The sequence below is a fragment of the Jiella endophytica genome (assembly GCF_004519335.1).
Taxonomy (GTDB): Bacteria; Pseudomonadota; Alphaproteobacteria; order Rhizobiales; family Rhizobiaceae; genus Jiella; species Jiella endophytica.
Map to the genome: position 1 here is coordinate 1 of NZ_SOZD01000003.1, position 55,334 is coordinate 55,334.

The 55,334-nt window shown below is 66.4% G+C and carries 52 protein-coding genes (1 of these 52 running past the window's edge); 18 read left to right on the forward strand and 34 right to left on the reverse strand.

Annotated features, from left to right (window positions below):
• Nucleotides 1-187: 187 nt before the first annotated feature.
• The 5 genes from E3C22_RS09945 to E3C22_RS09965 form a co-directional block, all read right to left on the reverse strand.
• Nucleotides 188-610, reverse strand: coding sequence for a ribulose bisphosphate carboxylase small subunit (locus tag E3C22_RS09945; protein WP_134761887.1), 423 nt, complete (start codon nt 608-610; stop codon nt 188-190).
• A gap of 97 nt (nt 611-707) precedes the next feature.
• A complete protein-coding gene (locus E3C22_RS09950) occupies nt 708-2,165 on the reverse strand; it encodes a form I ribulose bisphosphate carboxylase large subunit (RefSeq protein WP_134761888.1) in 1,458 nt (485 codons plus the stop codon).
• Between the two features lie 355 nt (nt 2,166-2,520).
• The gene (tkt, locus tag E3C22_RS09955) at nt 2,521-4,530 is read right to left on the reverse strand and encodes a transketolase (RefSeq protein WP_245514899.1); all 2,010 of its coding nucleotides are present in this window, start codon (nt 4,528-4,530) and stop codon (nt 2,521-2,523) included.
• A gap of 31 nt (nt 4,531-4,561) precedes the next feature.
• Nucleotides 4,562-5,434 carry a phosphoribulokinase gene (locus E3C22_RS09960; RefSeq protein ID WP_134761889.1) on the reverse strand — a complete coding sequence of 291 codons (873 nt, stop codon included), beginning with the start codon at nt 5,432-5,434 and terminating at the stop codon, nt 4,562-4,564.
• A 119-nt stretch (nt 5,435-5,553) separates the two neighbouring features.
• Nucleotides 5,554-6,591 (reverse strand): class 1 fructose-bisphosphatase, encoded by a 1,038-nt coding sequence (locus E3C22_RS09965; protein ID WP_134761890.1) that lies wholly within the window; start codon nt 6,589-6,591, stop codon nt 5,554-5,556.
• A gap of 128 nt (nt 6,592-6,719) precedes the next feature.
• Between E3C22_RS09965 and E3C22_RS09970 the strand changes: the two genes are divergently transcribed.
• Complete coding sequence (locus tag E3C22_RS09970) at nt 6,720-7,667, forward strand: LysR family transcriptional regulator (RefSeq protein ID WP_134761891.1); 948 nt, start codon at nt 6,720-6,722, stop codon at nt 7,665-7,667.
• 363 nt (nt 7,668-8,030) lie between these two features.
• Here the strand turns inward: E3C22_RS09970 and fni are convergent, their stop codons facing one another.
• The gene (gene fni, locus E3C22_RS09975) at nt 8,031-9,140 is read right to left on the reverse strand and encodes a type 2 isopentenyl-diphosphate Delta-isomerase (protein ID WP_134761892.1); all 1,110 of its coding nucleotides are present in this window, start codon (nt 9,138-9,140) and stop codon (nt 8,031-8,033) included.
• Between the two features lie 308 nt (nt 9,141-9,448).
• Here fni and E3C22_RS09980 point away from each other — a divergent pair, with 308 nt between their 5' ends.
• Both E3C22_RS09980 and E3C22_RS09985 read left to right on the forward strand, forming a co-directional pair.
• Nucleotides 9,449-10,378, forward strand: coding sequence for a polyprenyl synthetase family protein (locus E3C22_RS09980; RefSeq protein WP_134761893.1), 930 nt, complete (start codon nt 9,449-9,451; stop codon nt 10,376-10,378).
• Between the two features lie 57 nt (nt 10,379-10,435).
• On the forward strand, nt 10,436-10,966 hold the full coding sequence (locus E3C22_RS09985) for a sterol desaturase family protein (RefSeq protein WP_245514901.1): 531 nt from the start codon (nt 10,436-10,438) through the stop codon (nt 10,964-10,966).
• Here the strand turns inward: E3C22_RS09985 and E3C22_RS09990 are convergent.
• From E3C22_RS09990 to E3C22_RS10005, 4 genes are read right to left on the reverse strand one after another with little or no spacing between them, the layout of a single operon-like run.
• Nucleotides 10,940-11,968: a phytoene/squalene synthase family protein gene (locus E3C22_RS09990; RefSeq protein ID WP_134761894.1), complete on the reverse strand. Its 1,029-nt coding sequence runs from the start codon at nt 11,966-11,968 to the stop codon at nt 10,940-10,942. The genes E3C22_RS09985 and E3C22_RS09990 overlap by 27 nt on opposite strands.
• Nucleotides 11,968-13,494 carry a phytoene desaturase gene (locus E3C22_RS09995; RefSeq protein ID WP_134761895.1) on the reverse strand — a complete coding sequence of 509 codons (1,527 nt, stop codon included), beginning with the start codon at nt 13,492-13,494 and terminating at the stop codon, nt 11,968-11,970. The genes E3C22_RS09990 and E3C22_RS09995 overlap by 1 nt, the downstream gene beginning before the upstream one ends.
• Entirely contained in the window at nt 13,491-14,663 is a 1,173-nt protein-coding gene (crtY, locus tag E3C22_RS10000; protein WP_245514903.1) for a lycopene beta-cyclase CrtY, read from the reverse strand. Before crtY ends, E3C22_RS09995 begins: the two co-directional genes overlap by 4 nt.
• Nucleotides 14,650-15,933: a glycosyltransferase gene (locus tag E3C22_RS10005; RefSeq protein ID WP_134761897.1), complete on the reverse strand. Its 1,284-nt coding sequence runs from the start codon at nt 15,931-15,933 to the stop codon at nt 14,650-14,652. Before E3C22_RS10005 ends, crtY begins: the two co-directional genes overlap by 14 nt.
• A 294-nt stretch (nt 15,934-16,227) precedes the next feature.
• On the opposite strand from E3C22_RS10005, the gene E3C22_RS10010 reads away from it, so the two are divergent.
• Nucleotides 16,228-16,548: an antibiotic biosynthesis monooxygenase family protein gene (locus E3C22_RS10010; RefSeq protein WP_134761898.1), complete on the forward strand. Its 321-nt coding sequence runs from the start codon at nt 16,228-16,230 to the stop codon at nt 16,546-16,548.
• A 102-nt stretch (nt 16,549-16,650) separates the two neighbouring features.
• Here the strand turns inward: E3C22_RS10010 and E3C22_RS10015 are convergent, their stop codons facing one another.
• Nucleotides 16,651-18,222 (reverse strand): ATP-binding protein, encoded by a 1,572-nt coding sequence (locus E3C22_RS10015; RefSeq protein ID WP_134762447.1) that lies wholly within the window; start codon nt 18,220-18,222, stop codon nt 16,651-16,653.
• Nucleotides 18,223-18,421: 199 nt separating this feature from the next.
• Entirely contained in the window at nt 18,422-19,642 is a 1,221-nt protein-coding gene (locus E3C22_RS10020; RefSeq protein WP_134761899.1) for a glycosyltransferase family 4 protein, read from the reverse strand.
• A 415-nt stretch (nt 19,643-20,057) separates the two neighbouring features.
• Between E3C22_RS10020 and E3C22_RS10025 the strand changes: the two genes are divergently transcribed.
• From E3C22_RS10025 to E3C22_RS10035, 3 genes are read left to right on the forward strand one after another with little or no spacing between them, the layout of a single operon-like run.
• Nucleotides 20,058-21,464 (forward strand): cytochrome ubiquinol oxidase subunit I, encoded by a 1,407-nt coding sequence (locus tag E3C22_RS10025; protein WP_134761900.1) that lies wholly within the window; start codon nt 20,058-20,060, stop codon nt 21,462-21,464.
• A 9-nt stretch (nt 21,465-21,473) separates the two neighbouring features.
• Nucleotides 21,474-22,475, forward strand: coding sequence for a cytochrome d ubiquinol oxidase subunit II (cydB, locus tag E3C22_RS10030; protein ID WP_134761901.1), 1,002 nt, complete (start codon nt 21,474-21,476; stop codon nt 22,473-22,475).
• The gene (locus tag E3C22_RS10035; protein ID WP_134761902.1) at nt 22,472-22,612 is read left to right on the forward strand and encodes a DUF2474 domain-containing protein; all 141 of its coding nucleotides are present in this window, start codon (nt 22,472-22,474) and stop codon (nt 22,610-22,612) included. Before cydB ends, E3C22_RS10035 begins: the two co-directional genes overlap by 4 nt.
• Nucleotides 22,613-23,336: 724 nt before the next feature.
• On the opposite strand, the gene E3C22_RS10040 is transcribed toward E3C22_RS10035, so the two are convergent.
• Together E3C22_RS10040 and E3C22_RS10045 are read right to left on the reverse strand one after the other, a co-directional pair.
• The gene (locus tag E3C22_RS10040; protein WP_134761903.1) at nt 23,337-23,990 is read right to left on the reverse strand and encodes a DNA-3-methyladenine glycosylase I; all 654 of its coding nucleotides are present in this window, start codon (nt 23,988-23,990) and stop codon (nt 23,337-23,339) included.
• A gap of 58 nt (nt 23,991-24,048) precedes the next feature.
• Entirely contained in the window at nt 24,049-24,243 is a 195-nt protein-coding gene (locus E3C22_RS10045) for a hypothetical protein (RefSeq protein WP_134761904.1), read from the reverse strand.
• Between the two features lie 463 nt (nt 24,244-24,706).
• On the opposite strand from E3C22_RS10045, the gene E3C22_RS10050 reads away from it, so the two are divergent.
• The 4 genes from E3C22_RS10050 to pth all read left to right on the forward strand — a co-directional run bounded on the left by E3C22_RS10050 (nt 24,707) and on the right by pth (nt 28,443).
• Nucleotides 24,707-25,423, forward strand: coding sequence for a L,D-transpeptidase (locus E3C22_RS10050; protein ID WP_134761905.1), 717 nt, complete (start codon nt 24,707-24,709; stop codon nt 25,421-25,423).
• A 241-nt stretch (nt 25,424-25,664) separates the two neighbouring features.
• Nucleotides 25,665-26,387 (forward strand): L,D-transpeptidase, encoded by a 723-nt coding sequence (locus tag E3C22_RS10055; protein WP_425364975.1) that lies wholly within the window; start codon nt 25,665-25,667, stop codon nt 26,385-26,387.
• A 246-nt stretch (nt 26,388-26,633) separates the two neighbouring features.
• Nucleotides 26,634-27,293 (forward strand): 50S ribosomal protein L25/general stress protein Ctc, encoded by a 660-nt coding sequence (locus E3C22_RS10060; protein ID WP_134761906.1) that lies wholly within the window; start codon nt 26,634-26,636, stop codon nt 27,291-27,293.
• A gap of 418 nt (nt 27,294-27,711) precedes the next feature.
• Nucleotides 27,712-28,443, forward strand: a complete 732-nt coding sequence (pth, locus tag E3C22_RS10065; protein WP_134761907.1) for an aminoacyl-tRNA hydrolase — start codon at nt 27,712-27,714, stop codon at nt 28,441-28,443.
• 37 nt (nt 28,444-28,480) lie between these two features.
• On the opposite strand, the gene E3C22_RS10070 is transcribed toward pth, so the two are convergent.
• Entirely contained in the window at nt 28,481-28,903 is a 423-nt protein-coding gene (locus E3C22_RS10070; RefSeq protein ID WP_134761908.1) for a hypothetical protein, read from the reverse strand.
• Nucleotides 28,904-29,082: 179 nt separating this feature from the next.
• On the opposite strand from E3C22_RS10070, the gene ychF reads away from it, so the two are divergent.
• Nucleotides 29,083-30,186 carry a redox-regulated ATPase YchF gene (ychF, locus tag E3C22_RS10075; RefSeq protein ID WP_134761909.1) on the forward strand — a complete coding sequence of 368 codons (1,104 nt, stop codon included), beginning with the start codon at nt 29,083-29,085 and terminating at the stop codon, nt 30,184-30,186.
• Nucleotides 30,187-30,515: 329 nt separating this feature from the next.
• Here the strand turns inward: ychF and E3C22_RS10080 are convergent, their stop codons facing one another.
• Nucleotides 30,516-31,010 (reverse strand): OsmC family protein, encoded by a 495-nt coding sequence (locus tag E3C22_RS10080; RefSeq protein ID WP_134761910.1) that lies wholly within the window; start codon nt 31,008-31,010, stop codon nt 30,516-30,518.
• Nucleotides 31,011-31,091: 81 nt separating this feature from the next.
• On the opposite strand from E3C22_RS10080, the gene E3C22_RS10085 reads away from it, so the two are divergent.
• Nucleotides 31,092-31,742 carry a hypothetical protein gene (locus E3C22_RS10085; RefSeq protein WP_134761911.1) on the forward strand — a complete coding sequence of 217 codons (651 nt, stop codon included), beginning with the start codon at nt 31,092-31,094 and terminating at the stop codon, nt 31,740-31,742.
• Between the two features lie 9 nt (nt 31,743-31,751).
• On the opposite strand, the gene E3C22_RS10090 is transcribed toward E3C22_RS10085, so the two are convergent.
• Nucleotides 31,752-32,639 carry a 5'-nucleotidase, lipoprotein e(P4) family gene (locus tag E3C22_RS10090; protein WP_134761912.1) on the reverse strand — a complete coding sequence of 296 codons (888 nt, stop codon included), beginning with the start codon at nt 32,637-32,639 and terminating at the stop codon, nt 31,752-31,754.
• A gap of 269 nt (nt 32,640-32,908) precedes the next feature.
• On the opposite strand from E3C22_RS10090, the gene E3C22_RS10095 reads away from it, so the two are divergent.
• The 3 genes from E3C22_RS10095 (at nt 32,909) to E3C22_RS10105 (ending at nt 34,368) form a co-directional block, all read left to right on the forward strand.
• Nucleotides 32,909-33,364 carry a MaoC family dehydratase gene (locus tag E3C22_RS10095; protein WP_134761913.1) on the forward strand — a complete coding sequence of 152 codons (456 nt, stop codon included), beginning with the start codon at nt 32,909-32,911 and terminating at the stop codon, nt 33,362-33,364.
• Nucleotides 33,361-33,831: a MaoC family dehydratase gene (locus E3C22_RS10100; RefSeq protein WP_134761914.1), complete on the forward strand. Its 471-nt coding sequence runs from the start codon at nt 33,361-33,363 to the stop codon at nt 33,829-33,831. Before E3C22_RS10095 ends, E3C22_RS10100 begins: the two co-directional genes overlap by 4 nt.
• 135 nt (nt 33,832-33,966) lie before the next feature.
• A complete protein-coding gene (locus tag E3C22_RS10105) occupies nt 33,967-34,368 on the forward strand; it encodes a hypothetical protein (RefSeq protein ID WP_134761915.1) in 402 nt (133 codons plus the stop codon).
• Nucleotides 34,369-34,474: 106 nt separating this feature from the next.
• Here E3C22_RS10105 and E3C22_RS10110 read toward each other — a convergent pair whose 3' ends face one another.
• The 7 genes from E3C22_RS10110 to miaA all read right to left on the reverse strand — a co-directional run bounded on the left by E3C22_RS10110 (nt 34,475) and on the right by miaA (nt 43,576).
• The gene (locus tag E3C22_RS10110; RefSeq protein ID WP_134761916.1) at nt 34,475-35,605 is read right to left on the reverse strand and encodes an ATP-dependent DNA helicase; all 1,131 of its coding nucleotides are present in this window, start codon (nt 35,603-35,605) and stop codon (nt 34,475-34,477) included.
• A gap of 376 nt (nt 35,606-35,981) precedes the next feature.
• Nucleotides 35,982-38,003, reverse strand: coding sequence for a hybrid sensor histidine kinase/response regulator (locus tag E3C22_RS10115; RefSeq protein ID WP_134761917.1), 2,022 nt, complete (start codon nt 38,001-38,003; stop codon nt 35,982-35,984).
• A 221-nt stretch (nt 38,004-38,224) separates the two neighbouring features.
• Nucleotides 38,225-38,800: an acetolactate synthase small subunit gene (ilvN, locus tag E3C22_RS10120; RefSeq protein WP_134761918.1), complete on the reverse strand. Its 576-nt coding sequence runs from the start codon at nt 38,798-38,800 to the stop codon at nt 38,225-38,227.
• Nucleotides 38,801-38,835: 35 nt separating this feature from the next.
• On the reverse strand, nt 38,836-40,644 hold the full coding sequence (locus E3C22_RS10125) for an acetolactate synthase 3 large subunit (protein WP_206026938.1): 1,809 nt from the start codon (nt 40,642-40,644) through the stop codon (nt 38,836-38,838).
• A 252-nt stretch (nt 40,645-40,896) separates the two neighbouring features.
• Nucleotides 40,897-41,730 carry a DUF1206 domain-containing protein gene (locus tag E3C22_RS10130; RefSeq protein ID WP_134761919.1) on the reverse strand — a complete coding sequence of 278 codons (834 nt, stop codon included), beginning with the start codon at nt 41,728-41,730 and terminating at the stop codon, nt 40,897-40,899.
• A 69-nt stretch (nt 41,731-41,799) separates the two neighbouring features.
• Complete coding sequence (locus E3C22_RS10135) at nt 41,800-42,582, reverse strand: GGDEF domain-containing protein (protein WP_134761920.1); 783 nt, start codon at nt 42,580-42,582, stop codon at nt 41,800-41,802.
• A 67-nt stretch (nt 42,583-42,649) separates the two neighbouring features.
• A complete protein-coding gene (gene miaA, locus E3C22_RS10140) occupies nt 42,650-43,576 on the reverse strand; it encodes a tRNA (adenosine(37)-N6)-dimethylallyltransferase MiaA (protein WP_134761921.1) in 927 nt (308 codons plus the stop codon).
• A 24-nt stretch (nt 43,577-43,600) separates the two neighbouring features.
• Here miaA and serB point away from each other — a divergent pair, with 24 nt between their 5' ends.
• Nucleotides 43,601-44,488: a phosphoserine phosphatase SerB gene (gene serB / locus E3C22_RS10145; RefSeq protein ID WP_134761922.1), complete on the forward strand. Its 888-nt coding sequence runs from the start codon at nt 43,601-43,603 to the stop codon at nt 44,486-44,488.
• A gap of 35 nt (nt 44,489-44,523) precedes the next feature.
• Here serB and E3C22_RS10150 read toward each other — a convergent pair whose 3' ends face one another.
• Entirely contained in the window at nt 44,524-45,786 is a 1,263-nt protein-coding gene (locus E3C22_RS10150) for a hypothetical protein (protein ID WP_134761923.1), read from the reverse strand.
• Between the two features lie 184 nt (nt 45,787-45,970).
• On the opposite strand from E3C22_RS10150, the gene E3C22_RS10155 reads away from it, so the two are divergent.
• Complete coding sequence (locus tag E3C22_RS10155) at nt 45,971-46,552, forward strand: GNAT family N-acetyltransferase (protein ID WP_245514904.1); 582 nt, start codon at nt 45,971-45,973, stop codon at nt 46,550-46,552.
• Nucleotides 46,553-46,674: 122 nt separating this feature from the next.
• Here E3C22_RS10155 and puhE read toward each other — a convergent pair whose 3' ends face one another.
• The 9 genes from puhE to bchL form a co-directional block, all read right to left on the reverse strand.
• Entirely contained in the window at nt 46,675-48,744 is a 2,070-nt protein-coding gene (puhE, locus tag E3C22_RS10160) for a putative photosynthetic complex assembly protein PuhE (RefSeq protein WP_134761924.1), read from the reverse strand.
• 210 nt (nt 48,745-48,954) lie between these two features.
• Nucleotides 48,955-50,046, reverse strand: coding sequence for a magnesium-protoporphyrin IX monomethyl ester (oxidative) cyclase (gene acsF, locus E3C22_RS10165; protein ID WP_134761925.1), 1,092 nt, complete (start codon nt 50,044-50,046; stop codon nt 48,955-48,957).
• Complete coding sequence (locus E3C22_RS10170) at nt 50,043-50,345, reverse strand: hypothetical protein (protein WP_134761926.1); 303 nt, start codon at nt 50,343-50,345, stop codon at nt 50,043-50,045. The genes acsF and E3C22_RS10170 overlap by 4 nt, the downstream gene beginning before the upstream one ends.
• On the reverse strand, nt 50,342-50,854 hold the full coding sequence (puhC, locus tag E3C22_RS10175) for a photosynthetic complex assembly protein PuhC (protein ID WP_134761927.1): 513 nt from the start codon (nt 50,852-50,854) through the stop codon (nt 50,342-50,344). The genes E3C22_RS10170 and puhC overlap by 4 nt, the downstream gene beginning before the upstream one ends.
• A 15-nt stretch (nt 50,855-50,869) precedes the next feature.
• Nucleotides 50,870-51,565 carry a photosynthetic complex putative assembly protein PuhB gene (gene puhB, locus E3C22_RS10180; RefSeq protein WP_134761928.1) on the reverse strand — a complete coding sequence of 232 codons (696 nt, stop codon included), beginning with the start codon at nt 51,563-51,565 and terminating at the stop codon, nt 50,870-50,872.
• Nucleotides 51,562-52,347, reverse strand: coding sequence for a photosynthetic reaction center subunit H (puhA, locus tag E3C22_RS10185; RefSeq protein ID WP_167591724.1), 786 nt, complete (start codon nt 52,345-52,347; stop codon nt 51,562-51,564). Before puhA ends, puhB begins: the two co-directional genes overlap by 4 nt.
• A 24-nt stretch (nt 52,348-52,371) precedes the next feature.
• The gene (locus E3C22_RS10190) at nt 52,372-53,808 is read right to left on the reverse strand and encodes a BCD family MFS transporter (RefSeq protein WP_134762451.1); all 1,437 of its coding nucleotides are present in this window, start codon (nt 53,806-53,808) and stop codon (nt 52,372-52,374) included.
• Between the two features lie 38 nt (nt 53,809-53,846).
• On the reverse strand, nt 53,847-54,551 hold the full coding sequence (gene bchM / locus E3C22_RS10195) for a magnesium protoporphyrin IX methyltransferase (protein WP_134761930.1): 705 nt from the start codon (nt 54,549-54,551) through the stop codon (nt 53,847-53,849).
• Between the two features lie 8 nt (nt 54,552-54,559).
• Nucleotides 54,560-55,334: the 3' portion of a ferredoxin:protochlorophyllide reductase (ATP-dependent) iron-sulfur ATP-binding protein gene (gene bchL, locus E3C22_RS10200; protein WP_134761931.1), read on the reverse strand. It continues 137 nt past the right edge of the window; 775 of the gene's 912 nt are visible here — the last part of the coding sequence; its start codon lies off the right edge, out of view; the stop codon is at nt 54,560-54,562.

The following is a 55,334-nucleotide window of genomic DNA, read 5'->3' on the forward strand; positions in this document are numbered from 1 at the left end:
CCATCTTCGCCTCCACGGGACATCTCCATGGATGCTTCCAGAATCAATCAGAGCCAAAACCGCAAGCCCGATCAGCTTCAAATCACCGCCGGCCATATGCGATTCGCCTGCCCTTGAGGGGGAGATGCCGGCAGGCAGAGGGGGGTGCCTCGGCACGAACCTCTCGGTCGACGCGAATGCCAACCCTTCACCCCCCGTAGCGCTCGCCCTCCGGCTTGCCGTCGGCATAGGGCTCGGTGGTGTAGCGCATGGTGCGGCCGTAGGTTTCCTGGCGGCGCAGGCGGTAGCCAGGCTCGTCCGCCGGCCGGTTGACCAGGAAGGACAGCTTCACCGATTCCCAGCCATGCGAGGAGTCGAAGGCCGAGAGCCGGATGTAGCGGTCGCCATAGGCCTTCCGGCAGGCGGCGAGTTCCATCATCACGCCGGCGGCGTCGGCGACGTCGAACATCGGCTGGCCCCACATGTCCCAGTAGGTGTTCCGGGGATGCGGATCGTCGGTGTATTCGAGATTCACCGCCCAGCCATTGTCGAGGCAGTATTGCACCTGTCGGGTGATCTGCTCGTCGGAAAGGTCGGGCAGGAAGGAAAACGTTCCCTGTGTCACGCGCATGGTATCATCTCCTTCGATGGGATCGGGGTGACGGACGGCGTGGAGTGGCTGGGGCGGCCCCTGGGAGGAAACATCCGCCCCAGCCCTCACGCACGGCTCAGGCGGCCGTGGCGGTCACCGCGTAGTCGGGCGAGTCGGTCGAGGTGTAGTTGAAGGTGACGTCCTTCCAGGTATCGAGAGCGGCTTTGAGCGGCGCGCAGCTCTTCGCCGCCTCGTTGAGGATATCCGGACCCTCGCGGACGATGTCGCGGCCCTCGTTGCGGGCGAGGATCATGCATTCGAGCGCGACGCGGTTGGCCGTCGCGCCGGCGGCGATCCCCATCGGATGGCCGATCGTGCCGCCGCCGAACTGCAGCACCACGTCTTCGCCGAGGAGATCGATGAGCTGGTGCATCTGGCCGGCATGAATGCCGCCGGAGGCGACCGGCATCATCTTGTTCAACGAAGCCCAGGGCTGGTCGAAGAAGACGCCGTTCTCCAGCCGCTTCTCGGTGAACTCGTTGCGGCAGATGTCGTAATAGCCGCGCGTCGTCGCCGGGTCGCCCTCCAGCTTGCCGACCACGGTCCCGGCATGGATGTGATCGACGCCGGCGAGCCGCGCCCATTTGGCGATGACCCGGAAGGAGACGCCGTGGGTCTTCTGGCGCGTATAGGTGGAGTGCCCTGCCCGGTGGAGATGCAGGATCATGTTCTTGCGGCGCGCCCATTTCGCCATGGACTGCATCGCCGTCCAGCCGATGACGAGATCGATCATGACGATGTTCGAGCCGAGTTCGGCGGCAAATTCGGCCCGCTCGTACATGTCCTCCATCGTGGCGGCGGTGACGTTGAGATAGGTGCCCTTGATCTCGCCGGTGGCGGCCTGGGCCTTGTTCACCGCCTCCATGCAGTAGAGGTAGCGCTCGCGCCAGTCCATGAAGGGCTGCGAATTGATGTTCTCGTCGTCCTTGGTGAAGTCGAGCCCGCCCTTCAGCGCCTCGTAGACGACGCGGCCATAGTTGCGCCCCGAGAGGCCGAGCTTCGGCTTCACCGTCGCGCCGAGCAGCGGCCGGCCGAACTTGTCGAGCCGCTCGCGCTCGACGACGATGCCGGTGGCCGGGCCCTGGAAGGTCTTCACATAGGCGGTCGGCAGCCGCATGTCCTCGAGCCTCAGGCCCTTCAGCGGCTTGAAGCCGAAGACGTTGCCGATGATCGAGGCGGTCAGGTTGGCGATCGAGCCCCGCTCGAAGAGATCGAGATCGTAGGCGATATAGGCGAAATACTGGTCGGTGGTGTTCGGCACCTTGTCGACGCGATAGGCCTTCGCCCGGTACTTCTCGGCCGCGGTCAGGCGATCCGTCCAGACCACGGTCCAGGTGGCGGTCGAGCTCTCGCCGGCGACGGCGGCGGCCGCCTCGATCGGATCGACGCCGTCCTGCGGGGTGATCCGGAAACAGGCGATGACGTCCGTCTCCTTCGGCTCGTAGTCGGGCTCCCAGTAGCCCATCTGCTTGTACTGCATGACGCCGGACTTGTAGCGGTCCTTGCCGGTGACGGTCTGCGATCCCGAATCCATGTCGCCTTCTCCTCCTTGCGTTGAAAATCGCGATGCGCCCCGCCGCCCTTCGATGCCGGCGTCAGGCAAAGCCGCTCCCGTCGCCGCGGAGAGACTCCCCGCGCCGTTGCATGCCGGTCTTGCTGTCGTTCACGCTTTGCGGCCGGTCGTTCGGCCGCGGCTACTCGCTGCCCGCCTAGGGGGACGCGCATCCATTCGCACGCGCGAAGGACGCTCCAACTGATTCAGTCACCAGATCGTGCTTTGCGAAAAGCGGTTCCGATTTTCGGGGCCGATACTGTGAGCGGCGGCGGTCCTCGCTTCTCCCGCTCCGGGCCGGTGGTCCGGCCCGGAGCGTCATGCCGTGGTCAGACGGTCAGCGCTTCAGCATCTCGCCGGCGGCCTCGACGACCGCATCGGCGGTGATGCCGAAATGCTTGTAGACTTCCGGCGCCGGCGCCGAGGCGCCGAAGCTGGTCATGCCGATGAAGTGGCCGTCCTCGCCGATCCAGCGATCCCAGCCGAGCCGGGCGGCCGCCTCGATGGCGATGCGCGGCGCCGTGCCGAGGACGGACTTGCGATAGGCCGCATCCTGCTCCTCGAACAGCTCCCAGCAGGGCATCGAGACGACGGCGACCTTGAGACCGTTCGCCTCGAGCCGCTTGGCCGCCTCGACGGCGAGCGAGACCTCGGTTCCGGTGGACAGGATGGTGATGTCGCGCGGCCCGTCGGTGTCCTTGAGGACATAGGCGCCCTTGCGGGTCTTGTTCTCGGAGACCGAACCCGAGCGCAGCGTCGGCACGCCCTGGCGCGACAGCGCCATCACCGAAGGCCGCTTGGTCTCGCCCATGGCGATCTCCCAGGCCTCGTTGGTCTCGACGGCGTCGGCCGGCCGGAACAGGAGAAGGTTCGGCGTCGCCCGGTGGATCGCCAGATGCTCGATCGGCTGGTGCGTCGGGCCGTCCTCGCCGAGACCGATGGAATCGTGGGTCATCACATAGACGACCCGGATGCCCATCAGCGCCGACAGGCGGATGGCGCCGCGCGCATAGTCGGTGAAGCACATGAAGGTGCCGCCATAGGGAACGAAGCCGCCATGCAGCGCGATCCCGTTCATCACGGCGGACATGCCGTGTTCGCGGATGCCGTAGCGGATGTAGCGGCCGGCATAGTCGCCGGGGGCGATGTCCTTCAGCCCTTTGGTCCGGGTGTTGTTCGAGGGCGTCAGGTCGGCCGAGCCGCCGATGGTCACCTCGGACGCGCCATTGATCACCTCGAGCGCCATTTCTGATGCCTTGCGGGTCGCGACATTCGGCTTGTCGGTGACGACGTCGGCGCGGGCCGCGGCCATCAGCTCGGCGAGGTTCTCCGGCAGCGCCGTGGCATATTGCGCCTCGAAGGCGGCGCGGTTCGGCGCCGCGTCACGGCGCTTTTCCCAGGCCTCGCGGGCTTCGCGTCCCTTCGTCGCGGCGGCATGCCAGGCCTTGGTGATCGGCTCGGGAACGACGAAGGCCTTAGAGGTCCAGCCGATGTTCTTGCGCGTCGCGGCGACTTCGTCCGCCCCGAGCGCCGAGCCGTGCACCTTGTCGGTGCCCTGCATGTTCGGTGCGCCATAGCCGATGATGGTGCGGCAGGCGATGAAGGCCGGCTTGTCGCTCTTCTGCGCCTCGAGGATGACCTTCTCGATCGCCTCGGGGTCGTGACCGTCCACCGCAAAGGTATTCCAGCCATGCGCCTCGAAGCGCTCGCGCTGGTCGATCGAGGTCGACAGCTTGGTGTCGCCGTCGATCGAGATGTGATTGTCATCGAAGAAGAAGATCAGCTTGTTGAGCTTCAGGTGCCCGGCAAGATCGATCGCCTCGTGGGAGATGCCCTCCATCAGGCAGCCGTCGCCGCAGAAGGCATAGGTGTAGTGGTCGACGAGATCGTCGCCGAAGCGCTGGTTGAGCATCCGCTCGGCGAGCGCCATGCCGACCGACATGGTGATGCCCTGGCCGAGCGGGCCGGTGGTCGCCTCGATGCCGGCGGCATGGCCGTATTCCGGATGGCCGGCGGTGCGGCTGCCGAGTTGGCGGAAGTTCTCGATCTCCTCGATCGTCATTTCCGGGAAGCCGAGGAGGTGCATCACCGAATATTGCAGCATCGAGCCGTGGCCGTTCGACAGGATGAAACGGTCCCGGTTCGGCCAGTGCGGCTGGGAGGGATCGATCCTCAGGAACTTCGAGAACAGCACGGCGGCGACGTCGGCCATGCCCATCGGCATGCCGGGATGGCCGGAATTGGCCTTCTGGACGGCGTCCATCGACAGCGCGCGGATGGCGTTCGCCATGTCTCGCAGAGAGACGCCCGCCATCTCGTGGGGCATTTTGTCGGCGGCTTCGGACATGATGTCTTTCCTTGGAATTTCGTGTTCGAGCTCAGGACGCGCGGCGTTTCTTTTCCATCAGCTGGAGGATCAGCGGCGTCAGGATGAGCTGCATTGCGATGTCGAGCTTGTTGCCCGGTGCGACGATGGAATTCGCCCGGGACATGAAGCTCCCGTGGATCATAGACAGAAGATAGGGAAAATCGATGCCGCGGGGTTTGGCAAAACGGATGACGATCATCGATTCGTCCGGCGTCGGGATCCAGCGGGCGATGAACGGGTCGGAGGTGTCGACGATCGGCACCCGCTGGAAGTTGATGTCGGTGCGGGCAAATTGCGGGCAGATGTATTTCACGTAGTCGGGCATCCGCCTGAGGATCGTGTCCATCACCGCCTCGGTGGAATAGCCGCGGGTCGCCCTGTCGCGATGGATCTTCTGGATCCATTCGAGATTGATCACCGGCACGACGCCGATCTTCAGGTCCACCAGCGGCGCCAGATCGACGGTGTCGGTCTTCACGCAGCCATGCAGCCCTTCGTAGAAGAGCAGGTCGCTCTCCTCGAGCGGCGTCCAGTCCGAGAAGGTGCCGGGCTCGCTGCCATAGAGCTGTGCTTCCTCCTCGTCGTGGATGTAGTGGCGGGTCTCGCCGCGACCCTTGCGGCCGAAATCGGAAAACACCTCCTGCAGCTTCTCCAGAACGTTCGCCTCCGGGCTGAAATGCGAGAAGTCGCGGTTCCCCCTCGCCTCTTCCTCCAGCATCTTGGCCTTCATCGCTTGACGGTCGTAGCGGTGGAAGGCGTCGCCCTCGATGAAGGCGGCCCGCACCTCTTCGCGCCGGAAGATCTGGTCGAAGATATTCTTTACCGAAGTCGTACCGGCCCCCGACGACCCGGTGATGACGATGATCGGATGCTTCGCGGACATCGGATTTCCTCCCAGACCCGCCGCGCGTCCCAACGCAACGGGCCGATTCGCAAAGGCGCATTCGCCCTCATGCACTACGCTCCGGCCTGTCCCCCGGGCCTTTTGCGGCCGTCAGACGCTCATGCCCGGAAAAGGCTCCTCTTGCCGAACAGCGGCGAGCGCTCGGCAAGCGCCGAGGGGTCGGCGATGTAGCGGGCGACCCGCTCCACCTCGCGCTTCGAGCCGAATACCAGCGGCGTTCGGTCGTGCAGACCCTCGGGCTCGATATCGAGGATCGAGGTGGTGCCGTCGGTCGCCTTGCCGCCGGCATTCTCGATGCAGAAGGCGACCGGATTGGCCTCGTAGACCAGCCGCAGCCGGCCCTTGGCGTAGCCTTTGCGGCCATCGCCCGGATAGAGGAAGATCCCGCCGCGCAGGAGGATACGATAGCAGTCGGCGACCATCGAACCGACCCAGCGCATGTTGAAGTCGCGCTCGCGCGGGCCCTCGCTGCCGGCGAGGAGATCGTCGACATAGCTGCGGATCGGCTGGTCCCAGTGCCGGTAGTTCGAGGCGTTGATGGCGAACTCGTTCGCCTTGTCGACGATGGCGATCGAGGTCTTGAGTTCGACGAAGCCGCCGAAGCCCGGCGAGAAGATGAAGACGTGGGTGCCGTTGCCCATCGACATGACCAGGAGAAGCTGCGGCCCGTAGATGAAGAAGCCGGCGCCGAGCTGGCGCGATCCCTTCTGCCGGAACACCCTGGACGGATCGGCCCGGTGCTCCTCGTCCACCGGCAGGATCGAGAAGATCGTTCCGATCGAGACGTTGGTCTCGATGTTCGAGGAGCCGTCGAGCGGATCGATCGCCATCGCCAGCGAAGCGTCCGGCTTCAGGGCCACCGCGCCTTCCTGCTCCTCGGAGCCGAAATAGGCCAGCGGCGATGCCTCGGCCGCCTCCAGGAACACCCGGTCGGCGATGACGTCGAGCTCCTTCTGGACGTCGCCGCCGGCATTCGTCCCGCCGCGCGCCTGGCCCATGCCGTCGCCGCCGGCGATGATCTTGTTGCGCAGCTTGACCGCGGCGCCCGCGAGATTGCGGATCGTTTCGGCGACCTGCTGCTTCAGCGGATCGTTGCCGCATTCCGATCTGAGATGGGCGTCGAGAGACGATGCCATGCTGTCCTCCATTGAGCTGCGGAATTCTGCGCCCCGCTCGCTCGTTGATAGCGAGCATCGGCGTGCTTTGCGGATAAGTAAAATTTAATATCTTTACCCAAGCCATAAAACAAAATAACTACGGTGTCATGCGGAACCTCACTCTTCGCCAGTTGCGCTCGATCCAGGCGATCAGCCGGCACGGGACCATTGCCGCCGCCGCAAGGCAAGTAGGGCTTACGGCGCCGGCGGTGACCCTGCAGGTCAAGCAGATCGAGGACGACTGCGGACTCGCGCTGTTCGACCGCACCAGCGACGGCATGCGCCTCACCGTGGCGGGAGAGGCGGTTCTCTCCGCCGCCAACGCCATCGACACCACCCTTCGCGGGCTTTGCGAGCAGATCGATTCGATCAAGGGCGTCCGCTCCGGGACGATCAATCTCGGCGTCGTCTCGACGGCGAAATATTTCGCGCCCCGGCTGATCGCGGCCTTTCGCGATGCCTATCCCGAGATCGTCGTGAAGCTCAGGGTCGGCAACCGCCACGCGATCACCGCCGAGCTCAAGGACTACAAGCTCGACATCGCGCTGATGGGCCGCCCGCCGATGGAGTTTCCGGTCACCTCGACCTTCTTCGGCGACCACCCGCTGGTGATCGTCGCCGATCCGGCCCATCCCCTCGCCCGCGAACGCGACATTCCCCGCGAGCGGCTGCTGTTGGAAACGATCATCATTCGCGAGCAGGGATCGGGCACCCGCGCGGCGCTCGAGGGATTCTTCATCAGCGATCTCGACCGGCTGGCGGCGGCCAGCGTCGAGATGGGGTCCAACGAGACGATCAAGCAGGCGGTGATGGCGGGGCTCGGGATCGCCTTCATCTCCGCCCACACCATCGCCTTCGAGGTTGAGATGGGCCGGCTGGCGGTGCTCGACGTCGCCGATATGCCGATCCGGCGCAAATGGTATGCCGTCTGCCGGCAGGAGCGGATCGCCGCGCCGGCGGAACGCGCCTTCAAGGCGTTTCTGGTGGAGCGCGGCGCCAAGCACCTGCCGCTGCTCGGCGCTCTCTATCCGGAGGGGGCGGTGCGGGCGGGTTAACGAGGGACCCGGCCGCAGGTTTCGGGCCAGTCGGCGCCGGACGTTCTGTTCTGCACCGGTCATTTATTGTTTCAAGGGCCGCGCGCTTTAGCGTACCCCCCTCTGTCCTGCCGGACATCTCCCCCTCAAGGGGGGAGATCAACCTCGCTTGGACGTCCAGCTCCCCGACCGACTTAACATCCGACTTCCGATCGACGATGCCATTGCCTCCGCCCATGACCGATGCGCACCGCCCAAATGCCGCCGATCTCCTCCCTTGAGGGTGATGTCCGCCCTTCGACAGGCTCAGGAGGACAGAGGGGGTCAAGGGCGCAAAGGAGCGCCTCTCAAAAACCAGGCACGGCAGCAACGATCTATGGCCGCTCAGCCTTCCGGTGCGACGGTTTCACCGTCGATCGCCGCAGCCACAAAGCCCGGCGGATCGATCAGCGGCGCCCGCCTCAGCGCGGCGAGATCGGCCGAACCGGTGCAGAAGCAGGCGATCCTGAGCTCCTGGATGACGGCCGCAAAATGGGCCGCCACCGCCTCGGCCGAATGGTCTGCGGCCGCCAGGGTCGCCGCGGCCTGGCCGCCGAGATCGGCGCCGAGGCGGATCGCCCGCGCGACGTCGAGGCCGCTTCGCAGTCCGCCGGAGCCGATCATCGTCGTATCGGGACAGGCCGCCCTCACCCCTGCGATCGCCCGCGCCGTCGGGATGCCCCAGTCGGCAAAGGCCATCGCGGTCCTGCGCAGAAGCGGGTCGTCGGCGCGTTCCGCCTCGACCGCCGCCCAGCTGGTGCCGCCTGCACCGGCAACGTCGATGGCCGCGACGCCGGCCTCGACCAGACGGCGGGCAAGGCTCGCCGAAATGCCGGCCCCGACCTCCTTGACGACCAGCGGCACGGCGAGGTCGCGAGCAAGCGTCTCGATCCTTGTGAAAATGCCTTGCCAGTCGGTGTCGCCGCCGGCCTGCACCGCCTCCTGCAGCGGATTGAGATGGACGATCAGCGCATCCGCCTCGATCATCTCCACCGCCCGCATCGCCTCGGCCGTCCCGTAGCCGAGGCCGAGCTGCGCCGCGCCGATATTGGCGAGGATCGGCACGTCTTGTGCCAGCCGGCGCAGCGACCGGTCGAGCCCGCCGGTCGCCCTTCCCTCGATTGCGATGCGCTGCGAGCCGACGGCGAGCGCGATGCCGAGGTCGCCGGCCACCTCGGCGAGACGGGCGTTGATCCGCGCGGCCCGCTCCGGCCCGCCGGTCATCGACGAGATCAGCAGCGGCGCCTTGAGCCGCCGGCCGAGGAAACGGGTGGAGAGATCGATCGCGGCGAGCGACAGCTCCGGCAGCGCGCAGTGCTCGAATCGGATCGCCTCGAGCCCGGTCGTCAGCCGCTCCGGGCGGTCTGCGGCGGCGGTCGCGAGCACGATGTCGAGGTGATCGCTCTTGCGTCCCGCGATGTCGGAGCCCTTCGGCCGGGGGTGGTCATCGCTCATCAAGCATTCGTGTCCGGTCGTCGGCGAATGGCCGTGCACTGCCGCAGTTTCGCCCGCCGCACGCTATTGTCCATCATCAAATCCTTTGCAACGATGCCGCCCGTCGCCCGGGGGTTTTGCGGCAATCGAGGGTCCGCGGGCAAGACGGAACGGGCGGCTGTTTGCGCGGCGCGTTTCCCGATATGAGTGCAAGGCGAGGTTCCTTGGCGGAACCCGGCATGGAGTCCAAACGATCGCAACGAGACAACAATGCGCGTACCGCCGGTCAGGGGCAATCCCTCGTCCATTCAAGGCTTGGGGTCGGCGACATGACACCTGAGCTGAAGCGCAGCCTCGCCGCCCAGCGCGAGATGATCGACGGGCGGCTGCGCCGTCTCGTGCCCCGCGCCCTGCCCGGCCAGACACCCCTCGACGAGGCGATCGCGGCGAGCGTTCTCGCGCCCGGCAAACGGCTGCGTCCGATGATGACGATGATGGTGGCGATGGATCTCGGCGGCGACGTCGAGGTGGCGATCGATGCCGGCTGTGCCATCGAAATGGTGCATGCCGCCTCGCTTGCCCTCGACGACCTGCCGTCGATGGACGACGCCACCATGCGGCGCGGCCGCCCGGCGGTGCATGCCGCCTATGGCGAGGACGTCGCGATTCTCGCGGCCATCGCCTCGCTCTCCGGCGCCTTCGAGACGCTGGCGAAGCTTTCCGGCGCGAGCGACGAGGTGCGGGCCCAGAGCGTCGTCATCCTCACCCGTGCCGTCGGCGTCTCGGGCCTCGTCGCCGGACAATTCGCCGATCTGAGGGACGGCTCCCACCAGCGGGAGGTCACCGACATCGCGGCGACCAACAGCCTGAAGACCGGCTCGCTGTTTTCCGCCGCCGTCGAGATCGGCGCGGTAGTCTCCGGCGCAAGTCACGCAGTCCGGCTGGCTCTACGCAGCTTCGGTGCCGAGCTCGGCCACGCCTTTCAGCTGCTCGACGATCTGCTGGATCAGGACGGCAATGCCCTTCGCACCGGCAAGGACGTCGGCAAGGACATCGGCAAGTCGACGATCGGTTCGGTGATCGGCAGCCAGTCGGTCGTCGACCGGATCACCGGCCACGTGGCGAAGGCTCACGCCTATCTCGACGAATCCGTCGGGCCAAAGAGCTTGATGCATGGCTGCGTCGACTTCATCTTCCAGGAAGCGCTTCCGACATCGGCCGATCCTGCGACGCAGCGGCAGGACGTCGGGGCGAAATAGTCCCCTCCCGGCGGCGGGTCGTTCCGCCGTCGCGCGAGGTGCCCGCGGGAGAGACGGATGGGTCTCATGGAATTTCTCGGCCTCGCCGCCATTGCCGTCGGCGTCTTCCTGCTGATGGAGGGCGTTGCCTGGGCGGCGCACAAATACATCATGCACGGCTTCGGCTGGGGCTGGCACCGCTCCCATCATGAAGAGACCGAGGGCGTGTTCGAGAAGAACGACCTCTACGCCGTGGTCTTTTCGGTGCTGGCGATCGCCCTCTTCGTCGTCGGCTCGAACGGCCATCCCGTCGTCTTCGCCGTCGCCGTCGGGATCACGCTCTACGGCGTCTTCTATTTCGTCGTCCATGACGGGCTGGTGCATCAGCGTTGGCCGTTCCGGGCGATTCCCCACCGCGGCTATGCCAAGCGCCTCGTCCAGGCGCACAGGCTGCACCACGCGGTGGAAGGCAAGGAGGGCTGCGTCTCGTTCGGCTTTCTCTACGCCCCGCCGGTGGAAAAGCTTTCCGCCGAACTGCGCTCGCGAGGCACGGTCGTGGCCGAGCGGCAGGCCCGCAAGCCGTCAGAGCCCCGCCCGACGGTCTCCTGACGTTCGTTCCTCGCCCTTTGGCCGGCCCTTCGGCCGGGTCCACAGCTTGGCCGGCCGCGGCACGGGCCAGGCGATCCGCGTCGCTGCCACCTTCAGCGCGCCGAGGACGACGTGGCGCAGCTTGTCGCGCCGCCGGGTGGAAACCCGCGTGCCGTAGGCTGCCGCACCCTTCGCCCTGAGGTCGAGACCGATCTGGCGGTAGACGCCATGGGCCGTCGCCACGGCCCAGGCAGAGCGGGCCGGCAGCGCCGCCAGGCCGATGAAGGCGGAGCGGTAATAGGGCTCGGCGAGATCGACGAGCCGCGCCGCAAGCCGCGCGACCTCCTGCCGGCGGGCGGGATCGGTCAGGTCGGCGGCATCGAGCCCCGCCTCGGCCAGCCAGTCATCCGGGACATAGACCCGGCCGTTGCGGGCGTCCTCGACGATGTCGCGGGCGATGTTGGTGAGCTGGAAGGCGATGCCGAGATCGCTCGCCCGGTCGAGGGACCGCTCGCCCTTCGCGCCCATGATCAGCGCCATCATCACGCCCACCACCCCGGCGACGCAGTAGCAATAGCCAAGCGTGTCGTCGATCGTGGCGTAGCGCTCGCCGCCGGCGTCCATGCGGTAGCCCTCGAGATGCTCGATCAGCAGCCGCTGGGGCAGGTCGTGGCGGGCGACGACGTCGGCCACCGAGAGATAGGCGGGATGCAGGTCGCGCTCGCCGGAAAGCGCCCTCAGCGTATCGATCGCCAGATCGCTCAGGCGCTGCATCGGTTCTGGCTGGCCAGCCGTCGGACGGCGGGCGAAGCCCAGCTGCTGGCCGTCGATGACGTCGTCGCAGTGGCGGCACCAAGCATAGAGCATCATCGCGCTGCGGCGGACCTCGGGATCGAAGAGTTTTGCCGCCGCGGCAAAGCTCTTCGACCCCTTGGCGATGGCATCCTCGGCAAGGGCGGCGAGTTCCGCCCGATCGGCCTGGCCGGATGACGGCGGCTGCAGGGGTTCGGAGGCAACGGACATCAGATTGCCCGCGCCCCGTCCGCGATCATCAGGCCGGCCGTCGCCTTGGCCGAGCCGATGACCCCCGGCACGCCGGCGCCCGGATGGGTGCCCGCCCCGACGAGATAGAGATTGCCGATCCTGTCGTCGCGATTGTGCGGCCGGAACCAGGCGCTCTGGGTGAGCACCGGATCGAGCGAGAAGGCCGAGCCGAGATGGGCGTTCAGCTCCGACTTGAAGTCGGCGGGCGTGAAGATCCGGCAGGTGGCGAGATCGGCTCTCAGGCCCGGAATGTAGCGCTCCTCGAGATAGGCGAGGATGCGGTCGCGGTAGCGCGGCCCTTCGCTCTCCCAGTCGATGTCGGCATTGCCGAGATGCGGCACCGGCGACAGGACGTAGAAGGCGCCCGCCCCCTCCGGCGCGAGCGACGGATCGGTGACGCAAGGGTTGTGGAGATAGAGCGAGAAGTCGCCGGGAAGGTCGGAGCCGTTGAAGATCTCCGAAATCAGCTCGCGGTAGCGCGCACCGAAGCAGACGGTGTGGTGGCGGATGTCCGGCCGGTGCGTCTTCAGGCCGAAATAGATGACGAAGAGCGACATCGAGAAGCGCTTCTTCTTCAGCCGCGCCGCCTCGCTCTCCCCGCGCTTCGTGGCGGAGAGGAGGTCGCCATAGGTGTGGACGACGTCGGCGTTGGAGGCGACCATCTCGGCGGGAAAGCGCCGGCCGTCCTTCAGCCTCACGGCGGACGCCCTGCCAGACGCCGTCTCGATCTCGGCGACCTCGGCCGACAGTTCGATCCGCCCGCCGATATCGGTGAAGAGCTTGACGAGCCCTTCGACGAGGGCCCCGGTGCCGCCCTTCGCGAACCAGACGCCCCATTTCCGCTCCAGCGCGTGGATCAGCGCATAGATCGACGAGGTGGCGAAGGGATTGCCGCCGACGAGCAGCGAATGGAAGGAGAAGGTCTGGCGCAGATGCTCGTCGGAGATGAACTCCGCCACCTTGGCATGGACGCTCTTCCAGGCCCCGAGCCGCGCCAGCTGCGGCCCGGCCCGCACCATGTCGCGAAACGAGAGGAACGGCACGGTGCCGAGCTTCTCGTAGCCTTCGCGAAAGACCTCCCGCGAATAGGCGAGGAAGCGGCGGTAGCCCTCGACATCCTGCGGCGCGAACTCGGCGATCTGCCGATCGAGCTCGGCCTGGTCGTTGACATAGTCGAAGAAGCGGCCGTCCTCCCAGCAGAGGCGGTAGAAGGGCGAGACCGGCAGCAGCGTGACATAGTCGGACATCGGCCGTCCGGCGGCGACGAAAAGCTCCTCGATCGCCGTCGGGTCGGTGATCACCGTCGGGCCGGCGTCGAAGGTGTAGCCGGCGTCCTCGTAGACATAGGCCCGGCCGCCCGGCCGGTCGCGCTTTTCGACGAGCACCGTCTCGATGCCCGCCGCCTGCAGGCGGATGGCAAGGGCGATGCCGCCGAAGCCGGCACCGATCACCACCGCCCCTCTCTCACCCTGCGTCGGGGCGGTTCCGTCCAGCGCGGCGCTCATGCGAGGTCTCCCGTCAGACGGTGGCGGGCAAGGACGCGGATCGCGTTGCCGAACGGCACCGGCGGCTTGCCGGTGAGGATGCGCAGCTTGTCCCGCGTCTTCAGCCGTGCGGCGTAGAACCTTGCGACCAGCGGCGCGTCGAGCCGGTAGAAATGTTCGAGGATCCGGTAGCGCTCCGATGCATCGCCGGCAAAGTACAGAAGCCGGTTGAGCATGCGGAAGAAGCCGCGCGCCTTCCACGCCCCGACCGAATGGGCGCGGGTCTCTGCATGAAGCGTTGCTGCTGAATGGTCCGGCAGTGCCGCCAGCCGGTCGGCTAGCTTCACCGCGTCGGGCAGCGAATAGCCGGTGGTCGGGTGGAAAAGTCCGGCGGCAAGACCCGACGCCGCGACGCCGGACTTGTCGTCCCAGAAGGCCTCGATGTCGCCATCGATGGCGATCGGCAGGATGCCCTCTTCCTCCCGCAGGATCTCGGCCACCTGCCAGCCATGGGCGGCGACATAGTCGGCGATCGAAGCCGCGAGGCGGTCCCTATCGAGTTCTGCGCCGTCGGCGTAATAGGTGTCCTCGATCAAAAGCCGCGTAGCGCTCAAAGGCAGCAGATAGACGAAGCGGTAGCCGTCCGCCTGGGGCACCGTCGCATCCATGATCACCGGCCGCACGACGCCGTGCGATGCCGCCGTCTCGATTTCCTGGCCGAGGAATTTCTGAAAGCCGAGGCGCATGTGCGGGCTCGGCGCGTGGCCGCGCCCGTCGATCACCGCAGCGGCGGAAACGCTCGTCCCGTCGTCGAGCGTCACCGAGGTCGGCGTCAGCGCCCTTGCCGGCACGCCGCAATGGATTCGACTGCCGAGCCGGCCTTCGAGAAGGAGGCGAAACTCTTCCGACGAGACGCTGCGATAGCCGGTGCCGAGCCGTTTGGCGCGGTTCGGAAACCGCACCTCGTTGTCCGGCCAGGCATAGGTGACGAAGGGTGCCAGCCAGCGATGCTCGGGGGACGTGAGATCGCCCTCGTGGAAGGACCAGGTGTGATTGCCGCCGACGGCCGGCCCGGCCTCGAAGATCCGCACCTCGAGGTCCGGGCGCATCTCCGCCAGCCGCCAGGCGATCAGGCCATTGGCGAGCCCGCCGCCGACGAGGGCGATATCGACGCCGTTACTGGCGGCCATTGCTGTCATGCCCTTCCCGTCGTTCCTCCCGCCCGGCGGTGGCCTCGACGATGTCCGCCGCCAGTCGCACGCCGCCGGAGCCCTTGATGTCGCTGCCGATCCTGGCGGCGTTTTGTCCAAAACTAGCCTGGGTTAGCAATCGCTCAAGGCAGGCGGCGATCGACGCCTCGGACAAATGGCCGCGTGTCAGCCGCTCGCCGACGCCGTGATGGACGATCCGCGCGGCGATCCCGGGCTGATCGAAGGCCATCGGGATCGCCAGCATCGGCTTGCCGGCTTCGAGCGCGTCGAGGACGGTGTTCATCCCGGCATGGGTGACGCAGACATCCGCCTGCGCCAGCATCGCCCGCTGCGGCACGAAATCGGTGACGAGCCGCGCATCGATCGTCCCGGCCTGGCGCTCGGTCAGGCGGCCACAATGGGCGACGACGCAGTCCGCCCCGAGGCGCTTGCAGGCGCCGGCGATCTTGCGGAACAGCCGCAGCCTGTGCCCCTGCAGCGTGCCGAAGGAAACGAAGACCAGCGGCCGGTCGGGGGCATGGCGAAGCGGCGGCGGCTTGTCGTCGCTGTGAGCCCTGCGGATCGGGCCGACGGCGTGGCGGACCGGCGAAGCTTCGCGCGGAAAATCGAAGCTTTCGGTGAGTTGGCTGATCTGGCAGGTCGTCGAGAGACAGTCGGCGAGCGATGCGCGGCCCGGCAGGCCAAAGCGTTCGGCCCAGCGGGCGATCGTCTTCCTCTGCCGTGCCAGCAGGAGCTTTGCGACCATGACGCCGCCGCGGTTGCGCTTCAGCCCCGCCTCGCTCGGGTCGTAGGGCCAGTCGAGAAAGGGCAGCGGCACCGTCGGGTCGTCGTGGACGGGCAGCGCCGATGCGATCGAGGCGAGCGGCAGGCCGAGATGGTCGGCGACGAGCCCCGCTGCCGGCTCCATCTGGTCGCCGAGGATCGCCTCGACGCCGAGCGACCGGCATAGATCAGGGGCCTCGCGGCAGAGCTCATCGGTCAGCCTTGCCGAATCGCGCACGGTCCTCAGCACCGACATCGGCCTGCCGCCGCCCACCGCCCGGGCGGTGAGCCTTGCGAGATCCTCGCGGCTGCGCCGGCCGACCTCGTGGACGCCGAGCCCCTCGCCTTTCGCCTCGATCATCGCGCCGGCGCCGGCATTGACGACGAAATGCACCGCATGGCCGCGCGAAAGCAGCTCTTCGGCCAGCGCCTCGAACAGCCGCAGATGGCTGTAATAGGGCGGGCAGATGATCGCGAAGGTGGTCATCGAAACGCTTGCCGGAGAACGCAGCACACCGCGGGAACGCTGCGCGGATCCTTACCCCAAGCCGTTCCGCAGCGCCAACGCGAAGCCGCTTGCCGCCGCCCGGCGTCGGTGATTGAATGGCAATGTCGAAAAGGATGAGGGCGGCAAAGGTGAGTCCGCCCCTTCTCGGTCCGAGAAGATCCGTGCCCGCCAGCGGGACCCGCGACGAGCGAGAGCAATCGTGCTCGCTTGGCGGTGACGGATCGGAACGAACGCCTTGTTCTCCGCCAGGCATCGGGACATGGAGAACGAGTAATGCCCATCATCCGCGCCGGAACCGGCATCGTCACCCAGATCAACGTCTTCACCGTCGCCGAGGGCGGTCAGGAGGCGCTGCTCGACCATCTGTCGCAGGCCGCGCGCTGCTGCAGAGCCGCCGTGCCCGGCTGGCTCTCGGCGAGCCTGCACCGCAGCCATGACGGAACCCGCGTCGCCAACTACGCCCAGTGCCGGGACCTCGCCTCCTGGCATGCGGTGATGGAGTGCCTTCATCGCGAAGGCTTCATCGACGGCAACAGGCGCTTCGGCACGGCATCGCCGGGCCTCTACGACGTGGCGGCCACCTTCGAGCGATAGGCCCCGCATGCAGGGATCCAGAAACAGCCCTCGGTACACCCAGCGGCATGCTCCTCGGAAATGATACGAGGATGACGGCCGGCGCGCGATGACCTGCCGCCGTCAGCTTCCCTGCCGCGCCAGCCGTGCTGCCCGGCGCGCGCGCGCCTCGTCGATGCTGTCGAGGGAGACCTGCGGCAGCCTGGTGCGCCACTCGGTGCCGGCGATCGTGACAACCCGGTTGCCGCGAAAGTCGCGGTCGGCCTTGATCAGCCCGCGCTCGTCCATGAACGACAGGAGGAACCGGCCGCGCGACGGCGAATGGCTGCCATAGGCCCTGGCAAGCGCCTCGTCGGACGGGCATTCCGCCTCGTCCCGCGCGGCGCGGGCGAGCATCATGAAGACGCCCTGCATCTCTTCGGGCAGCTCGCCGGCGCGCTCGATCACCGTCTGCCATTCCGGATCGTCGGTCGCCTCGCCGATGCCGGCCCGCGCCAGCGACAGCCGGCGGCGGAAGGCGGTCATGTCGGTCGCAGCGCCCGAGATCCGCTTCAGCCGGCAGTGGGTCAGGAATTCCTGATAGAGGACCGGCACGGGACGGAAGGCCGCTTCCGGATCGTCGAGCATCTCGGCAAAGATCGCATCGACCGCCGCCGCCCGTTCCTCGGCGCTGCGCGGATCGTCGGGTTCGGCCGGCTCGCTGATCGATGGGCTCTGACTCACCCGTTCGAGGATGGCGCGGGTCGGCACGGCCGGGGCGGCGGGCTCGCTCGGGGCGGCCGGTGGCGGCGGAAAGCCCGGCATCGCACGCCTTGCCTGGCGGCGCTCGGCCTCCTGCTCCTCCGGCGTCGCGGTGAAGACGAGGTCGGCGAGATCCTCCGGCGCCAGCTGCGGCAGCGGCGCGAGCTTCGGGCGCCCGGCCTTGGAATGGGTCTCCGTCGCGCCGATGGTGATCGGCACCGGGCGGCGGTAGAGCGCCGGCCCGAGGGCGACGAACTCGCCCGTGTTGAGATCGCGGAAGCGCTCGGCGGCGCGCCGGTCCATGCCGAGAAGGTCGGCGGCGCGCTGCATGTCGATGTCGAGGAAGGTGCGGCCCATCAGGAAGTTCGAGGCCTCGGCGGCGACGTTCTTGGCGAGCTTGGCGAGGCGCTGGGTGGCGATGACGCCGGCAAGGCCGCGCTTGCGGCCGCGGCACATCAGGTTGGTCATCGCGCCGAGCGAGGCCTTGCGCGCCTCGTCCGAATGCTCGCCGGACATCGAGGGCGCGAAGAGATGCGCCTCGTCGATGGCGATCAGCATCGGAAACCAGAAGGCACGGTCTGCCTCGAAAAGGCCGTTCAGGAAGGCCGCCGAACAGTGCATCTGCACCTCGGCGTCGAGGCCCTCGAGGTTCAGCACCACCGAGGCGCGGTGCTGGCGGATGCGCCCGGCGATCCGCGTCAGCTCGGCGGGCGTGCGGTTGGCGTCGACGACGACGTGACCATAGCGCTCGGCGAGTGTGACGAAGTCGCCCTCGGGATCGACGATCGCCTGCTGGACGTGGCCGGCGCTGCGCTCCAGGAGCCGGCGAAGGAGATGCGACTTGCCCGAGCCGGAATTGCCCTGGACGAGAAGCCGCGTCGACAGGAGCTCCTCGAGGTCGAGTTCGGCGGGTTCACCGGTCTTGGTCGCGCCGAGATCGACGGCAACGGTCATCATCTGCCTTTCGGTGCTGGACGAAAATCGGGCGGGGAGCGGCGGAGGACGGCGGATCCTCCGGCACTCGCCATGGACTAGCACGGACCGGCCGTCACATGGCCGGCGCCGTTGCGGCTGTCCACAGAAACGCGCCCGGCGGACCGGCGGCCTAGCGCGAATGCATTTCGCCCGGCCGTCCGACGTTGCATCCTGAGGATCAGCGGGCTCCCGTCTCGATCGCCCTGTTGATCAGCGCGAGCTGGCGTTCGATGCAGTCCTCCAGGGCATAGCGCGAGACGACGGTCTCGCGGGCGGCAGCCCTCAGCTCGTCGACCTTCTTGCGGGCCGCCAGCGCCTCGATGAGCCGTTCGGCCATCGCCGGCGCGTCGAAGAAGTCGACCAGCCAGCCATTGCGGCCGTCTTCGATCACTTCCATCACCGGCGGCGTCGCGGAGCCGACGACAAAGGCGCCCATGGCCATCGCCTCCAGCATCGACCAGCTGAGGACGAAGGGATAGGTCAGATAGACGTGCACCGACGAGATCTGCATCAGCTGCTTGAAATCCCGGTAGGGGATCCGGCCGGCAAAGGTCACCCGCTCGGACAGCGGGCCGATCTCCTGGAGCATCACCTCGCGCCAGCAGGTTCCCTCCTTCGGGGCAGAGCCATAGCTCACGCCGTCGCCGCCGACGATCACGACCTTCGCCTTGGGCCGGCGGCGGAGGATCTCCGGCAATGCCCGCATGAAGGAATGAAAGCCGCGATAGGGTTCCAGATTGCGGGCGACGAAGGTCAGCACCTCGTCGGAGCGCGTCAGGACCCGGCCGTTCGGCAGTTCGTACTGGCTCGTCGGGTCGGGCGTGAGATTGGCGACGTCGATGCCGTCATGGATCACGTCGATCTTGTCCTGATAGGCGGACGGGAACTGCGCCTTCTGCCAGTCCGTCGGGGCGTAGGCGGCATCGGCGGCATCGATGGCGAGAAGATGCGGGCCCGAGCGGACGCGGGCGCGCAGGATCGAATCGATCCCGCGGGCAAATTCCGGGTCGAAGCCGACATCCGCCCCCAGCCCCCGGTAGAAGAATTCGACCATCAGCACGAGCGGCACATCCGGCCAGATATCCTTCATGAACAAGGTCTCGCCCCAGCCGGGATTGCCGACGATGACGTCGGGCCGATAGCCCTGCCTCTGAAGCTTCATCGCCATGCGGGCGACGGCCTGGCCGTTCAGCACCGCAGTCTCGCTGGAGGTGAGATAGGGATGGGTCTCCCGCGAGGCCTTGCGGTGCGGGCTGTAGAGGATTTTCCCGACGCGGGCCGGTGCCGGGCCCTCGTTCTGCGTCATGAACAGCACCTCGTGCCCGGGCCGTGCTGCAAGCCTCGGAGCCAGATGCTTGAACTGGCCGGGGCAGTTCTGGTGCAGGAAGAGTGCTTTCATGATATTCGTCATTCCCTCAAACCGGATACACGGCTCGGCCGTCTCGCGAGCCCTCGCGGATGTTGCGGTGCCGCGAGCGCCCGACTCCTGCCACTGTTCCGCTTCGACGACTGTGATCCCCGACACACCCCGCTGCCGCCGGAGTCCCGCGGACAGATTGGCCCGTTTGCGCCGCAGCAGCAAGAAGTAAGGGAGACTGCGCGTTTTTCGGGCAAGTGCGCCGATGCGGCGCGCGGTCACCCAGCAAATGGCCGCCGATCCGCAAATCCCGCCACACCGGCACCTGGAGCCGAGCGTGTGTCAAAAATGCATGGCGGCTATGGGCGAAAAACGTCGCACGAGCGCCTCGCAGCCATGACGGCCAGCCTGGAACGGGTGTAAACCACGCCCAACCGAATCAACCGGGAGCCATCAGATGTTCGAAGGCTTCGACCCTGTCAATCTTGCCCGTTTCCAGTTCGCTTTCACCGTCTCCTTCCACATCATCTTTCCCGCCTTCTCGATCGGCCTCGCCTCCTATCTGGCGGTGCTCGAGGGCCTTTGGCTGGCGACCGGCAAATCCGTGTTCATGGACACGTTCCGCTACTGGGTGAAGATCTTCGCCATCTCCTTCGGCATGGGCGTCGTCTCGGGCATCGTGCTGAGCTACCAGTTCGGCACCAACTGGTCGGTGTTTTCCGACAAGACGGGCCCGATCCTCGGGCCGATGATGGGCTACGAGGTGCTCTCGGCCTTCTTCCTCGAGGCCGGCTTCCTCGGCATCATGCTGTTCGGACAGAAGCGCGTCGGCAACGGACTGCACTTCTTCGCGACTTTCGTCGTCATGCTTGGCACGCTGTTCTCGGCCTTCTGGATCCTCTCGGTGAACAGTTGGATGCAGACGCCGCAGGGTTATGGCATCGATCCCTCCGGCCAGTTCATCCCCGAGGACTGGTGGGCGATCGTCTTCAACCCCTCCTTCCCCTACCGCCTCGTCCACATGGTGCTTGCCGCCTATCTCACGACGGCCTTCGTGGTCGGCGGCGTCGGCGCCTTCCATCTCCTGCGCAACCGTCACAATGCCAGCGCCCGGCTGATGTTCTCGATGGCGCTGTGGATGGCGACGATCGTCGCGCCGATCCAGATCTTCGCCGGCGACGCCCATGGCATCAACACGCTGGAGCACCAGCCGGCCAAGGTCGCCGCGGTGGAGGGGCATTTCGACACCAACACCGACCATCCGATGCCGCTCACCCTTTTCGGCATTCCCAACATGGAAGCCGCGACGACCGACTACGCCCTCGACGTGCCCTATCTGGGCTCGCTGATCCTCACCCACAGCCTCGACGGCGTGGTGAAGGGTCTGAAGGACTTCCCGCGGGAAGACTGGCCGGATTCCACCGTCGTCTTCTGGACCTTCAGGGCGATGGTGGCGATCGGCTTTGCCATGCTCGGTCTCGGCCTGTGGTCGCTGTGGAAACGCTTCCGCGGCACGCTGTACGATTCGCGCTGGCTGCAGCGGACGACGATCCTCATGTCGCCGGCGGGTTTCGTCGCCGTCATCTGCGGCTGGGTGACCACCGAGATGGGCCGCCAGCCCTATACGGTCTACGGGCTGCTGCGCACCGCCGAGAGCCATTCGCCGATCGAGGCACCGGCCGTCGGGACGTCGCTGATCGCCTTCATCGTCGTCTATTTCCTGCTTTTCGGCGCCGGGACCTTCTACATCCTGCGGCTGATGAGCAAGGCGCCGAGCCCCTTCGAGGAGGACACGCCGCACGAGCCGACCCGCACCGCCGGCATCACGCCGGCGCCGGCCCTCGGCGGCCATCCGGCGGAATAGGAGAGAGACATGGACCTGACCATCGTCTGGGCATTCCTGATCGCCTTCGCCGTCTTCGCCTATGTCGTTCTCGACGGTTTCGACCTCGGCACCGGCATCCTCTTCCCCTTTCTCGGCCGGCATGAGAGCCGCGACACCGCGATGAACTCGGTCGCGCCGATCTGGGACGGCAACGAGACCTGGCTGGTGCTCGGCGGCGGCGGGCTCTTCGCGGTCTTCCCGCTGGCCTATGCGATCATCATGCCGGCGCTCTACGCGCCGATCATCGCCATGCTTCTGGCGCTGATCTTCCGGGGCGTCGCCTTCGAATACCGCTTCAAGACGGTGCGCGGCCGCTGGCTGTGGGACGTGTCGTTCTTCATCGGCTCGCTCACCGCCGCCTTCTGCCAGGGAATTTCTCTCGGCGCCCTCGTCCAGGGCATCGACGTCGAGGGCCGCGCCTATGCCGGCGGCTGGTTCGACTGGCTGACGCCGTTCTCGCTGATGACCGGCGTCGCCGTCGTCGTCGGCTATGCGCTTCTCGGCTCGACCTGGCTGGTGATGAAGACCGAGGGCGAGGTTCACGACGTCGCGCGGCGTTACGCCTATTTCCTTGCCGCGGGCACGCTCGCCGCGATCGGCATCGTCAGCGCCTGGATGCCCTTCCAGCAGCCGGAATTCTATTCGCGCTGGTTCGCCAGCCTGCCGCAGTTCCTGACGGTCGCCTGGGTGCCGGTGCTTCTCGCCCTCTTCGCCGTCAGCCTGTTCCAGTCGCTGATCGCAGGCAGGCACCAGAGGCCGTTCTTTTCGGCGCTCGGCCTGTTCCTTCTCTGCTTCGTCGGGCTGGGCATCAATTTCTATCCGAACATCATCCCGCCGGACGTGACGATCTTCGACGCCGCAGCGCCCGAATCGAGCCAGACGTTCCTGCTCGTCGGCGCGGCCGTGCTGATCCCGCTGATCCTGATCTATACCGGCTTTGCCTACTGGATCTTCCGCGGCAAGGTGCGCGAAGGCGAGGGCTACCATTGACCCCGGAGGACGTCAGACGCGAGACCGACAAAAGCCCGCGCTGGCATCGCTGGCTCTGGTTCGTGCTGTTCTGGCTCGCCGGCGTCGGCATGGTCGGCGCCGTGGCGCTGACGCTGCGGCTTGTGCTGGTTGGGTGACCCCGACGCTTTGCAGGGACTCCCGAAGGGTTTGGGGTCTGTAACAGAATTGAGAATTCTGTTTCAGATGGATGCAGTGGTAGCTAACGGTCGAGTGGGCCCCTTTGAATTCGAAGGATGGATTCAATCTTCTGCATCGCTTGACGGAACACCAGAACAAGCGTTGTGGCTCCTAGGAAAATGCTGACAATTCCGACGTTTCCGGATTTAATTGTGGAACCGAAAAATTCGACTGAGGAGTCGCCGGTAGCGCCCAAATAAACTAGCCCAATACCTGCCGCTATGAAGCATACGGAGGCAATCAGAGCTCCCAGAACAATCAGGTAAAGTAATCCTTTGGCACTATGTAGGTGCTCTCCCACCGAAATGTACTCCTGTGATTTCGAAGAGAATTCTTTTGCGACAAGCCTAACTTCGTCATGATTTGAGCCACGAACATCTAGGCGGCCCCTTTCTAAAGTTAGGTAGCAAAACGAACATTTTCCCGGAGCCATCAGATCGAGAATGGGGGTCCCTCCGCGCTCGGAACAGCTTTCGCGGACAGGCGCTTCCTTATCGGGCATTCTAACTTGCCTCGCTACGAATGCGTATGGATCTTACATCGATTGTAGCAATTCTACCATGTCGTGGACGCGCTCCCTTTCTGAAACAGAATCATTGTATTCTGTTTCAAGTTCCGCGCGAGCCTCCCGCGGCGGGGCATGCATCCCCCTGCCGCAGCCCCTCACGCCTTCGCCGGCCGGCTAAACCCCGTGCGCTCGGCTTCGCAAACTTCCCGCACCGAGCAGCCCTCGATGTGGTCGTTGACGAAGCCCATGGACTGCATGAAGGCGTAGACCGTCGTCGGCCCGACGAAGCTGAAGCCGGCCTTCTTCAAAGCCTTGGAAAGGCGCGTCGAGGCAGCGCTCGCCGGCGTCGCCCGGACGAATTCCGCCGTCACCGCACTGGGCCGCTCGCCGGCGCCGGGCTCGAAGGACCAGAGGAAGGCGGCGAGCGAGCCGTGGGTCTCGCGGAGCGCCGCCGCGCGCCGAGCGTTGTTGATCGCCGAGACGATCTTGCCGCGATGGCGCACGATACCGGGATCGGCAAGCAGCCTCTCGATGTCCGTCTCGCCCATCTGCGCCACACGGTCGATCGAGAAACCGTCAAAGGCCTGCCGGAACGCCTCGCGCTTCCTGAGGATCGTCAGCCAGGACAGCCCGGCCTGAAAGCCTTCGAGGCAGAGCTTTTCGAACAGCCGATCGTCGTCGGCCGAAGGACGGCCCCACTCATCGTCGTGATAGCGGCGATAGAGCGGTTCGGCTCCGTGCCAGGCACAGCCGAGCGAGCCGTCGTCGCGGCGCAGGAGACCGTTGGAAATGGCGTGATCGTGATCCATCGCCGCCGGTCATGGCAGCCTGCGTGGCGCGAGGCAAGAGGTCGGCTATGCGCCTTGCTCAGGCGTCCTTGAGGCGACGCGACGAGCAGCGATAGCGCTTCAGCGACCAGTTCGGACGGCCGTTCATGTAGTTGGCGGCGACTGCCTGGCCGAACATGGCGCATTGCATGATCGATCCGTCGAAGGCGACGTCCTCGGCATGGCAGTTGGCAGGCTCGGAATTCAGGCACATCAGCAAGGTCAGGGCGATCATTCGTCGATTCCCGTTCTGAAAGCCGCCCTCCCCGCGGCGGGTTTGGTTCCGGTCCGGCAGGGCCGGACATTCACGCCATTGTCACCGACGCCGAGCGTCCTGGCGCTGCGCGGCGGTTCGACCGGTCCGTCTGGAAGGCTTACCGATGCCGTTCCAGTGGAAGGGTCAGAGCACTTGCACACCGATCGGATCGGTCATGCTGCACTGCACAATGCAGCATAAATGGGCGATCCCATCAATGCCCAACTTTTGCACGGCGCGCTTGTCCAGAGCTTTGGTCGCATTTCGGCAACGCTCGCCCCGGCGGGGCCGCAGATACCCTCCGTTAACCCTACGGAAGAGTTTCCAAACAGCCTTTCCTGCAAGGGCTTTGCGGTTAACCATTCGGTCGGGCTTTCGCGCGAGCCTCCTCGTCGAACGGCCGCGCTTTCATGCGGCCGATGGTCACATGAGGAGACTGAAGATGCTTCGACGGGCTGTTCTCGCCGCGCTCGCCCTGACGACGGGCCTTGCCGCTTCGACGGAGATGGCCGCGGCCCAGGATGCGCGCGCCTATCGCTCCGGCGTCCGCATCGCCTCCGGCATCGGCGGCCCGTGGATGGTGGAGTTCGCCTCGCCGAGCGGCGTCGTGCTCGCCGCCCGCACCCCCGACACCAACGGCCGGATGGCGGGCGCGGGCATCCCCGCCGATGCCGGGCGTGCGGTCCAGCCGGGCCGGACGCTCGATCCGAAGTTCCTGCCGCAGGATGTCGCCTATGACGGCAAGGAGCGTCCCGGGACGATCGTCATCGATTCGCGCAGCCACTTCCTCTACCTCGTCGGCGAGAACGGCACCGCCCGGCGCTACGGCGTCGGAACCGGTAAGGAGGGCTTCGGCTGGTCGGGGACCCATCACATTTCCCGCAAGGCCGAATGGCCGGGCTGGACGCCGCCCTCCCAGATGATCGCCCGCGAGAAGAAGAAGGGCCGCATCCTGCCCGCCCACATGGCCGGCGGACCGGCCAATCCGCTCGGCGCCCGGGCCATGTATCTCGGCTCGACGCTCTACCGCATCCACGGCACCAACCAGCCCTGGACCATTGGCCGGAACGTCTCCTCCGGCTGCATCCGGATGCGCAACGACGACGTGATGGACCTCTACGACCGCGTCCCGGTCGGCACCACGGTGAAGGTTCTCTGACCGCTCACACAAACGTTATTGCATCGAATCGCGTGAACTGGGATCGATCGCCGGCCTGACGCGTTCGAATGATGGCGAAAACGTGGTCAGACCATGGCGTAGCGCCGCTGCAGGCCGGCATGGCCTGCGGGTCGATCGAGAAGGTGTGCCCCGTCCGGGCCATGACGACCCGGATCTCGACAACGAAACGTCTGCCGAAAACGAGCGGGCGACTGGCTGGAGAAAGACATTGATGAAATCGTTGAAGACGCTCGTTCTGGGCGCGACGGCTGCTGGCATGGTCATGGCGCTCGCCACCGAAGCCTCGGCCGAGATGGTCCGCCGTTACAACTATGCGACCTTCTCCTGGGAGACGCTCGACGCCAGCGCGCCGTCCGTTCGCCGGTCAGTCCAGACGCGTCGCCCGGCGCCGCAGTTCATGCGCCGGGAAGTGCGCATCGACACCGACGAGAAGGCGGGCACGATCATCGTCGATTCCAGCCGCCGCTTCCTCTACTACGTCGAGGGCAACGGCATGGCGACCCGCTACGGCGTCGGCGTCGGCCGCGAGGGCTTCGGCTGGTCCGGCACCATGAAGGTCGGCCGCAAGGCCGAGTGGCCGGGCTGGACGCCGCCGGCGACGATGGTGGCGCGCGAGCGCGCCAAGGGCAAGGAGCTCCCGGCCTATATGGAAGGCGGCCCCGGCAATCCGCTCGGCGCCCGGGCGATGTATCTCTTCAACCGCGGCGGCCACGATTCGATGTTCCGCATCCATGGCACCAACCAACCCTGGACGATCGGCCAGATGATGTCGTCGGGCTGCATCCGGATGATGAACGAGGACGTCGAGCACCTTTACTCCCGCGTTCCGGTCGGCTCGAAGGTGGTCGTCATCGGCCCCGACGGCCGCGGCGCCAAGAACGTCTATGCCGAGCTCGGCGAGGCCCGTTCGCCGAACGTGCTCGAGGCGCTGTTCGGCGGCTGATCACTCTGACGGTGACGTGGCGCCCGCCTCCCCGACAAAAGGGGACGGCGGGCGCTGCCGTATCGTCGAAGCGGCGTCGTCCGCCGGTCTTGTTCGCGACGGGACCTTGCGCTATAGGCACATGCGTCCGCGCGGACACCCTTGGAGGCAGCGCGGAGTGAAGCGGTCCCCGGCCGGGGCGCCGCTTTTCGTCGTTTCGGGCATGGGGCCCGGCTCGACCCCTCGATAACAAAAGGACGTAACGCCATGCACCAGACCTTCACGGTCAAGGCCGAGGCGCGCGACAAGGTCGGCAAGGGGGCCGCCAGATATCTGCGCCGCAACAACATGATCCCCGCCGTCATCTATGGCGGCAAGGAAGAGCCGCTGCCGATTGCGCTGCCCTACAAGGAGACCTTCCTGGCGCTCCACGCCGGCGGCTTCATGACCTCGATCGCGACGATCGAGCTGGACGGCAAAGAGATCAAGGTCCTGCCGAAGGACTACCAGCTCGAGCCGATCCGCGACTTCCTGATGCATGTCGATTTCCTGCGCGTGTCTGAATCGACGCGCGTGACGGTCGAGATCCCCGTGCATTTCGAGAACGAGGAGAAGTCTCCGGGCCTGAAGCGCGGCGGCACGCTGAACGTCGTGCGCCATGAGGTCGAGGTCCATGCTCCGGCTGGCTCGATCCCGGAATTTTTCGCCGTCGACCTCAGCGGCCTCGAGATCAACGACTCGGTCCATGCTTCGGCTCTGACGCTGCCGAAGGGGGTCGATCTGACGATCACCGATCGCGACTTCACCATCGCCACCATCGCCACGCCGGCGGCGCTGCGTTCGGAGGGCGACGAAGAGGAAGAGACCGAGGTCACCGAGCAGAAGGCTCAGACCGTCGAGGGCGAGACCGAGGCCGGCGAGGAGTAAGCCTCCGGGTCCTGCACATCATGCAACGGCCGGGCATTGTCCGGCCGTTTTCGTTTGGGGCGCATTCTGCGGGCGACAGCGACGTCAACAGTCTCGATGCCAGCGTCAAGGCTTCGTCATCCCGGGCTTGACCCGGGATCCATTCCAGATCGCCGACGCCGCCAAGCCGTTGGACGTCTGGCAGGTCGTATTTTCTGCACTGCAGGGGCGGTTTCAGGGTAGAGGAATGGATCCCGGCTCGGGGGCCGGGATGACGAACCTTCACCGTATTCGCCTCTCCTCCGTCCTGATGCGTCGGTAGCCAATCCTGATACAAAGAGCGATGCCAGCCAGGCCCTTCGCGTGATTTCGGAGGGGAGCTGCACAGGGCGTCGTTATTGACCGAGACGAAATTCGACAAATCCCAGGGAGTGTCCCGATGCTTCTGATCGCAGGTCTCGGCAATCCGGGGCAGAAATATGCCGGCAACCGCCACAATATCGGCTTCATGGCGGTCGACGAGATCGCCCGGCAGGCGAATTTCCCGGGCTTTTCGAAGAAGTTTTCCGCCGAGATCAGCGAAGGCGTCATCGGCGGCGTGAAGGTCCTGCTCTTAAAGCCGCAGACCTTCATGAACGACTCCGGCCGCTCGGTCGGCGAAGCCGTCCGTTTCTACAAGCTCGATTCGAAGGACGTCGTCGTCATCCATGACGAGCTGGATCTCGCGCCGGCCAGGATGCGGGTGAAGACCGGCGGCGGCCATGGCGGCCATAACGGGCTGAAGTCGATCGACGCCCATCTCGGCACGAAGGACTATCGGCGCGTGCGCCTCGGCATCGGCCATCCGGGCTCGAAGGAAGCCGTGACGCCGCATGTCCTCGGCGATTTCGCCAAGGTCGACCGGGAGTGGCTGGAACCCTTCCTCGACGCCATCGCGCGCAACGTCGACAGTCTCGTCAAAGGCGAGGACGCGCTGTTCATGAACAGGGTGAGCCTTGCCACCGGCGGCCGCGAGGAGCCCGCCGGCGCCAAAGGCTCAGGCGCATCAAAGCCTTCCCCGAAAGGGCAGAGCCACATTCGGCAGGCCCGCTCGCCAAAACCCTCCGTCAAGCTGCCGGAAAAGGGCCCGATGGCTGACATGCTGAAGCGGATGTTCGGCGGCAAGGACTAGATCACGGGACCCGCTAGCGAACCGGCCCGGCAAGACCTCAGTTCGGCGCTCGGACGGTCCAGGTCCGGTCGATGCCCGGGTCGCGCCAGGCGACGGTGGTGTCCACCATGATCTTGCGATCGCCGAAGGTGACATTGCGCGGATTTTCCCCGCCGATATCGGCCGAACCATCGAAGCGGTAGCCGCCGCCCTCCCGCCGGAACAGTGCTGCCTCCAGGACGACACCCTCCCCCGGTTTCTGATAACGGCCGTGCTGCGGCTTTTCGTAGTAGTAGAACGCGACGGCATCGGCCGCGCCATCTCCCGAATAGTCCCCGTAGAAGATGCAGGTCCGGCGCTCGCTCCCCATCTGGGACAGCCAGTGCTGCTTGATGAAGCTGGCGGCCGGGCCGGCATCCTCGCAGGCGGCCAGAGCCGGCGTGCCGAAAATCACAAGCATGAAGAGAATGAGAAGGCGCATGGCAATGGTCCTTTCTCGGTTCGGCGGTCCTGAACGGGACGCCGCGGCGTAACTCTAGCATGCCGGCGCCCGAGCCGGAACACCGATGCTGTTGACCCCTCGCCCGTTCGGCTGCAAACAGCGCGTCAAGATCAGGCTGCACACGCGGCCGGAACACATCTTTTCCGAAGGACGACCCCATGGGTTTCAGATGCGGGATCGTCGGCCTGCCGAATGTCGGCAAGTCGACGCTGTTCAACGCCCTCACCAAGACGGCAGCGGCTGCCGCCGCCAACTATCCGTTCTGCACCATCGAGCCGAACACCGGCGACGTGCCGGTGCCGGACCCGCGGCTGAAGGCGATCGCCGGCATCGCCAAGTCGGCCAACATCCTGCCGACGCGGATCACCTTCGTCGACATTGCCGGCCTCGTGCGCGGGGCGTCGAAGGGCGAAGGCCTCGGCAACCAGTTCCTCGCCAATATCCGCGAGGTCGACGCCATCGTCCATGTGCTGCGTTGCTTCGAGGACGACGACATCACCCATGTCGAGGGCCGGATCGACCCGGTCGCCGATGCCGAGACGGTCGAGACCGAGCTGATGCTGTCGGATCTCGAAAGCCTCGAGCGGCGCGTGGTCGGCACCCGCAAGAAGGCGACCGGCAAGGACAAGGAGGCGATCGCCGTCCTGCCCGTCATGGAAAAGGCGCTGGCGGTACTGAACGAGGGCAAGCCGGTGCGGGTGCTCTTGCCCGAGCTCGACCCGGAAGACCTCAGGATCCTGAAGAACCTCAACCTCCTGACCTCGAAACCCGTCCTTTACGTCTGCAACGTCGCGGAGGACGACGCGGCCGCCGGCAACGAACATTCCCAGGCGGTCGCGAAAATGGCCGAGGCGCAGGGCGCCAGCACGGTGATCATCTCCGCTGCCATCGAGGCGGAGATCGCCCAGCTGCCCGAGGAAGAGGTCGGCGATTATCTCGAAGCCATGGGGCTTCACGAGCCCGGCCTCGACCGCCTGATCCGCGCCGGCTACGAGCTCCTCGACCTGATCACCTATTTCACCGCCGGGCCGAAGGAGACCCGCGCCTGGACGATCGACAAGGGCACCAAGGCGCCACAGGCCGCCGGCGTCATCCACACCGACTTCGAAAAGGGCTTCATCCGCGCGCAGACCATCGCCTATGACGACTTCGTCGCCCTCGGCGGCGAGACCGGCGCCAAGGAGGCCGGCAAATCCCGCGACGAGGGCAAGGAATATGTCGTTTCGGACGGCGACATCATGAACTTCAAGTTCAACGTCTGAGGCTTCGCCGCGATGGATTGCCGCGCGTCCGACGGGACGCGCTGAAGATGCTCTCACGCGTCGAGCGGGAGCATCGAAGTATTCGATTTTCGGGCCGATGCCGTAGCGACCGCACAGCATGTTCCAGCAACCCCATCGAACATGGATCGATTGTCGCCGACGAGGAATGAACCGCGTATCAGTCCCCTCATCCTGAGGTGCGAGCGCAGCGAGCCTCGAAGGGCGAGGGGCTTCGCGCGACCGCAGACGAGCCTGTCAGCGCCCGAAACCGTTCATGCAACCCGCCCTCGCCCTTCGAGGCTCGCCGGTTCGGTGAACCGGCTCGCGCCTCAGGATGAGGGCGACTGCGGCGCAGCGACCACGATCTCGGCCTCGCACGCCACATCGAAATTCACCGAACGGGCGATGAAGCATCTGGCATGGGCATCATGGTGGAGCGCCTGCGCCTTGGCGGCGTCGCTCTTTGCCCATATGGTCACCCGCGGCCGGAGAACGACCCGCTCGAAGGCCCCGCCGCCGTCCTCGCTCTCCCGCATCTCGCCCTCTGCGGCATCCTCATAGGCCATGACGACGACGCCCGCTTCCGCGGCAAGATGCAGGTACCAGAGCTGGTGGCAGGCCGAGAGGGAGGCGATCAGCATCTCTTCCGGGTTCCAGCGGGCGACATCGCCACGAAAGGCCGGGTCGGCCGAGGCTTCGATCGCCGGCTTGCCGGGCACGGACAGGCGATGATCGCGCGAGTAACTGCGATAGCTTGCCGTCCCCTCGCCGCGATTGCCGGTCCATTCGAGCCTCACCGAATAGCGGTGGATCCTGCCGGCCATGCTGCCCTCCCTTTTCGACGAACCTGGCTCGCGACCTGCCCTTGATGGAACCATCCCGGCAGTGACGCCGGTAACCCTGTCTTGACGGCGATGGCGCCGGTGCTTGCACAAGCCGATGAGGCAATGCTTAGTGCCGGCATGATTTTGCCACAATCACGGCAGCCACTACGCCGCCACGCCAATCGTCCCTCGTTCCGCCCCGCTCTCGGGCTGATGCTGGCGTTGGCGACGATTCCGGTCTCGTCCGCACTCGCGCAGACGCAGGGTCCGGCGCAGTCGCAATCGCAGGCTCAGGCCAAATTGGAAGACCGCCTGTCGCCCGATGCAGACCCTGCACCAGCGACCACGGTGGCGACTCCCGACAACGAAGCCTCGCTGCAGATTTCGGCGCCGGAAGCACCGACGCGGCTCACGCTCGTCCTTGCGCCCGCCGCCATCGAGCCCGGCGAACAGGTCTTCATCGATGTCTACCTCATGGCCGTCGATGCGAACGGACAGCCGCCCTCACCCGCCGATACCGCCCAGCTTTCCGCGGCCGACGCCAGCCGGCTTGCCGGCACCCTCGCCTTCACCGAGGCGAACGAGGTGGGCGAGGAAGAGTATTTCGTCGTCAACGTGCCGCCCGGCATGCGCTTTCCGGACGGCGCCGCGGTCGTCACCATCAGGCTGACGGACGGCGCCGCCGTGCAAGGCTCTGCCGTCGAGCTCCGGTCGGCCACCCTTCTCAGATAGATGCTCCGGTCACTGGCCGCTGGTCGGCGTCCAGGGCTGCAGCGCCTTCACCTTCATCTTGCGCTTCTCGTCATTCGAAAGCTTGAAGTCGTCGCCATAGGCCGAGGATTCCCACGAGCCGTAGGTCGGGTTGGCCAGCATGAACCAGTCCTTGCCGAAATGGTCCTTCATCTTGTCGAAGGCCGCCTCGCGCTCGTCGATCGAGCCTTCCGCCTCGCTGGTGAAGTCGTTGAAATTGTCGCCGAACAGCGCGACCACCCGGTAGTCCTTGGCGACGAAGTCGCGGCGGGTCTTCTTGTCGGAAGTCCAGTCGGGTTTTTCGTCGCGCATCAGGAAGGTGTCGACATTGCCGCCCATCGGATAGCCGAGCGCCTTCATGTTGGCTTTCGTCGCCTCTTCCTGGCCGGCCTTGCGATTGGTGACGTAGAAGATCTTCACGCCCTTCTCGTCGGCATATTTCAGATAGTCGAGCGAGCCGGGCACGGCCTTGGCCTTTTCGGCCTTGGTCCACTCGTCCCAGGTCTTCGAGGAATAGTCGCTGTTGGTGGTGACGAGGCCCGATTCATAGGCCGAGTTGTCGATCACCGTCTCGTCGAGGTCGAGGATGACCGCCGGTGGCAGGTCGCCGGCATCGCTCTGGTCCATCGCGCTGGCGGTCTTGTCGGCCAGTTCCTCGTCCAAGCGGATCTTGCCGAGAGCGAAGACCGCCATGGAATTGGCCTTGTATTCCACCGAGCGCTGCATCCACAGCGTCGCATTGAGAAGATCGTTCGCGCCGGTCATCGCCGCCTCGGGCTTGGCCGTCGCGTCCTCGGCGAGCACCGGCGCGGCCAGCACGACGGCGAGGACGAGGCCGCCCCCCGCGAGACATTCGGACAGGGAGGCGTGCTTGAACATCGAAGGCTCCTTGCGGGGGATGACGGTCAAATCCTGAGGTCCTGCTGCAATGATATGAAGTCGCAACTTTCACTGGAACAGTTTCGCCGCGAAAAGGCTCCCGGCCGAAACAGGTTTCCCTCCTCAAAGTCTGTTGATGGCTTCTCATGCCGCAGTGCGGCGAATATGCTGGCGCGTGGTCTTTCGGCTCCGGCATTGGCTGTGCGGTCGCCACGCGCGATCCGACATGTCGCAATCGGACCACCTTTTTAACGACAGGAACTCTCCCTTTGCGGACCTATGAAGATTTCACCGCCGGGCTGGAGATCCCGCTCGGCCCTTATGTCGCCGATCGCGACGACATGATCGCCTTTGCCCGGGAGTTCGACCCCCAGCCCTTCCATCTCGACGACGCGGCCGGCGGCGCCAACGAGCTCGTCGGCTCGCTGACGGCTTCGGGATGGCACAGCTGCGCCATGCTGATGCGGATGATGGCCGACGGCTTCATCAACGATTCCAGCTCGCAGGGCTCGCCCGGCGTCGATTTCGTCAACTGGAAGGCGCCGGTGCGTCCCGGCGATACGATCACCGGCAGGGTCCGGGTGCTGTCGCGCCGGCTGTCGGGCAAGCGCCCCACCCTCGGCATCGCCAAGATCGGCGCGACGCTCGAGAATCAGGACGGCGTCACCGTGCTCGAGACCGAATACACGCTGCTGCTTCTGACCCGGGAAGGCGTCGCCGCATGAGCTTCTGGGACAGTTTCGTCATCGGCGAGCCGATCGTTCTCGGCTCGCACCGCTTCACCGCCGAGGAAATCGTCCGCTTTGCGGAAAAATACGATCCCCAGCCGTTCCATTTGGACGCCGAGGCGGCGAAGGCCTCGGTTCTCGGCGGGCTTTGCGCCTCCGGCTGGCACACGGCCGCCGCCTGCATGCGGCTGAATGTCGAATATCGCTACGCCAGGCTGCGCGAATGGGTCGAGGCCGGCAATCCGACACCGCGCATCGGCCCCTCGCCCGGCTTCAAGAACATGCGCTGGCGAAAGCCGGTCTATGCCGGCGACACGGTGACCTTCACCCAGACCGTCACCGGCAAGCGCGTCTCGGAAAAACGGCCCGGCTGGGGGGTTCTCAGCTTCAACACGAGCGGGAAGGACCAGGACGGCGTCGAGGTCTTCTCCTTCGACGGCGTGGTTTTCCAGGGAACCGACTGACTCGAAACAGACTCGAAACACAACCCGAAATCGCAACGAAACGCGCCGGCGTTATTGCAACGTCGGCCGAACGGTTCCGTAGGCGAACTTGCCCGGAAGACCCGTTGGTTTCGGCTGTCTTCGAGATCCAGACCCATGCGCAACATCGACAAGATCTATGTCGCCAGCGGATTCGGCTGGCTGATCTTCTCCGCCGGGTTCGGCACGTGGCTCGGCGCGAGCGGCCACTTCAACTTCGCCGAATCCCATGCCCATATCGGCCTGCTCGGCTTCGTCGCCTCGCTGCTCTTCGGCCTCGTCCATCGCTGCTGGCCGGAGCTGCGGCAGCGGCTGCTCTCGACCATCCAGTTCGCCGTCTACGAGATCGGCACGATCGTGCTCCTCGCCGGCAAGATCATGGTGGACGCGACCGGCACGCCCAACCTGCTTCTGATGATCGGCGCGCCGATCGTCATCGTCGGCGTGCTCCTGTTTCTCTGGCTGTTCCTCGCTTCCCCCGAGCAAAAGAGGACGCCGGAGCTGGTGCCTGCGGAATAATCCCCCGAAGTCCCCGCACCACCAAGAAGGCCTCGACCGTCCCCCCGGTCGGGGCCTTCGCCGTTTTCGGGCCGCGTCTCGCGCAAGGCGCAGAAGACCGAGCGCCTCAGCGAACGACGGTCAGCTTCTCCGCCGCCCGGGTGATCGCCGTGTAGAGCCAGCGCTCGCGGGTGTCGCGAAAGGCGAAGCTCTCGTCGAACAGCATGACGTCGTTCCATTGCGAGCCTTGAGCCTTGTGGACGGTCAGCGCGTAGCCATAGTCGAAGTCGTCGAAGCGCTTCTTCGTCGACCAGGGAACGTCGGCGTCGGGATCCTCGAAGGCCTGCTTCAGCAGGCGGATCTTCGCGGCGCCCTGGTCGATGTCGTCGTCGTCCGGCTTGACGATCAGGTTGACGCCGGGCTTCGCCGTCTCCCTCGAAGCGGTCATCACCTGCCAGAGCGAGCCGTTGAGGAGGCCCTTGGGCGGGTCGTTCCTGAGGCACACCAGCTTGTCGCCGGCCTGGGGCAGCGGCCCCTCGAAGCCTTTCAGCTGGCGCAGGCGGGCATTGTAGCGCCGGCGCGTCCGGTTGGTACCGACGAGCACCTGGTCGGCGGCGAGCACTTGTTCCGTCTCGACATCGCGCTTCGAGATCACCTGCGCCGTCGGGCCGTAGTCGCCATACATCAGCTCGCGGCCCTCGCGCACCGCCAGCGCCATCTCGATGATCGGATTGTCCCGCGCCTGGCGGTGGATCTCGGTGAGCAGGAAATCGGGCTCGGCCTCGGTGAAGAAGCCGCCGCCGGACACCGGCGGCAGCTGGCCGGGATCGCCGAGAACGAGGATCGGCGTGCCGAAGGACATCAGATCGCGGCCGAGCGCCTCGTCGACCATCGAGCATTCGTCGACGACGACGAGCTTGGCCTTGGCGACCGGGCTCTGGCGGTTGAGCGAAAAGGTCGGCGAAACGCGCGAGGTGCCGCTGGTCTCGTCCGAAACGGTCTCCTCGCCGCGCGGCCGGTAGATCAGCGAATGCAGCGTCCGGGCCGACTTGGCACCCTTCGTGCGCAGGACCTGTGCCGCCTTGCCGGTGAAGGCGGCGAACTGCACGGCGCCGTCGATCCCTTCGGCGAAATGCCGGGCGAGCGTCGTCTTGCCGGTGCCGGCATAGCCGAACAGGCGGAAGATCGGCTGGTTGCCATGGTCGAGCCAGTCGGCCACCGCCTTGAGGGCGTCGTCCTGTTGCGGCGTCAGTTTCACGCGCGTGTCTCCCGTCGCTCGCTCTGTCACTTCCTGCCGGGTCGCAACCCGGCCTGCCGCTCTTTCGCCGCTCGCCCGAATGGCGCGGCGCGGCCCCCTCCGGCCGGATGCCGGCGACAGCGCCGGGGCCACGGCCGAGCCGAGACCTTCTTGGAGGAAGCGGTCCTGCGCGAGATGTTCGACCGGTCGATGAAAACGCGGTCGTCGGCGTCATCGGTCGCAGGAATTGGCGGCAGGATCAAGCGCCGAGGCGCGATCGCGCGTCGGCAGGGCGGCCTATCCACGCCTGATGCATGGCAGGTCGAACGCCTCGCCCCTTGGTCGGCCCGAAAACCGGGATCGATGTCCGGTAAGCGCGATGCGCAGGAGCAAAGATCTAGCGCGATGCGCCGAGGACGGCCTTCGGCGGCGCTGCGCCATCGCCGGGCTCTCCGGCGTTTTCGAGAGGATCCGGCCGGACCGCCCGCTCGATCGCGCCCCTGAGATCGCGGATGCCGAACGGCTTCCGCAGCAGCACGCCGTCCGCCGGGTGATAGTCGATCGCATCCTCGGAATAGCCCGAGGCGAGGATCACCGGGAGGGCCGGCCATTGCGCCTTCACCGCCGCAGCAAGCTCGACGCCGGTCATTCGCGGCATCGCGTGGTCGGTGATCAGGAGGTCGATGGGCGGCTGGCCGCCATTCGACAGGATGCCAAGTGCCTCCTGTCCGGACCCCGCCTCGACGGTCTCGTGTCCGAGATCGGACAGCATCGCCACGACGTTCAGAAGGACGAGCGCGTCGTCGTCGGCGACGAGGATGCGCAGATGCCTGGCGGGTGGATTGTCCAAATCTTCGGCCTCGATGTCCTCGTCCGCCAGCGCGCCGAGACCTCCCCTCCGCGCTGCGGGCAACAGGAGCGAGATCGTCGTGCCCTTGCCCGGCCGACTTGCGATCGACATCCGCCCATGCACGGCGTCGACATAGCTCTGAACCATCGAGAGCCCCAGTCCGGTTCCCTTGCCCGCCGGTTTTGTCGTGAAAAACAGCTCCGAGGCCCGCGCCAGGGTCTGCTCGTCCATCCCGGTTCCGGTGTCGACGACCTGCAGCTCGACATAGCGCCGAGCCCCGCCATTCGCGGCAGCACCGGCGATCCGCCGGTTGCGGCCGCGGATTTCGATCGTCCCGCCGGTCGGCATGGCGTCGCGGGCATTGACGATGAGATTGATGAGGGCGAGTTCGAGCTGGTGCGGATCCACCTCGACGGGCGCCAGCGGCGACGAACAGCTGACCTGGACGGTGACGTTCGGGCCGATGGTGCGAAAGACGAGGTCGCCGAGCCCCTCGATCAGTTCGGGCAGCGCGACGGTCCGCACCCATTCCGGCCGTTCGCGGGTAAAGCTCATCATCCGGCCGACCAGGGCCGCGCCCCGCTGCGCCCCGATCACCGCATTGTCGATGAAGCCGCGGATCTCGCTGTCGAGCGCGATGCGCCTGCGGCTGAGTTCGAGATTGCCGAGAATCGCGCTCAGGAGATTGTTGAAGTCGTGGGCGAAGCCGCCGGTCAGCCGGCCGATCATCTCGAGCTTCTGGGACTGCGACAGCGCCAGCCGCGCATCGACCAGTGCCTGTTCGGTCTCCTGCTGCACCGAGCGGTCGCGCATCACCACGGCAAAGCCCGCAGGAGAGCCGTCGTCGCCGCGGATGGCGTCGACGATCCCGCTCATCGGGACGAGCTGGCCGTCCCTGTGCTGGTGGCAGCCATGGTATTCGTAGCGGCGACGCCCGAGAGCCGCCGTCAGGGTGCGGTCCGGCGCGCCGGCAATCCGGTCCTCGCCGGAGAACAGCTTCGAGAACGGCTCGCCGACGACCTCGGTGCCCCTGTAGCCGAGAATCCGCTCGAGCTCGTCGCTCCAGCCGCTGATCAGGCCGTCGGCATCGAGCATGCAGATCGCATGGTCGCGGAACCCGTCGAGAAGCTGGCGGAAGCGGTCCTCGGTGCGGCGCGAGACGCGCTCGGCGCTGCGGCGAAGGGTGCGGTCGCGGCAGATCGCGACATAGCCGCCAGGGCTGCCATCCTGCGGAGGCGCTCCCTGGATGGTCAGGTGAATCCAGATGCTGTTGCCGTTCTTGCGACGGCACCAGCCTTCGCTTTCGAATCGCCCATGCCGCGCAAGTTCCGCGATGACGTCGTCGACCGACGTGTCGGATGCCTCTGCGCGAAAGAAGAACTGGAAGAAGTTCAGCCCGAGGACGTCGTCGCTGACGTAGCCCTTGAGTTGTTCCGCACCACGGTTCCAGCTGGTGATCGTTCCATCGCCGTCGAGAAGGATGATCGCATAGTCGACCAGGCTATCGACCATTTGCCGATATGCCTGGTCAGAGATCGGGCTCGGGACGACGTGGGGCTGGGCCTGCATCCATCCGCCTGATGACGCGATTCGATCGCAATCAAGCTGAAGCGAAACCCCGCTGAAATCTACTGAAACCAATCAAAATAGCTTGCTATATCTGCGACATCTTGTCGCTTTATCATCCCCGCGCGGCGTTATGCCAGAAAAACGCCTCGGCAACTGGATGATGTATCCAATATATTTTTCCCTTATCTTATCATCAACATTCGGGGGGCATGCGCCAGGCGCTACATCCCCTCCTTGCCTCGCGACAACGCTGCCACTCCCGTCCGGCAGATCTCGACGAGGCCGAGCGGCGCCATCAGCGCCACGAACTTGTCGAGCTTCGAGGGCCGGCCGGTGATCTCGAAGACGAAGTGCTCGATCGAGGAATCGACGACCTTGGCCCGGAAGACGTCGGCAAGACGCAGCGCCTCGACGCGCTTTTCGCCATGGCCGGCGACCTTGACGATGGCGAGTTCCCGCTCGATCGGCCGGCTCTCGCCCGTCGCACCGGCCGAGGTGGTGAGGTCGACGACCCGGTGCACCGGCACGATCCGGTCGAGCTGGCTTTTCAGCTGCTCGATGACGTGCGGGGCGCCGCGGGTCACGATGGTGATGCGGGAGAGATGCTTCTCGTGCTCGGTCTCCGAGACGGTCAGGCTCTCGATGTTGTAGCCGCGGCCGGAAAACATGCCGATGACCCGGGCGAGAACGCCCGGTTCGTTGTCGACGAGCACTGCGAGGGTGCGGGCCTCCGTCGCCTCCTTTTCGGGCGTGATGAAATAGGCCGATGCGGGCGGCTGGACGGCAGGATTGGTCATGGTCGTTTCCGGTTGTCGTTTGTCTTTTTGGGCCGTCAGACCAGCACGCGGTCCTTGGCGTCGATCGCCTTGGCCACCGCCTCGTCGGTCGCTTCCTCCGGCAGGAGGATCTCGTTATGCGCCTTGCCCGACGGGATCATCGGGAAGCAGTTGGCGAGATTGGCGACGCGGCAGTCGAACAGCACCGGCGCGTCGACATCGAGCATCTCGGCGATCGCATCGTCGAGATCGCGCGGCTTGTCGCAGCGCAGGCCGACGGCGCCATAGGCCTCGGCGAGCTTGACGAAGTCGGGCAGCGCCTCGGTGTAGGAATGCGACAGCCGGTTGCCGTGCAGCAGCTGCTGCCACTGGCGGACCATGCCCATATACTGGTTGTTGAGGATGAAGATCTTGGCGTTCGCCCGATGCTGCACCGCCGTCGACATCTCCTGCATGTTCATCAGCACCGAGGCGTCGCCGGCGATGCAGACCGACAGCGCATCGGGATGGGCGATCGCCGCGCCGATCGCCGCCGGCAGGCCGTAGCCCATGGTGCCGAGGCCGCCCGAGGTCAGCCAGTGATTGGGCTCCTCGAAGCCGTAGAACTGCGCCGCCCACATCTGGTGCTGGCCGACTTCGGTGGAGATGTAGGTCTCGCGTCCTCGCGTCGCCTCGTAGAGACGCTGGACGGCATATTGCGGCATGATGACGTCCTCGCTCGGCCGGTAGGCGAGGCAGTCGCGGGCCCTCCAGGTCTCGATCTCGGCCCACCACTCGGCCAGCGCCTCGCGGTCGACGACGGCACCAGCCTCCTTCCAGGCGGCGACGAGATCCTTCAGAACATGGGCGACGTCGCCGATGATCGGCAGGTCGACCCGGACGTTCTTGTTGATCGAGGAGGGATCGATGTCGATGTGGATCTTCTTCGAACCCGGCGAGAAGGCGTCGAGCCGACCGGTGATCCGGTCGTCGAAGCGCGCGCCGATGCACAGCATGACGTCGCAGCCATGCATGGCGAGATTGGCTTCGTAGGTGCCGTGCATGCCGAGCATCCCCATCCAGCTCTTGCCGGATGCCGGATAGGCGCCGAGGCCCATCAGCGTCGAAGTGATCGGAAAGCCGGTCATCCCGACGAACTCGCGCAGAAGGCGCGAGGCCTCCGGGCCGGAATTCACGACGCCGCCGCCGGAATAGATCATCGGGCGCTTGGCGCCGGCGAGCAGCGCCACCGCCGCGGCGATGCGCTCCGGCTCGGCGGACAGCTTCGGCCGGTAGCTCTCATGGGTCTGGCTCGGCGGCGGCGGCGAATACATGCCGGTGGCGAACTGGACGTCCTTCGGAACGTCGACGACGACCGGCCCGGGGCGTCCGGTCCGCGCGACGTGGAACGCCTCGTGCAGGATGCGCGACAAATCATTGACGTCCTTCACCAGCCAGTTGTGCTTGGTGCAGGGCCGGGTGATGCCGACGGTATCGCATTCCTGGAAGGCGTCCGAGCCGATCAGCGTCGTCGGCACCTGGCCGGAGATGCAGACCAGCGGGATGGAATCCATCAGCGCGTCCTGCAGCGCCGTCACCGCATTGGTCGCGCCGGGGCCGGAGGTCACCAGCATCACCCCGGTCTTGCCGGTCGAACGGGCATAGCCTTCGGCGGCATGGCCGGCGCCCTGCTCGTGGCGGACGAGAACGTGGCGAACCTCGGACTGCTGGAAGATCTCGTCATAGATCGGCAGCACTGCGCCGCCCGGATAGCCGAAAATGTCGGTCACCCCGTTGTCGATCAGCGCCTGGACGACCATCTCGGCGCCCGTCATCTCCCGCGCACCCGTCATCTCGGGGGCTTTGCTATCGGCCTTGCTGTCCATCGCTTCCGTCTTTCCCGTCGGCGCCCGACCTGTCGTCGGAAGGGCATTTCACTGAATTTTCGGCAATAAAAAAGGGCCTCTGGGGCCCTTGTATCGCGCACACGTGGCTATCGCCGGGCGGCCCTCAGACCGCCACGCGTGTGCGCATTCCTACGAGAATCAGCTTCGTCGTCATGGCGCGCAAACTAGGCGGCAGGCCGAGTGGCGTCAACGGATTTTTCGCCGTGCCCCCGCATTGCCTCGAAAACCGTCTCAATCGACGCCGGGAACATCCGGCATGTTGATCCGCCGGTAGATCGCCTCCGCGACGCAATAGACGCCGAAAGCGATCAGCCCGAGACCGGTCAGCGACAGGAAAAGCCAGCCGAAGCTCCAGCCCGAAATCTCGCTCAGAGCCGCGTCGAGGCCCGGTGTGTCGCCGGAGCTGTACTCGGCCGCACCCGTCGCCAGAAGGCCGGCAAGGACCATGAAAGTGACGCCCCTTGCCAGCAGTCCGAACTGGCAGACCGGCTTGAGGATGCGCCGCCGGGCCTCGGGGATATCCATATATTTCTCGAAACCCGCCTTCGCGCCCTTGATGAAATGCGCGATCGCCGCCCCGGCCATGCCCGCGGCGATGAGATAGGTGAGCCAGATGCCGAAGCCGGCTTCATAGCCGGCGGAGATGGCGCCGCCGCCACCGCCCTCGCCGCCGCCCGAGCCGAGGCCGATCACCAGCGACGCTGCATAGAAGGCCAATGCGCCATAAGAGAAGGCGCTGACGAGAAGCCCGCCGCGCACGAACACGCCCTTGGCGCCGGTGCCGTGATTGTCGACATCCATCAGCACCTGGATCAGCCGCCAGGCCGAAAAGGCCGCGAGTGCCACCACCATCGCGACGAGGAGGATCGTCCCGAAGACCGAACCGGCAATCACCTCGATGGCGTCCTTGGTGTCCATCGCCTCGCCGCTGGCGAAGGCGGCACGGAAGGAGAAGTAGCCGACGATCAGAAACACCAGGCCTCTTGCCGCATAGCCGGCTCGCGCGGCGGATTTCAGCCAGTCCTGTCCATCCTGCGGTACGAGACTATTGGTTGTGATCGTCATGGGGTCCTCCTTGCGGAGGGAAGACGCACAGCGTGCAGCCTTGGTTCCTTGCGGGGTCGCGCGCGGCGGTCAGATCACCACGCGATTGCGCCCCGCCTGCTTGGCCAGATAGAGCTTCACGTCCGCGCGCTTGATGATCTCGGCCGGGGCGTCGCCCGGCTTCACCGCGACGATGCCGATCGAGGCGGAGACCGCGAGCCTCTGGCCGTTCACCTCGACCTTCAGCCGGAACAACTCGTCGCGCAGCTTCTCGCCGAAACGCCGCAGATCGTCCTCGCCGAGATTCGGCACGATGATGGCGAATTCCTCGCCGCCGATCCGGGCGACGACGTCGTGGAAGCGGGTGTGCTCGAACAGGCAATAAGCAACCGCCTTCAGCACCTCGTCGCCGCCGTCATGGCCGTGGCTGTCGTTGATCGACTTGAAGTGGTCGAGGTCGATCAGCAGCAGGCCGAGCGGCTTCTCGATGCGTGCAAACTCGGCGACATATTGCTGCAGCGCCTCGTCGAAGAAGCGCCGGTTGTGCATCCCGGTCAGCGCGTCGGTCAGGGCAGCGGCTTCGAGAACCTGCGAGCGCTCCTTGAGGATGCCGGTCAGCGAATGGAGCTTGCCCTGCTCGCGGTTGTGGCGGCGCATCAGCGGCAGGATCACGAACAGCGCCCCGAGACCCGCGGCGGCGAGCAGCCCCAGGGTCAGCCAGGTCATCCAGGCGTGCTGGGCACGGAAGGCGGCGTCGGCGCCGGCGACCAGCGAGCGGTCGATCACCAGATAGTTGGCATAAATGACCGACGCCGCAGCGACGACGGCACCGATGACGAACGCGACCGACAGCTCCGCCCTGGCAAGTTTCATCTTTTCTGGACGTCCCCTGGATCGATGCCGGCAAGTATAGGGAAAAGGCTCTACCGAGCGGTTAAGGTCAGCCCTCCAGACCGACCGCAAGGGCGTCTGCCGCAGCGATCCGACGCCAACGATCGTCGAACTGGTGGCGAAACCAGGTTTCCTGGCGCTTGGCATATTGCCGGCTGCGGATGATCGCCCGCTCGCGCGCCGCTTCGTAAGTCGTTCTTCCTTTGAGGAAATCGGAGAGTTCCTGAAGGCCGATGGCCTTTCCGACGGTGCGGTCGTCAGCGAGCCCTTTAGAAGCAAAGCGCCTCTCGAAGCTGCGCACCTCGTCGAGCGCGCCGGCCGCCGGCATGGCGTCGAATCGCTCGGCAATGCGGCGGCGAAGCTCCGCCCGTTCCGGCGTCAGCACGACCATCCTCGCCCGGTCTGGGTCGATCAGCGCCCGTCCCGTGCCGCTCTGGAGCGCCGAGAGCGACCGGCCTGCCACCTCGCCGACCTCGAGCGCGCGGGCGATGCGCTGGCCGTCGCTTGGGGTAAGCCGCGCTGCCGTCGCCGGATCGCTACGAGAAAGCTCGGCATGCAGCGCCTGCGGCCCCTCTTCGGCGAGCCTCGCCCGCCATTTCTCCCGGATCGCCTGTGGCACGGCCGGCATTTCGTCGAGAAGCCCGAGCAGCGCCTTGAAATAGAGGCCTGTTCCGCCGCAGAAGATCGGCAGGAGCCCGGCCCCGCGAAGCTCGCCGAGAACTCGTTCGGCATCCTTCAGGTAGCTGCCGGCCGAATAGTCGGCCCGCGGATCGACATGGCCGTAGAGGCGATGCGGCACCCGCGCGAGATCCTCCGCGGCGGGCCGGGCGGTGAGGATTTCGAGCCCGTCATAGACCTGCAGGGAATCGGCATTGACGACGGCACCGCCGTGCCGCTCGGCGAGTTCCATGGCGAGCCGCGACTTGCCGCTGGCAGTCGGGCCGGCTATCAGGATCGCCTCGATTTTCCCCGTCATCGCCCCCTCACCGGCAGTTTCTCTATGCATGTCGCAACGCTCATCGCCCATCCCGCGGGACCCCATCTTTCCGAGGAAGCGATCGGCGCCGTCGCGGACCGGCTCGGTGTCTCGGCGCATGCGGCAGAGTGGCTGGCCGAGGGCATCGCCGCCGACCTGCCGCTCGGCGACGCGCCCACCGCCGCGGCCGTCGACGCCGCCCGGGAGGCGGCTGGCGGCTATGGGCTCGACCTCGTGGTGCAGGAGGCTGGGGGCCGCCGCAAGCGCTTTCTCATCGCCGACATGGATTCGACCATGATCGAGCAGGAATGCATCGACGAACTCGCCGCCGAGATCGGCATCAAGGACCAGATCGCGGCGATCACGGCGCGGGCGATGAACGGCGAGATCGCCTTCGAGCCGGCCCTTCGCGAGCGCGTCGGCCTGCTGAGGGGACTTGCCGAAAGCGTCGTCGACAAGGTCATCGCCGAGCGCATCCGCTTTGCCGGCGGCGGCAAGACACTGGTCGCGACGATGCGCGCCCATGGCGCCCACACAGCCCTGGTCTCCGGCGGCTTTACCGTCTTCACCGGACCGATCGGCACGGCGCTCGGCTTCCACGAGAGCCGGGCGAACCGGCTGATCGCGAAAGACGGCAAGTTGACCGGCGAGGTCGGCGAGCCGATCCTCGGCGCCGAGGCGAAGGTCTCAGCGCTTCGGGAGATCTCGGCCGAGAAGGGTCTCTCGCCTGCCGACGTCATCGCCGTCGGCGACGGCGCGAACGACCTGCCGATGCTGCAGATCGCCGGGACGGGCGTTGCCCTCCACGCCAAGCCGAAGGTCGCGGCCAACGCGCCGCACCGGGTGGATCGCGGCGACCTCACCGCCCTCCTCTACATCCAGGGCTACCGCCGGCAGGACTTCACCGGCTGAGGCCTTATCCTCGCCGCGGCCTTGTCCATCAGGCTTCAGCAGCCGTGGTCGCGCAGCATCGCGTCGTAGATCTCGACCATGCTGCCGGCGTCGTAGCCGGTGCCGGTCGCATCGAGCGCTTCGGCAACGCGCGAATTGCCTGCCGCGAGCCGTTGGCGCTGGGCCCTGATGTCGGCGCAGAGGCCGGTATCGCCGGACTCGCCCGGGGCTGCGGCGGCATTTTCGGCCGGCGGGAGTTCCGCCTGCAGCGGCGGCGACGGCTCTGCAGCCGGCTGCGCCGGTGCCGGCGCGGCATCCTCGCTCCCCTTCGGCGGCGTGCCGAAGCAGGTGCGCTGGACCCAGGTCGCGACATTGGCGGCGCAGAGATCGTCCATGAAGGGATGATGCATCTCCTTGACGCCCGCCTTCATCATCGCCGCCACGACGAAGTTGCCGTCGACGCCGAGTTCGAAGGCATAGTCGCGCACCTGGCCATAGACGTCGCTGTCGTCGGGGATGGCACGGCCGCCGCTGGCGATGCGGTGGAAGCCGAGCTCGGGATAAGGCGACCAGATGGTCCGGTCGGCACCGCCGAGAAACACCAGCGAACAGGCCGACTGGCAGTTGTTGTAGAGCTCGGTCGCAAGGCCCCTCTGGCGAATGTAGCGACCGGCCTTCACCGCATCGCCGACGCTGCCGCCGGCCGATCCGAGCTGGATTTTCTTCGCCCCCGGGTTCTCCTCGATGGCCGCCTTGAGCTCTTCGTAGAAGCCCTTTTCGACATTGCCGAGGACGCGGATCGCCTCGCCATCGACCTCGACCAGCGCGCGGCGGCTGTCCTCCCGGATATGGTCGCGGCCGGTGATGCCGAACTTGCCGACGCAGTCGAGATTCCAGGCGCGGATCCGCTCGATGTCCGATTCCGCCAGATAGGTCCTGGCAAGATGCGCCCAGTTGGAGCGGGAATTGCTCTCGACTCCCTCGGCAAAGCCCGGCTCGTCGTCCGGCTGCGGTGGATCGGGCTGAGCCACCAGAAGCGGCGTCAGGTGATCCTTGCCGAGCATGATCGACAGGATGTGGCAGCTGTGAATGTCGACATCGACCTCGTTGAGCAGCGTGCCGACCGAAAAGGTGCCCTTCGACCGCATGATCGTCGCAAGCCGGTCGGCATCGGCTTCGGCTCTCGCGATCTCGCCATTCCACCAGGCGGGATCGACATTGGCCGCAGCAGCGGCCGGGCGCGGCGCCGAAATCGCGGCCACCGCGACGAGGACCGCAAATGCGCCGGCGAGGCACGAGCGGAGGATGCGAGACATCATGGTGTCACCCTTCGGGGATGATCTGCTCGCCGGAAAAATCCGAGAGCGGGGTGCCGAAGATACCGTGTCGGAAGATCGGAGCAACCCGCCCGTCGGCCATCACTTGGCGCCGACAGGACGATCGGGCCATGATGTCGGAGCGACCGTCGGGCCGCATCAAGAACCGTCCGCCGGAGAACATGCCATGGACATGCGCAGGCCCATCGTCACAGAGCGCACCCGTGTCCGGCGCTGGGAGGAGCGCGACCGCGACGCCTTCCATCGCCTCAATCTCGACGAAACGGTCATGCGGTTCTTCCATATGCGCCGGACCCGCGAAGAGTCCGACGGGGTGATGGACGAGTTGAACGAGCGCCTCGATCGCGACGGCTATTCGTTCCTGGCACTCGATGCCGGCGGGTCCGAAGCGGCGGTCGGCATCCTCGGCATGGCGATCGTCAAGCCGGTCATGCCCTTTGCGCCGGGGATCGAGATTGGCTGGCGGCTGCTGCCGGATTATTGGGGCAAGGGCTACGTCACCGAGGCTGCCGCTGCCTGCCTCGACCGCGCCTTCGCCGAGCCTGATCCTGTCGGCGAGATCGTCAGCTTCTGCAACGAGGAGAACCGGGCATCCGAGGCGGTCATGCTGCGGCTCGGATTTTCGCGAGCCGAGGATTTCGACCATCCCTCGGTGCCGGCTGACACCCATCCGCATCTCGTCCGCCATCGGCTCTATCGCCTGAGGCGGGAGGATTTCGCGCCTGAACGGAAAATGCGGGGCGACTGAGCCGGCAAGTCAGCGGGTCAGGACCTCCGCCCGAACAGTCGCGAACGAGTGCGACCCCCGCCGCAGCTTGGCGGCGTCCGACGGAAGCGGGCCCAACCCCCGGGCGAGGCAGAGGAGCGGGCCTATTCCGCCGGCAGGATGTTGACGGCCGGCGCATGCACGCTGAGCGGCGGCTCGGCCTCCGGCGCCGGCTCGACCAGCCCGCCTGTCAGATCGCGGAACGCCCGGTCGAGCCACACGGCATCCGGGTCTGCGCCGATCGCCAGTGCCCGCGGCGTCTCGCCCGGTTTCGGCACATGCGCCGCCATCGAAGCCCTGCCACCGGCGACGTCGAAGCGCAGCCAGCCGCCGCGGGTCTCGACGATGCCCTTCATCCGGTCGATGCCGCCGCCCTTCCCCTCGACGACCCTTGCGAGCACGGCGCGCAAGGCATCGGCGTCGATCCTGCCGGAGAGCCGCCGGCTCCATGACGACAGGCCGAGCCCCGGCTCGTCATGGTGATGATGCCCGTGGTGGTCGTGGTGCCCGTGGTGGTCGTGGTGGTCGTGGTGGTCGTGGTCGTCGTCGTGGGAATGGTCGTGATCGTGGCTGCCCTGGCTGGAGCCGTGATGGTCGTGGCCATGATCGGGGGCGTGACGATCGGGGGCGTGATGGTGGTGCCCCTCCGACCCTTCGGACACTGCCTCGCCCGCCGCGCCGTGATGGCCGGTTTCGCCGGCCTCGTGACTGTGGCCGGGCGCATGATGATGGCGATCTGCGCCGTGGGCGACATGGGCGTGAGCGGGCGCCGGACGGGGGGCGTCATCCTCGTCCACCGCCGCCTCGTGCCACTTCGACAGCGCCGCCGCCGGGTCGAGCCCGCCCTCGACGACGCCGTAGCGCGCCGTCATGATCGCCGCCGCCGGATTGAGGGCGGTAAGCGTCTCGCGGATGGTCTCGATCTCGCCGGCCGAGACGAGGTCGGTCTTGTTGAGGATGAACACCGGGGCGAGCTTCGCCTGGATGCGGAAATAGTCCGGCATGCGGGCGAAATCCTTGAGGAACGCCCCGGCGTCGATCACCGTGTAGAGCCGTAGCGACCTCGTCAGCCCGGCAATCTCGGGCTCGTTGAGGACGCGCAGCAGCGAGGCGACGTCGGCGACGCCGGAGGGCTCGATCAGCACCCTCTGCGGCTTGATCCTGGCGACCACCTCGCGCAGCTGCATCGAGAGATCCTTGCGCAGCGAACAGCAGATGCAGCCGTTGGAGAGTTCGACGACATCCGCCCCCTGCCCTTCGAGCAGCGAGCCGTCGATGCCGAGTTCGCCAAAGTCGTTGACGAGGACGACGGTCTTCACGTCGGGATCGGCCTCGGCCAGCATGTGGCGCAGCGTCGTCGTCTTGCCGGCGCCGAGGAAGCCGACGACGATCTCCGCCTCGAAAGGCTGGCGCTCGCCCCGCGACTTCAGCGCCGGCGACCAGATGGCGCCGGCCGGCATCGGCAGGACGAGCATCCAGTGTTCGAGGATCGCCAGCGCCATCAGCACCGCCAGGAAGGTGTAGCCCGCCCGCTCGAAGGCGCTCGCCCCTTCCGCCACCGCCGCGACGACGAGCAGTGCGGTGATCACCGTCGAGATGGTGACGGAGAACGGAAAGAGCAGGTTCATCGAGCGCTTGTTGAGGAAGCCCTTGAGGAACTCCAGATGCTCCGGCAGGAACTCCTCGTTGAGGTTCCTGACGCCGAAGAAGACGTTGAGCTTAGCGCTCTGATGCATCCACCACAGCACCATGAAGGTCCACATGCCGATCTGGTTCGGCGCGCCCCAGGTGAGCCAGACGACGATCGCCGCGGCGGCGATGATTGCAAGCTCATGGTAGAGGCTGGTCTGCACCGCATGGACGAAGTGCGCGAAGCCCCGGCAGTTCTCCGGGCATGGCTGCTTCCGCGGGCCGGTGACGTAGCCCATGTAGAAGCTCATCTCCTGCCAGCCCCAGGCGAGCAGGCCGAAGGTGAAGGCGAGATAGGCGCCGGTGACGCTGGCATCCTCGGCCGAGCGCTGCAGCCCGATCAGCGAGACGGCGAAGATCAGCGTCGCGCCGATCATCGAGTATTTGAAGGTCTTTTTCGGCAACCCGTCGAGATAGATGATCGCCACGGTCGAGGCCCACCAGACGAAAAGGGCGAACAGCGCCGGGTAGAGATATTCGGTCATGGCGTGACTTCTTTCATGCCGGTTCGGTGGATACATCCGAGAATTTGCGGGGCTTCGATGCGGCGTCATCCTCGGGCTTGTCCCGAGGATCTACTGTCGGCCATTTCGTCCGATTCGTTTCCGAACGGCTTATCTGGCAAAGCTCCGTCGTTGCGATGGCAGTAGATCCTCGGGACAGGCCCGAGGATGACGGGCGTTACCGCCTTTCGATCACCACGCCGGCTGCAGCCGGCTTTCCGCCGGGATCTCGTTGCGGATCGCCGGCAGCGTGTAGAGCCGCGCGAAGGTCAGCGCCGCCGCCGCCTTGCAGCGCCAGACCTTCAGCCGGCCGATCACACCGCCCTGGCGCGAGGCCACCTCGATGTCGCGGTTGATCCTCAGCAGCCGCTCGAGCCCCGCCTTGAAGCGCGGATCGTCGATGTCGAGCATCACCGGGAAGACCTGTTTCGAGATTTCGTTGGTGATGCGGAACACCTTGAAGCCGTAGTCGGACGGATCGAGACCGAGCGCCTTATGGAATTCCGGCCGGGCATGGTCGCGCACATACATCGTCGCGTAGACGGCGAGGAGGAAGAAGCGGACCCAGAGCTTGTTGCGGCCTTGAAGGGTGTGCCGCTCCGCCCGCATCAGCAGCGAAAACGCCTCGCCATGGCGGAACTCGTCGTTGCACCACTTCTCGAACCACTTGAAGATCGGATGGAAGCGCCGCTCCGGATGCTGCTCCAGATGCCGGAAGATGGTGATGTAGCGGGCGTAGCCGATCTTCTCGGAGAGATAGGTGGCGTAATAGATGAACTTCGGCTGGAAGAAGGTGTACTTCTTTTCCTTGGTGAGGAAGCCGAGATTGACGCCGATGCCGAACTCCTTCAGCGCGTCGTTGATGAAGCCGGCATGGCGGGCCTCGTCGCGGCTCATATAGGAGAAGAGCTCGCAGATGTCGGGGTTGGTGCCGCGCCGTTTCATCTCCTTGTAGAGCACGCAGCCGGAGAACTCGGCGGTCAGCGAGGAGACGAGGAAGTCGACGAACTCCTTCCGCAGGCCCTCAGGCAGATCGTCGAGGGAGATCGTGTCCCAGTTTTCGTCGCGCTTGAAATGGCCCTTGTTGGGGTCGGACTTCATCTCGGCGATGAGCGCGTCCCATTCCCGCCTGACACCCGAGACGTCGACCTTGTCGAGCTTGTCGAAGTCGGTGGTGTAGAAGCGCGGCGTCAGCAGGGTGTCCTGCTGGGCGGTCCTCGTGGTCTCGTTCGGCGCCTCGGCGCGGACCGGCCTTGCGTCGGAGATCTTGGCGTGCGCGTTCATAGGCTTGCCCTTTCCGAGAAGGAGAATTCGCAAAGTTCCATGAATTCGAAATCGCCGGTCGCCCGGGTCCACAGCCGCTCCAGCGGGCCGGCCCGGCGGATCGTCGCGTGGCGCCTGAGATAGGCCGTCTCGCCGTAAGGCACCTCGACGGGCGCGCCATGCACCAGCACCTCGTCGCCTGGCTGGACGGTGACGCCGCCATCGAAGCGGACATGGGCGTGCAGGCTGTCGAAGGTGTTGGAAACCTCGACGGTGCAGCAGACGTCTTCGGCCCGCTTCTTCAGCAATCGCTCGATCATTTCGAAGCTCCCTCACTGGCGCCTGCGCCGGCAGGCAACATCTTGGCGAAGGCCTCGGCCTGGAGTTTGCCGAAGGCCCTCAGTTCCACCTGCTGGCGGGTTTCGGGATCCTCGACCACCAGGCGGCCGTCGGATTTCAGCGCCAGGACGAAGGGCCCGGCGTCGGAAGCGCCCTTGCGGACGCGGTCGCGGCTGAGGTTGCGCAGCACCTCCACCGTGAAGGCGCCCTGCCCCGCAGCCACCTCGACCAGCGGCTCGCGGCTCGATGCGTCGATCACCGCGACCGAGCCGTCGGCATGCTCGTCGATCTGCAGGCCGCGCGACGCGACGGTGCCGACCTCCGGCGTCTCGGCGAGGCCGATGCCCGTCGTGCGGCCCATGCCGATCGCCACCAGCGCCGTCAGCGCCAGCGCCCCGGCGCCGATCAGGATCGGCTTCGGGATCGGCTTGTCCTGATCCGGGGCGATCTTGATCTGCCCGTTGCGGATGGCGGCAGCGAGACCTCTCATGGCAACGCTCCCGCCCTAGACCGCCGCCGGCCGCGCGCCGGAGAACCCTGCCTTAGCCTTGCGGACGCCGCTCCTCGCGCCGGCAGCCGGCTTCGGCTCGGGCATCGCCGGGCGCTTGCCGCCCTGCGAGGCAACGAGCGCGTCAGACACCAGCCGTGCCGCAGCGGCGGCATCCGGCACCGCCCGCAGCATCGGCTGGGCGGAGCCGAACTTCCAGGGCCGGGCATAGGGCCAGAGCTGGAAATAGGAGGGCCGCCCGGCCTTGCCGATGGCAAGCGGAATGTCGCCGGATCCGTCGGAATTCAGCTTCAGCGCCGCATGGTCGATCTCGCCGAGCGGGATGTTGAGCTGCGCCGGCAGCGCGACGCCGTAGCGCATCACCAGCCGGCGCGGCGTCAGCGTGAAGCTCGTCGCCCGCGCCGTAACGAAGGCGAGAAGCATGATCAGCCCGACGCCGAGGCCGAGCGCCGGCAGCAGCGTCGCGGCATCGGCAAAGCCCGCCGCCCAGGAGCCGGTGTCGTGATGCGTCGCGCCGATCTTCCACAGCGCGAAGGCGAGGAACCAGATGCCGACGAGCCTCAGCCGGTAGGCGGTGAGGGCGAGCCGCCACCAGTCCGGCTTTGCCTGCCAGAGGATCGCCTCGCCCGCCGGCAGCTCGTCCTCGGTGACGACCGGCTTGATGTCGTCGAATTCGTCCATCTCGGCGCTCATGACAGGGCATCCTCCGTGGGCGAGCCGTCGTAGAAGGCGCCGCCGGCGAAATAGCCGTTGAGGCGGTCCTCCTCGCGCATGGTGATCTGGTCGGCGCTGGCGAGCGGCGGGATGCGCGAGAACTGCGACCGCGTCAGCTGGCCGAAGCGGACGATGCCGAGGCCCTTGCGGATGTTGGCGAAGGCGAAGGGCGCCAGCACCCTGCGGCCGCCGCTCTCGACATTTGCGTCGATCTCCAGATAGCGCGGGAAATATTCATGGGCGTTGATCCAGACGTCGGCGACGGTGCCGACATCGAAGCCGTCACGGGTGACGACGCGCATGCCGATCGGGTCGATGCCCGTCTCCTCCAGCCGGTAGTGCGGATGATTGCGCAGCGGCGTCAGCTTCAGCGAGCCGTCGACGGTGAGATCCGGCGTGTCGGATTTCAGCGCGTAGGAGGCCGGGCCGATGCCGTCGACCAGCGGATCGCCGGACGGCATGATCGGCGAGCCGGGAAATTCGTAGGCCGAGAAGGCAGCTAGTTCGCGTGCGGGTTCGGGCCGCGGCGCCATCACCGTACCGCCATGCATCAGCCGGAAGACCTTCGGCGCCGGGATCGGCGGGAAGCCGACGACCTTCATCCGGCCGCCGGTGCCGAGCGTGCGGTCGCTCTCGAGCGGATAGCCCTCGCGCTTGTCCTCGCCGCGCAGGTAGTAGACCAGCCCGAGGAAGAACAGGAAGAACAGGATGACGAGCAGCAGCGGAATATCGAGCTGCTCCGTGAAGGAATGACCTGGCAAGACACGCACTCCCTTGGCTTTTTTTCAGTTCGGCAGATCGGCGAGCCCGAAGCGCGCCGGTGGCTTGGCCCGCGGCTCGATGCGCCGCGGCTTGACGAGCGGCCCGAGGCTGACGAGCGCCCCGAAGACCAGAAGAATTTCGACGAGATAGACGACGGAATAGCCGCTGGCGGGCCCGGCAAAGGCGGCGCCGAGCCAGCCGGCATCGGCGAGCCCGACCACCGCGTCGCGCGTGAAGCCGCCGACCGCGACCGCAAGGCCGAGCGCCACCGCCTGCACCGCGCTCCAGGCGCCGAGGGCAAGGCCGCCCCGCCCGGTGCTGACCATCGCCATGGCGGCGATCAGCATCGACACGGCGAACAGGCCGCTGCCGAGGCCGATCAGGGCCGTGCCGACGGAAAACACCACCACCGAGCCGAAGGGCGCCGCCATGATCACCGCGGCAAATCCCGGCAGGCCAAGCATCAGGCCGACGCCGGCAACGACGTAAGGGTTGCCGCCGCGGCTCATCAGTCGCGCCGAGACGAAATAGCCGGCGAGGCTTCCCGTCGCGAACAGCGCCGTCAGCAGCGTCGTCGCGCCGACCCCCATGCCGAGCACCGTGCCGCCATAGGGTTCCAAAAGCACGTCCTGCATGCCGAAGGCACCGGTGCCGATGGCGAGCGCCACCAGCAACCGGTCGAGCCCCTTCTGCGCCCTGAGGGCCCGCAAGGCGGCGCGGAACGGCTCCTTCGGCGCAGCGTCGGGCGCCATGTCGCGGCGCCGCGGCTCCTGCTTCCAGATGGCGATGACGGTGAGCGCGATCGTCAAAAGGGCCGAGCCCTTCAGGACCTCGATCAGCCGCAGCGGCGAGAAGTCGGCGAGCATCCGGCCGATGACGATCGCCCCGGCGACCATGCCGACCAGCAGCATGGTGTAGAGCATGGCGACGACGCGGGGCCGCTTGTCCGCCGGCGCGAGATCGGTGGCGAGCGCCAGCCCTGCCGTCTGCACCGTGTGGAGGCCGAAGCCGGTCATCAGGAAGGCGAGCGTCATCCCCGCCTCGCCGTAGATGAGGGTGCCGGGCCGCGCCTCGGCGATGATCAGCAGCGAGATCGGCATCACCGCGAGGCCGCCGAACTGGATCAGCGCGCCGAACCAGATATAGGGCACCCGCCGCCAGCCGAGATAGGAGCGATGGGTATCGGACTTGTGGCCGATCAGCGCCCGTGCGGGCGCCGCCACCAGCGGCAGCGCCAGGGCGACGGCGATCAGCGAGACGGGAATGCCGAGCTCCACCGCCATCACCCGGTTGAGCGTGCCGCCGAGCAGCACCATGGTGATGCCGACCGAGACCTGAAAGAGCGACAGCCTGAGCAGCCGGCCGAAGGGCAGCTCGGTCGAGGCCGCGTCGGCGAACGGCATGATCATGGTGACGAACTGGCGCATCCGCGCCCGCGCCAGCGCTTCGGCCGGCGACATCGCCCTCGCTTCGCCCCGGTCGCTCTTTCGGAAAAGCCTCATGACCGCACGAGCTCCATGCCGTGGGACTTGTAGAAGCCGCTGGAAACGCGCTGCTCCGCGCCCGGCCGCCAGCCGGCGAATGCCGGATCTGTCGCCAGCCGGCGGGCGAAGCGGCCGGTCTCGACCGGCACGATCGACGGCGCGCGGTCGGAGCGCGGGAACAGCCGCCCGGCGCGGTGCATCAGGGCGAGCAGCGGCGTCTTCGGCGCCAGGGTGAAGGCGATCGATCCGCTCGTGCGGGCGGCGAGCCGGGCAAGCGCCGCGGCGGCATCGTCCGGCTCGTAGTGGATGAGGGAATCCATCAGGACGACGTGGTCGAAATGCCCGAGGCCATCCGACAGCATGTCGCCGGAAACGAAGCGGATCGCCGCGCCGACGCCAGCGGCCGATGCAAGCTCGCGGGCATGGGAAACCAGCGTCGGCGACAGATCCACCGCCACCACCTCGGCGCCCCGTTTAGCCAGAAGGATCGACAGGGCGCCCGTGCCGCAGCCGGCATCGAGCACCCGCGCGCCGGCAAGGTCTGACGGCAGCGTTCCGGCGAGAAAGCCCCGCATCGCATCCCGCCCGGCCCTGACGCTCGCCCGTATGCGGCCGAGCGGCGCGTCGGAAGTGAGCTTCTTCCAGGCGTCGGAGGCAGTGCGATCGAAATAGGTCTCGATCTCGCCGCGCCTTGTCTCGTAGGTGGCCACGTCGCTCATCGCCCGCCTCACTCGAAACCGAGGAAATCGAAGATGTCGCGGTCCTTCATCGACTTGCCGTCCATCGGCTCGACGCCGGCATAGAGCGTCGCTGCAAGCCGCAGATACTCCTCCTGCACCGACTTCACCTCCGGCTCGTCCCCCATCTCGAAGAGGGTCGCCTTCTTCAGCCGGCTCTTGCGGATGGCGTCGAGATCGGGGAAATGCGCCACCCGCTGAAGACCCGTCGCCGCGTTGAACCGGTCGATCTCGTCGGTCCCGGCGGAGCGGTTGGCGATGACGCCGCCGAGCCTGACATCGTAGTTCTTCGCCTTGGCCTGGATCGCCGCGACGATGCGGTTCATCGCGAAGATCGAATCGAAATCGTTGGCGGTGACGACCAGCGCCCGATCGGCATGCTGCAGCGGCGCCGCAAAGCCGCCGCAGACGACGTCGCCAAGAACGTCGAAGATGACGACGTCGGTGTCTTCGAGAAGGTGGTGCTCCTTCAGAAGCTTCACCGTCTGGCCGACGACATAGCCGCCGCAGCCGGTGCCGGCCGGCGGGCCGCCGGCCTCGACGCACATGACACCGTTATAGCCCTCGAAGACGAAGTCCTCCGGCTGCAACTCCTCGGCATGGAAGTCGACGGTTTCGAGAACGTCGATCACCGTCGGCTGCAGGCGCTTCGTCAGCGTGAAGGTCGAATCGTGCTTGGGGTCGCAGCCGATCTGCAGGACGCGCTTGCCGAGCTTGGAAAAGGCGACCGACAGGTTCGACGAGGTCGTCGACTTGCCGATGCCG

What these genes read in the sequence shown, in the direction of transcription:
- E3C22_RS09945 (WP_134761887.1), bottom strand. Translation starts at nt 610, where the DNA reads ATGCGCGTGACACAGGGAACGTTTTCCTTCCTGCCCGACCTTTCCGAC.
- E3C22_RS09950 (WP_134761888.1), bottom strand. Translation starts at nt 2,165, where the DNA reads ATGGATTCGGGATCGCAGACCGTCACCGGCAAGGACCGCTACAAGTCC.
- tkt (WP_245514899.1), bottom strand. Translation starts at nt 4,530, where the DNA reads ATGTCCGAAGCCGCCGACAAAATGCCCCACGAGATGGCGGGCGTCTCT.
- E3C22_RS09960 (WP_134761889.1), bottom strand. Translation starts at nt 5,434, where the DNA reads ATGTCCGCGAAGCATCCGATCATCGTCATCACCGGGTCGTCGGGGGCC.
- E3C22_RS09965 (WP_134761890.1), bottom strand. Translation starts at nt 6,591, where the DNA reads ATGGCATCGTCTCTCGACGCCCATCTCAGATCGGAATGCGGCAACGAT.
- E3C22_RS09970 (WP_134761891.1), top strand. Translation starts at nt 6,720, where the DNA reads ATGCGGAACCTCACTCTTCGCCAGTTGCGCTCGATCCAGGCGATCAGC.
- fni (WP_134761892.1), bottom strand. Translation starts at nt 9,140, where the DNA reads ATGAGCGATGACCACCCCCGGCCGAAGGGCTCCGACATCGCGGGACGC.
- E3C22_RS09980 (WP_134761893.1), top strand. Translation starts at nt 9,449, where the DNA reads ATGACACCTGAGCTGAAGCGCAGCCTCGCCGCCCAGCGCGAGATGATC.
- E3C22_RS09985 (WP_245514901.1), top strand. Translation starts at nt 10,436, where the DNA reads ATGGGTCTCATGGAATTTCTCGGCCTCGCCGCCATTGCCGTCGGCGTC.
- E3C22_RS09990 (WP_134761894.1), bottom strand. Translation starts at nt 11,968, where the DNA reads ATGTCCGTTGCCTCCGAACCCCTGCAGCCGCCGTCATCCGGCCAGGCC.
- E3C22_RS09995 (WP_134761895.1), bottom strand. Translation starts at nt 13,494, where the DNA reads ATGAGCGCCGCGCTGGACGGAACCGCCCCGACGCAGGGTGAGAGAGGG.
- crtY (WP_245514903.1), bottom strand. Translation starts at nt 14,663, where the DNA reads ATGGCCGCCAGTAACGGCGTCGATATCGCCCTCGTCGGCGGCGGGCTC.
- E3C22_RS10005 (WP_134761897.1), bottom strand. Translation starts at nt 15,933, where the DNA reads ATGACCACCTTCGCGATCATCTGCCCGCCCTATTACAGCCATCTGCGG.
- E3C22_RS10010 (WP_134761898.1), top strand. Translation starts at nt 16,228, where the DNA reads ATGCCCATCATCCGCGCCGGAACCGGCATCGTCACCCAGATCAACGTC.
- E3C22_RS10015 (WP_134762447.1), bottom strand. Translation starts at nt 18,222, where the DNA reads ATGACCGTTGCCGTCGATCTCGGCGCGACCAAGACCGGTGAACCCGCC.
- E3C22_RS10020 (WP_134761899.1), bottom strand. Translation starts at nt 19,642, where the DNA reads ATGAAAGCACTCTTCCTGCACCAGAACTGCCCCGGCCAGTTCAAGCAT.
- E3C22_RS10025 (WP_134761900.1), top strand. Translation starts at nt 20,058, where the DNA reads ATGTTCGAAGGCTTCGACCCTGTCAATCTTGCCCGTTTCCAGTTCGCT.
- cydB (WP_134761901.1), top strand. Translation starts at nt 21,474, where the DNA reads ATGGACCTGACCATCGTCTGGGCATTCCTGATCGCCTTCGCCGTCTTC.
- E3C22_RS10040 (WP_134761903.1), bottom strand. Translation starts at nt 23,990, where the DNA reads ATGGATCACGATCACGCCATTTCCAACGGTCTCCTGCGCCGCGACGAC.
- E3C22_RS10045 (WP_134761904.1), bottom strand. Translation starts at nt 24,243, where the DNA reads ATGATCGCCCTGACCTTGCTGATGTGCCTGAATTCCGAGCCTGCCAAC.
- E3C22_RS10050 (WP_134761905.1), top strand. Translation starts at nt 24,707, where the DNA reads ATGCTTCGACGGGCTGTTCTCGCCGCGCTCGCCCTGACGACGGGCCTT.
- E3C22_RS10060 (WP_134761906.1), top strand. Translation starts at nt 26,634, where the DNA reads ATGCACCAGACCTTCACGGTCAAGGCCGAGGCGCGCGACAAGGTCGGC.
- pth (WP_134761907.1), top strand. Translation starts at nt 27,712, where the DNA reads ATGCTTCTGATCGCAGGTCTCGGCAATCCGGGGCAGAAATATGCCGGC.
- E3C22_RS10070 (WP_134761908.1), bottom strand. Translation starts at nt 28,903, where the DNA reads ATGCGCCTTCTCATTCTCTTCATGCTTGTGATTTTCGGCACGCCGGCT.
- ychF (WP_134761909.1), top strand. Translation starts at nt 29,083, where the DNA reads ATGGGTTTCAGATGCGGGATCGTCGGCCTGCCGAATGTCGGCAAGTCG.
- E3C22_RS10080 (WP_134761910.1), bottom strand. Translation starts at nt 31,010, where the DNA reads ATGGCCGGCAGGATCCACCGCTATTCGGTGAGGCTCGAATGGACCGGC.
- E3C22_RS10090 (WP_134761912.1), bottom strand. Translation starts at nt 32,639, where the DNA reads ATGTTCAAGCACGCCTCCCTGTCCGAATGTCTCGCGGGGGGCGGCCTC.
- E3C22_RS10100 (WP_134761914.1), top strand. Translation starts at nt 33,361, where the DNA reads ATGAGCTTCTGGGACAGTTTCGTCATCGGCGAGCCGATCGTTCTCGGC.
- E3C22_RS10105 (WP_134761915.1), top strand. Translation starts at nt 33,967, where the DNA reads ATGCGCAACATCGACAAGATCTATGTCGCCAGCGGATTCGGCTGGCTG.
- E3C22_RS10115 (WP_134761917.1), bottom strand. Translation starts at nt 38,003, where the DNA reads ATGCAGGCCCAGCCCCACGTCGTCCCGAGCCCGATCTCTGACCAGGCA.
- ilvN (WP_134761918.1), bottom strand. Translation starts at nt 38,800, where the DNA reads ATGACCAATCCTGCCGTCCAGCCGCCCGCATCGGCCTATTTCATCACG.
- E3C22_RS10125 (WP_206026938.1), bottom strand. Translation starts at nt 40,644, where the DNA reads ATGGACAGCAAGGCCGATAGCAAAGCCCCCGAGATGACGGGTGCGCGG.
- E3C22_RS10130 (WP_134761919.1), bottom strand. Translation starts at nt 41,730, where the DNA reads ATGACGATCACAACCAATAGTCTCGTACCGCAGGATGGACAGGACTGG.
- E3C22_RS10135 (WP_134761920.1), bottom strand. Translation starts at nt 42,582, where the DNA reads ATGAAACTTGCCAGGGCGGAGCTGTCGGTCGCGTTCGTCATCGGTGCC.
- miaA (WP_134761921.1), bottom strand. Translation starts at nt 43,576, where the DNA reads ATGACGGGGAAAATCGAGGCGATCCTGATAGCCGGCCCGACTGCCAGC.
- serB (WP_134761922.1), top strand. Translation starts at nt 43,601, where the DNA reads ATGCATGTCGCAACGCTCATCGCCCATCCCGCGGGACCCCATCTTTCC.
- E3C22_RS10150 (WP_134761923.1), bottom strand. Translation starts at nt 45,786, where the DNA reads ATGATGTCTCGCATCCTCCGCTCGTGCCTCGCCGGCGCATTTGCGGTC.
- E3C22_RS10155 (WP_245514904.1), top strand. Translation starts at nt 45,971, where the DNA reads ATGGACATGCGCAGGCCCATCGTCACAGAGCGCACCCGTGTCCGGCGC.
- puhE (WP_134761924.1), bottom strand. Translation starts at nt 48,744, where the DNA reads ATGACCGAATATCTCTACCCGGCGCTGTTCGCCCTTTTCGTCTGGTGG.
- acsF (WP_134761925.1), bottom strand. Translation starts at nt 50,046, where the DNA reads ATGAACGCGCACGCCAAGATCTCCGACGCAAGGCCGGTCCGCGCCGAG.
- E3C22_RS10170 (WP_134761926.1), bottom strand. Translation starts at nt 50,345, where the DNA reads ATGATCGAGCGATTGCTGAAGAAGCGGGCCGAAGACGTCTGCTGCACC.
- puhC (WP_134761927.1), bottom strand. Translation starts at nt 50,854, where the DNA reads ATGAGAGGTCTCGCTGCCGCCATCCGCAACGGGCAGATCAAGATCGCC.
- puhB (WP_134761928.1), bottom strand. Translation starts at nt 51,565, where the DNA reads ATGAGCGCCGAGATGGACGAATTCGACGACATCAAGCCGGTCGTCACC.
- E3C22_RS10190 (WP_134762451.1), bottom strand. Translation starts at nt 53,808, where the DNA reads ATGTCGCCGGCCGAAGCGCTGGCGCGGGCGCGGATGCGCCAGTTCGTC.
- bchM (WP_134761930.1), bottom strand. Translation starts at nt 54,551, where the DNA reads ATGAGCGACGTGGCCACCTACGAGACAAGGCGCGGCGAGATCGAGACC.